Below are 57,671 nucleotides of genomic sequence, written 5' to 3'. Positions count from 1 at the left end.
ACCGGACAGGACCGCGAACAAGGCTTCCGTGAATGGCTGGCGGCCAACGCCCCTGACATTGAAGTTGTCGAGGTTCAGTACAACAACTCTGACCAGGCAGTCGCCCAGCAGCAGGCAGGCGCAATCCTGCAGGCACACCCTGACCTCGCTGGCCTCTTCGCTACCGATGATGACGGCGCTGTAGCCGCCGCTCAGGCTGCTAAGACTGCGGGTCGCACCGGCGTGAAGATTGTTGGTTTCGACTCCGGCAAGCCCCAGCTCGAACTTATCAAGGAAGGCGTGATCGCCGGTTCGATCACCCAGAACCCCTACCAGATGGGCTACGACACCATTGTCTCGGTCGACAAGGTTCTCAAGGGTGAAACACTGGAGAAGTTCACTGACTCGGGCTTCTACTGGTACGACGCCAACAACCTTGACGATCCTGATATTCAGAAGGCTGTTTACGAGTGATCGGTGGGAGGACCTCCTCCCCAAATACAAGCCTTCTCATAGTCTCCCGTGATTGACTCCACGGGGTGATGGAAACGCGATGCCCGCCACCGGAAGAACCCGGTGGCGGGCATCGCTATCTGCAAAGAGAAAACCTGCGAAGGCTCGCGTACTACGCCATTGCTGCATGAGGCGCTGAAACTAAACAAGGGATCATCACACAAGCAGGTACACCGACGACACGACGGTGAGAGACACAATCAGGGGAGTGAAAATCTCTGGCTTGATTGAACGAATGAATGCGCGCCCAATAGCAATGCCAAGAAGGAGAGGAGCTAGCAAGACAAGAGCTGTTGAAAGAGAAGTCGCTGAGTACAACCCCAGGCTGTACTGGAAGGGAATCTTCATCAGATTCACGGCAAAAAAGAAATATGCCTGGGTGCCGAGAAAACGAACCATATCCATCCCAGAAGCGACAAAATATAAGGTCATTGGCGGCCCGCCAGCATTTGCCACCATCGTCGTGAAGCCCCCAAGACCGCCATAGAACCAGCGTGTGGGCGTGCTGCGCGAAAAAGATTGAGCATCATGCCGTGTGGAACCTAAAAGAATAAGGGTCCCTGCGGTGAGCAGTAAAAGGATCACGCCGATCAGGCGACGAAGCTGCTCACTGTTCAGAAGCCACACAATGAGAACCCCACACAATAGACCTATGAGAACCGGTGGAATGAGGCGTCGAAGTATCAGCCAATCCACATGGTGGCGGTATAGCCAAATGGCAAATAGATCCCCCACCAGTAAGAGGCCGAGCATAATCGCTGTGGATTCTCGTGCTGGAAGAATCGCAGCAAAGAGAGCCACAGAAAAGGTGACAAGACCCGGTAGCGCAGTCTTTGCAATCCCAATAAGAAATGCCGCAACCATAAGAACGCCCCAAGCAACGGGGCTCAGATCGTACAGAGGCAGCATAAGGGAATACTAGTGGACCCTGTGGGCGGACGAGGGAGATAAACGAGAGGCAAGGAGATTGAGGGAGCTTGGGAAGAGCAAGCAAATAAGAGAATAGGTGAGGGGAATGCCATCGGCATTCCCCTCACCTATATCCGGGTGTCAAATACCCAGCGATGAATCACTGACGTGTGCGTGCACGCAGAGTGATCATGGCAGCCGCTCCGCCACCGAGAGCAAGGAGAGCAACAAGAGAGAGCAAGGTGGATTCGAAACCAGTCTTGGCAACCTTAGGCTTGACCGAGGTGCTCTTCGGATCCTTTGCCTTCGAGTCTGCCTTGGGCTTTTCCGAAGTCTGAGGATTCTTGGGAGTTTGGTTGTCATCCGGCTTAGAAGCGCCCTGCAGTTCAGTGTTGCTGGGTCAACCAGGGTGAGGGTCTTGGCCTCGCCGCGCTTGATGAAACGAGCAGAGTCGCCGACAGTGAGTTTAAGTGCGGTGTCGTACAGGGCGGGGGCGTAAGCCTTTTCTGCATCGAACCAGTAAGCCTGCACCATCAGCGGCTTGGTGTAGTCGAAGACGAAGGTGGGGTAGGCGGCCTTGATGTCGCTAGCGGTGAGCTTGCCTTCGGCCCACAGCTTGTTGCGAAGCTCTTCCTTGAGGGAAATGCTCTTACCGTCGTAGGTGGCGACGAAACGGTAGTTGGCGTGCTTTTGAGCCTTGTCCACCGTCATCAGGTTATCGGTAGCCTTACCAGCCTCACACTGAGCAGCAGTGAGAAGTGGGGACGGTAATGTCATCTGCGCTGTCCTTAGGAGCAGGACCAGCCGGAGTGCAGTTCAGTGTTGCTGGGTCAACCAGGGTGAGGGTGTTTGAAGCGCCCAGCGGAACCATCTTGGTCATGTTATCGCCGGCCATTGTCGTGAAGTTAGCAACCTGACGATCAACGGGGAACTTAAAGGTTCCATTCTTACCGGTGTTAAACCAGTAGCTCTTGATGGTGACAGTCTTGCCATACATTGCCTCGAGCTTGGATTCACCAAAAATTGTCGCAGCGTTTGTTTCTCCGGTCAGAACACTCTTGCGTTCAGCGCCGTTAAGCTGCTTGAGTGGCTTGGCTAGTCCTTCAACCTCAACAACGAAGCGGTATTGCTGCTGTGCATTGCTGTCAGCTTCAAAGCCCGTTACTGAAAGGTGAGTGCTTTTGTCTGCGCACGTTGCTGCCGTCAGCTTAACGACGGGAACTGCTGGCTCAGATGAGGCCAAAGCGCCGGGGATTGCAACAACCCCGAGTGTGGCGGCAAGGGCGCAGGTAGCCAGTGCCGCTCCAAACTTCTTGAACATGATGTCATTTCCTTCCGCGGGCGCAGGGGCGACCCGCATGGTTTGAACATCACTACCCTATCAGTGAGACGAAGGATCGTGAAGGCTTTTAGGTAATGGAAATAGAAGTATTGTCACATGAAAAAGATGATATTTGGTCAGGAATGCCCTGAAACCAGTGGTGATCTGCGATAGCACCCCCGACAGGACTCGAACCTGCAACCTCGGGATTAGAAGGCCCTTGCTCTATCCATTGAGCTACGGAGGCTGGTGTGTGAAGCGCCCACAAAGTAGGCACCCCTAGCTTAGCGCCTTCGCGGAAGGTAGAACAATGAGCTGGTCAGAACGAAGATGAGCCGACTGCGGGACGCTGAGAACACGAAAGATGTTGCGACGACAGGAGCACAGAAAAGCTTTGTGAGGGCGCGCTTTACGGAATCTCACTATATGGGCATCTTCTGCTTGATCCATGGTGGAGACTCACACTTGGTGTCATGACAGCTTTCGTGACGCCGACATGCCGCCTCATGGGTGGCGTATGCGCACGAATGTGTATGTGACCGACTGTCCCACGTCCGTCACAGCCGAACCGACTCCCCATAGATCTTTTGTGCGCATTGTTGCGTGATTTCAGGGTTCGGCGCCAAAAGAAATTGGATACACCGTCATGGCCCTCGTCTACACGCCCGAAGACACCTGTACTTTCGACTCCGCAGCAGACACCACCTACGAACAATTCCTCGATATCCTCGCAGGCCTTACCCTCACTCAGGTAAGCCTGACCGTCGACATTGATCGCAAGCGAGTTCGCCGCAACTGCGAAGACATTGAACTCACCACCCAGGAATTCGCTCTCCTCGCACACCTCGCGCTCAACGCTGATCATGCGGTCTCTCGCGACGAACTCTTCTCCACCGTGTGGGCACACCGCGACCTCGACGCACAATCACGAACCGTGGACGCTCACATCCGACGGCTCCGCGTCAAACTCCACGACCCTGATCTCATCTCGACCGTCCGGGGCGCCGGGTATCGGTTTAATACCTCCCCAACGATCGCCATTGTGGCCACCCACGCCCGCGCGCGCCGCATCGCCCTCGCCGCCTGAAGCGTACCCCTTGCGCTCAGATCAGCAGGCGGAAAATCTCAGAATCGGCCGGTACTTCCTCCACATGCAAAGGAGAATCCTCCATACGCTGACGCAAGCCGTGAATATCATCGCGGCTTGAAAGGTCAATACCCACCAACGCCGGACCCGTCTCACGAGTGTTTTTCTTCGTGTACTGGAAGTGGACAATGTCATCGCCAGGGCCCAGAACATCGGCCAAGAACATGCGCAAGGCCCCCGGTTGCTGGGGGAAGGTCACCAGGAAGTAATGCCGCAGGCCCTCATGACGCAACGAGCGCTCTTGAACCTCGGCATACCTCGTCAAATCATTATTTCCACCCGAGGTCACGCATACGATCGCCCCCGATGCAGAGCCCGTCAAAAGAGCGCGTTGTTCGGGTGTTGCAAAGTAGTTGCGAGCCGCCGTTGACGCCAGAGCGCCAGCAGGCTCAGCAATCACACCATCAGAATGGTAAAGATCAAGCATCTCGGTGCACACTGCCCCCTCAGGGACAACCACGACATCGTCAACCAAGTGGCGAACAATGTCAAAAGCCACACTACCTGCGCGCCCCACAGCCGTACCGTCAACAAAAGGATCAACGCCAGGCAAGGTCACAGGCTCACCCGCATCAAGGGCAGCGCGCATAGAGGCAGCACCCGCAGGCTCAACACCAATCACACGGATCTCAGGGCGCTGCGCCTTCAACAGGGTGGCAATACCCGCCAACAGACCGCCACCGCCAACAGGGACAAGCACGCACGAGGTGTTCTCTGGCATTTGCTCGCACAGTTCGGCAGCAATCGTCCCCTGACCGGCAATAGTGCCAGCATCATCATAAGGATGAACATAGACGCGACCCGAAGTGCGGGCGGCTTCTTGCGCCAGAGCATTCGCGCGATCGAAAGTGCCATCAACAATGACCTGCTCTACCCAATCCCCGCCAATAGTCTGGATACGGTCACGCTTTTGCTTGGGCGTATTTGACGGAAGAAAGATCGTGCCGCGTACCTTCAACTGCGAACAGGCGTACGCAATGCCCTGCGCATGGTTACCAGCCGACGCACACACCACGCCCGCCTGGCGCTGCGCCGCGCTCAACGCTGACATGCGCGCGTACGCGCCACGAACCTTAAAGGAACGGCACTTTTGAGTGTCCTCACGCTTGAGGAAAACAGGGACTCCCAGGGCATCTGACAGGCGCTCAGAACGATCTAACTGCGTCTGATGCACCACGCCGCGAAGAATCTGCGCTGCCTCGTCAATGTGGGCGGGGGTGACGGGAAGGGCTGGCAGCGACGTCATGGGTTCTCCTCCAGAAACGACAATGATGTGCACAAATCTTAACCCCCGTTGCCATTGCCCGGCTCATAGCGTTCATATTGCTGTTGACAAGCAGACCTGCGCGCTCCGGTGGGCATTATGACGCTCGTCGTGCCCTAGTTCCCTTTCGATGGCGACATGTTCTTTCCTAAGCCAGCGGTAGGATAAGAGGGTGAGTACGCGTGTAAAAGATCCCCTGGTGTGGATCGATTGTGAAATGACCGGCCTTGACGTCAGCACAGATGCCCTTATCGAGGTGGCTGTCGTTGTGACCGACGGAGACCTGCGAATCCTTGACCCCGGCATTGACATTCTTATTGCTCCTCCCCAGGAAGCCCTGGACAATATGAGCGACTTCGTCCGTCAGATGCACACCTCGTCGGGTCTGCTTGACGACCTCGCCCAGGGGATCAGCATGGAAGAGGCTCAACGTCAGGTACTCACCTACATTCAGCGTTTCGTCCCCTGCCCACGCAAGGCACTGCTCGCAGGAAACTCCGTTGGTACGGACAAGATGTTCCTTGAGGCGAATATGCCCGAGGTGATCGACCATCTGCACTACCGGATTGTCGACGTGTCATCGGTGAAGGAGCTGGCAAAGCGCTGGCACCGCCATGCTTTTGAAGAATCGCCCGTCAAGCACGGAGGGCACCGCGCACTGGCTGACATTCTCGATTCCATCCAAGAACTGGAATACTATCGCCGCGCACTATTCCCTGCTCAGCCGATCACACGCGAGCATGCCCGTCAAGCAGCTCAAGAAGCTCTGGCCTTGGGTATTCCCGAATTGGCCACTGCTGCAGACGCGCCCCAGGAAGCCCTCTAAGGCGGCCTCGCTCGTTGCCGCTGGCGTTTATTTCGCGCAGTTATCCACCGGAGCTGAATCCCTCTTTGGAGCTTATCCACAGCGCCAAAGAGGGATTCGCGTTTTCCACAGCTTAAGGACGGAGAGCGCGGTCAATGCTTCAGCTTTATCCATAGTGGAAGAAGCCCTCGGATGAGGGCGTCCATCAGATAAACACCACGCGAAAAGAGAAGCATCATGACCGATTCATCAACCTTGACTTTCCGGGCACGCATCGGCTCAGACCTCACATCATCACGGACGACGAGGGGTGTGCCCGTGGTTCGTTTCCGAATTGCGGTCCCTCAGTGGAGGCGCACTGATTCTGGCGACTACGAGGATCTGGAGCCGCGTTGGTACACGGTGAGGGCCTGGGATCGACTCGCGCAAAATATTGCGACCTCGCTGTCAAAAGGCCAACCCGTCATTGTTGTCGGGCGGCCGGTGTCAAATGCGTGGGTGGATTCCAACGGTCAGATCCATAGTGAGATCGTCATTAACGCCAGTGCTGTTGGCCATGACCTGTCCATGGGGAGCGCCATGTTCTTTAAACGCGGCCAGGCACCCAATGCGAATGACAACACCGCCAGCGGTAGCGACTCTCTGGTGACAGACGAGGCAACCGCAGCGCCCAGTTCCGACGGGAAGGACGAGGGCGTGGCCGGTGAGGAAGTCCCTGTTGAACGCACCCATATTGGGGAGCATCGGGCAGATGTTGACGATGCTGATTTCCTCTTTGGTAAGAAACAGGGTGACGAGATGAGCAACAGCGCTGTCAGTGATGCGCATGTTGGGGAGTCGACGGATGCTGTGGCAGCTCGCGGGGCAGCATCCGTCTTTGACGGTTCCTACGATGATTCAGCCGTCCAGGGAGGTGCCGCCTAAGACGGACTCCTGCCTTGTTCCTTCCTGACCTGGCAGGATCTCGCTAGAGCGTTCCGCAGCCGCCGGAGTTTCCGCTGGTCAGCCCTGGGCTTCAAGAAGGACGTTGGCGATTGCGCTGGAACCGTCATGGCTTAAGGACAGATGCCAACGGAGCGCATCACCGCTGATCCCCAGGCCGCCCAGGCTTTCAGCGACACGTTGCGCAAACTGCCCGTGCAGGCGGATTGCTGGCCTGTGCCACTGGTCGTGGACAACCTCAATCTCGCGCCAATCCACTTCATCTTCACCAAGAGGAGGCGCCGTGCCGTACAGAGCAGCCGACCATGCTTTGACAACGGCTTCTTTAGCGGCCCAACGCGCCGCCAGATGAGGCACGGCAGGCAAGGGCAGGGGAGCGCCTGGTTGGAAAGAAAGGCCATGTTTTTCTGCCAGGCGCCTGGCAACTGTCCGCCACTCCCGGGCGGTGAACACCTGTGAGGTAAACACCGAACCTGGCTGGTGAAGCTGTTCAGCGAAGGCCTCGCAGTCAACCACGTCGATACCAATCCCAAGGATCATGTCGATAAACCTAACACGCACCGCCTCAGTAGTTCTTCCTGCGGTGGTGGCATCACAGAACGCAGCCGACAGGAACAACAGGGCAGGAAAAGGAAGATCAGGGGAGGAAGGAGAGAGAAAGGAAGGGGGAGGGAAGGCGCGTGTCAAGAGAGGCATGTGGGCCGGTCAGGATCGATCCTAACCGGCCCACAGCGACTCACGTGCCGCATGCAGCTCAGTGCCTGCGCCCTACCCGATGTAGAGCTGTCAGGCGCAGCCGCAGGCCTACCTCGGAGTGGAGGTGTACACGCCTTCAGCGCTTAGGCGAGCGTTCGGATCAAGAAGCATGGCGGCCTCAACCTCGTGAGCATCGCCGCCAGATGCCTCAAGGACATCACCGGTGGGGAGGCGGCGGGCGGGAGCAGCCTCGAAGAGCGCACGGTGGCCCATCATGCCAGCCTCACGATGACGGTGAGCCGCAACCAGGCGCGCGTCCGAACGTTCACGCCACTGGGCGAGCAGGGTCAACCCAGCCTCGTGATCCTGAGCGCTAGAGACAACCAGAGCCTCGAAAGCTGCAGGGTGAACCAGTGCGACCAGGGATGAGACGTGGCCAAAGCCCAGCGAGGTCGCAAAAGCGGCCTTGATAGGTCCACGAGCACCCAGGTCGAGCGGGGAACGCAACCACACCAGGTGCGGGTAGGCTGCCATCGCATCATCCACGCAATCCAGGGAAGCATTCGCAGGAATAACGCCCGTTTGGAAGAGCTGGGTGAGCCCACCAACCTGGAACACGCAAGCACCGCCCTTGGCATGTCCAGTCAGCGTCTTTTGGGAGATGACGAAAAGCGGATTACCAGCGTCACGGCCCAAAGCATGACCGATGCGCGTGTGCAGGTCAGACTCATTGGGGTCATTAGCGTTGGTCGAGGTATCGTGCTTGGAGACGACCGCCACATCATCAATGCTGACACCATAGGCACCAAGCTGCTTGGCCAGACGAGAAGCCTTCCCGCCACGAGCCGAAGCAAGGGCACCAATTCCAGGAGCCGGGATGGAGGTGTGGAAACCATCAGAGAAGGTCTGAGCGAAAGCCACCACGCCAAGAACTGGCAGTCCCATGTCCAAAGCCACGGATGCTCGGGTGAGTAGAACCGTGCCACCACCTTGAGACTCCACGAAGCCACCGCGGCGGCGGTCATTCGCGCGAGAGACAAAACGTTCAGAAATGCCCTGAGCGAGCATGTCATTGGAGTTGCCGGTGGCGTTCATCGATCCAAAGCCCACTACCGATTCGACCTGAATATCGTCAATGGCGCCAGCCACAACGAAATCAGCCTTACCGCAGTGGATCTTATCCACGCCTTCCTCAATGGACACTGCTGCGGTTGCGCAGGCACTGACGGGGTTAATCATCGAACCGTAGCCACCGATGTAGCTCTGCATGGTGTGTGCAGCCACAACATTGGGCAGGGTTTCTTGCAAGATATCTTGCGGGAACTCCTCACCCAGGAAACGGTCAACGAAAAGACGGTGCATGGAGGTCATGCCACCAAAGCCCGTGCCTTGAGTGGAGGCCACGTCGGCGGGGTGGACAATCTGCAGTAGCTCTGTGGGGCTAAAGCCCGCTGAGACGAAGGCATCCACTGCGGTGACAAGGTTCCACACTGCAATGCGGTCAATGGAGTCGATCATCGAAGCAGGAATACCCCAACGTGCCGGGTCAAAGTCGGTGGGGAACTGTCCTCCGATGCGGCGGGTGACGGTCGCCCGGCGAGGCACACGAGCCTGACCGCCTGACTTGCGCGTCACCTGCCATTCGCCGTCCACCTCGGTGATGACGGTGAACTCAGGGTCTGCCGCCTGGTAGGAGAGGGCTTCCTCGTGCGAGTCCACGGTGAAGGTGATGTCACGATCAAGGAAGATCGTGGTCAGCTCCGGGCTCCACCCGTCGTGGAGAGGCCCATCGTCGGTAAAGAAGCGCACGCCGGAGCGGGCGACGACCTCGTCACGGTAGCGTTCGAAGATCTGCGCTTCGGGGACGAGCTGATCGTCAGCGTCGTACCAGCCGCCAACGGGAGTATCCGACCAGGTGAGCAGGCCTGTCATCCACGCCAGTTCGAGGACGCCCGCGGGAGTGAGTTCCACGCTGCCATCGGACTGGATGCCAAGCTCGGCCTCCAGGCGAGTGCGGGCCGAACCCCAGGGGCCAACCTCGCCGTGACCGACGATGACGACCGTCTCGTGCAGGTCGGCGTTCACCTGCCCCCACTGGGCGGGGTCAATATGGGTGGGCAGTGAGAGCGTGGGTGAGGGCAGGGCGTCCACCGTGGGATGCGCAGCAGCAGCGTCAGAAACCTGCGCGGGAGCGTTCTCCAGTGCTTGCTTGCGCAGCGCCACGAGGTCAATGCCGCTGCCCAGTCCACCGGTCAGGTCAGCCTCAATTGGAGCTGACGAGGCCGCCTGGCGAGTCTGAGTCGAACACAGATCCATGAGTTGATCGGCCATTTCTTCGGTCGACCAGGTACGCACGCCGGTGGATTCCACAGCGGCAACCATTGGATCGTTGCCACCCATGAGGCCCGTGCCGCGCACCCAGCCGATACGCGGGTGAGCGAAGGACACGCGCGAGGACCAGACTGGCTCGGAGTGCCACTTATTGAGGATGGCGTCGAAGGAGGCCTTCGACTCGGCGTAGGCGCCGTCCCCACCGAAGATGCCACGGTTGGGCGAGCCGGGCAGGACAACGTGCAGGCGGTGATCAACGTCAGTGTCAGCGCCAATCGCGGCAAGGGCAACGATCGAACGCTCCACGCTCCACAGCAGTAGACGCATCTGGTTTTCCGTCTGCGCGCCCGAGTCAGCCATCGTTCCACTGACCTGCGGGGCAGCGAAGGGGAAGAACAAGGTGGGGGTCAGTGCGGGCTTAACCTCCACGGCTGAGCCTCCCACAGAGGTGGAGTAGGGGTTACCCACCCACTCCGCTAGAGCATCAACGTCACGGTAGGAGGATAGATTCGCCGGGACCAACCACAGGCGGGCACCGGGGGCAGCATGTTCCCGATACAGGCGCTTGGCAAAGCCGAGACGGCGAGCATCCACACGCGAGGATGTGGCAATAACGGTTGCCCCACCGGCCAGCAGGCGTGCAACGACAGCGCCACCAATAGAGGTCGGCGTCATGCCCGTCACCACAGCAACATCATTCGCGTAACGCGTGGCCTCAGAATTGGTCGAGGTCAGGGCTTGTTCCCGGATAGAGCGGTAAAGCTCAGCCAGGTCCTGGCGGCTTTCCTTCTCCGCCCGCTTAGCCCACCATGCCGCCTGGTCGGCAACGGCCTGACCGGCACCAGCAAAGAGGGGCGATCCGCTCAAGGTGCCGTCAACCCACAGGCGTGCGAGGTCCTCGCGAGCACTCGCCCAACGATCGTCGATGAGCACAGCCTTACGGGCATCGAAGGCGGGGGCAACCATATCCACCCACTTCGATCCGAGCTCAGCGGCAACAGCTTCGACAACGCGGGCGGCCTCGTCGTCGCTGTCAGCGACGGGGACAACCGGGGAGTGACCAAGCTGGGTGAGGATATGGCGAGCAGTAGATGCCAGTACACCATCAACGCCGGTGACCTTTTCTGCGAAGGCATCCAAAGCAGCCGAATCAACAACGCCACCGCCAGCGCCACCACCGGCCTGCGGCAGTGTCACACTGATTCCGTGACGCTGGCCCACCGAGCGCACAGCCGTGTCAATGAGCTCATCAACACCAGCTGCATTTGCAGGAGCTGCGGTGGTGAGAGTGGCGAGCTCGCCCTCACGGGTCGAAGCTCCCTCACGGGTGCCAAGCAGAATCTCTGCGGTGACGTGGTCAACCCAGCCAGCGCCGAGCTGCCAGGTGCCGGTGACGCGCTCAGCAATGCGTGTGGCCTTCGCCCCCGCGCCACCAAAGAGCTTACGCACACGGTCCTTGACCTGATCCCCCAAAACAGGGCCGAAAGCAGCGTACCCCTTCGCGAGGCGGTCAACGGTGGCACCCAGGGTGGCAACATCAGCTTCAGCCGCGCCATCAATGGAGGACAGGCCCAACTCAGCGGACATATCCATCAGCAGCTGGTTACGGCGCGAGGACACACCATTGGTCAACGTTTCAGTGGTGTCGCGCTCGCCCACCTCATCAAGACGGATCTTCGCTGCCAGGGCAAAAAGGGCGCGGATCGCATCAGAAGCTTTGAACGGCAGGTCGGCAACGTCGGCACCTGACACGCCACCACCTGCAGGAGCGGCAGGTGCGGCCACAGGAGCGGGCGCAGCCGGGGCGACATCAGCGGCAGGTGCGGCCTCCGAAGCGGCCTCCGAAGCAGTGGGTGCAGCAGTGGGGGCTGGCGGTGCCTCTTCCTCGGCTTCTTCTACCACAGCAACATCAGTGCGTAGGACTCGGGCCTCATCACGCTGGGCGTTCAGAACCGTCACTGCACGGCCAGTGAAGGCAGGGAGTTGCAGGGTGCGGGCGGCCATATTCGCCAGAGTCGGGGCAGCACCCAAGCCCACCTCAACGACCTCGTCCACGCCCAGGCCACCGGCCTCGGCGCTACGCAGCAAAACATCCTGGGTTTCAATCCACCGCACGGGGGAGGCAAACTGCCAGGAGAGCAGCTCAATGAGCAACAGGCGAGTAAGCTGCGCGGGCGCGGCCAGGGCCGCTTCCCACGCGGCGTCAGAATCAAGCAGATCCTGGAGCGCGCGGGCGGGCACAACCTCACAGATTGACTCCACGAAGGAGCGCGTCAGCTCGAAGGGGCGAGCCACGAGGTTCGGAATGTAACGGCCCACGAGGAGTCCAGGATCAACCTCGGTGGGAATACGCTCATCAAGGCGCTCACGGAAGTCCGCCACGCCGTCACGCAACACAGTGGAGTGGAAGGGAACGTCAATGCCGGGCACATACATGAAGGCCCCCTTGCCGCCAGCGCGTGCAGTGCGCTCGGCAGCATCAGTGGCCAGAGCCTCCAGGCCAGCGACCGTGCCCGCCACAGAATACTGCTGGCCGGCAAGGTTGTAGTTGACGATCTGGAGGAACTCACCCGATGCCTGAGCGATAGAGGCAACGTAGTCCTCAACATCCTCGTGGGTGATGCCGAATTGGCTCGGACGCAGGGCACCCATACGGTAGTTCGAGGCGCCGTTCTCATCACGGCCCACCAGGGCGTGCATGGTGGAACCTCGGTGGAACACCAGGTCAAGAACAGTTTCCAAGGGGAAGACCTGGGCGTAGGCAGCCAAAGCGTCATACTCGCCCAGGGAGTGGCCAGCAAAAGCTGCGTCATCCACCAAAGCGCCCTCTTCCCGCAGGCGTTCGGTCTGCGCAATTGCGAGGGTTGCCAGGGCAACCTGCGTGAATTGGGTGAGATTCAAGACGCCCTCGGGGTGACGATGGGTCACGCCACGCACGGTAATCTCCGTGGGGTTATCGCGCACGATCGTCAGGATCGAGAAGCCCAGGGCTTCGCGGGTGAACACATCAGCGCGCTTCCATGTGGCATCCGCTGCCGCAGACTTGCTGCGCTCGTCCAAGCCCATGCCGCGAGATTGAATACCCTGGCCGGGGTAGATGTAAGCAGTGCGGGGAGCGGTGGTGTGTGCGGTTGCGCGAGAGACAATATTGCCCTCGACACGGCAGGTGACCTCCAGAGCCAGACCGCCACCCAACACGCGGCCCACGCGCTCAACAGTGATTTCCACCTGGTCGTTGAGCTCGACAGCGCCGTACATAGAGTAGGTCCAGCCCCGCAGCTCCAGGCCCACGCCACCAGGCACTGAAGCGCTCGCGGCGTGCTGAGCGGTGGCCGACAGCCACATGCCATGCACCAGGGGAGCGTCCATGCCTGCAACCTGCGCTGCGGCGTATGAGGTGTGAATGGGGTTGAAGTCGCCTGAGACGATAGCAAAAGGCGTCATATCCGAAGGAGCTGTCACCATCACGCGGCGCAGCACCGAACGAGGCGTGTCAATGACCTTTCCTTCAACGCCGCCAGCAGCGGGCGCATCGGCGGGCACATTCGTGCCGGTCGCACGGCCGCGAATCGCGAAACGCTCACGGGTGGAGCCAACGGTCTGACCATTGGCCGACAAACTCAGTGCCACGGTGACGATACGGCCGGAGGAAGACTCGTCAATGGCTGCCACATGAGAGACAACGTCAATACGTTCGACGCCCTGAGCGCGTAGTTCCTCAGGGGAGGTAGAGAACTCAATGAGGTGGTCAAGGTGAACAGCGTTGAGGAGGCCTTCAATGACCGGATAATCCTGGTAGATAGCCGACCCCAATGCCGCGTAGATGGCAGGCCATGCCGGGCCAAGTAGTGCGTCGGGCACGCAGCGCGTGGGAACGAGGCCAGCGGGTAGGCCAGCGCCAGTGACCGCGTAATGATCGGGGCCAAGTGAGGCTGGTAGAGCGAAACTCCAATGAGCCTCACCGAAGGGGGAGAGTTCGGAGGGCTGCATCACCGGCATAGCGGTAATAGCGTCTCCCGTCATCGAGGTTGACCCCACGCCTGCAGTTGCGGCAAGCATGGCGTACATGTGCTCGGGCAGGCTCTCCTCGTCAATGACGGGAACGCCACCTGATGCAGTCGTTGCCGGTAGCAGCAGAGGGAAGATGAGCTGGCGGACGGCATGCTTTTCTACGCCCCGAAGGTCAGCATCCCACGCCGTATCCAGGTGGATGACCATGTCGACACCCCGTTCAGTGTCACGCAACTCCACCTGTTCTGCCGGAAGAATGGCCGCAGGATTGAGCATGAGGTGGCCGGTCCACATAATGTGGGGCACCTGGCGCAGCCATTCTTGAGCTGAAGCCGACGGCGCAGCCCCGCCAAGGCGGGAGTAGGCGGACTCGGCGATGGCACCCATGTCAGCCAGGCGGGCCACGGCAGCAGCCTCGAAACGGCCGAGCAGTTCAGCAACGGGTTCATTCACGCGGTCAATGCCAGCCACCGACACCGGGCCGGGGATGATACGCACCGAGTCGGCGCTGTAGCGGGCATCCTGGGCTTGCCACAGACCGTCTTGGCCCCACCAGCGCAGCAGGTCATCGTCAAGGACCGGAACAAAAGGCATGGGCTTGGGGTAAGAGCGGCACAGGGTGGGGAACCACGCCTGATCAATGGCTGTCACGAAAGTTGTGTGAGCGGCGGGGTAGGCCTCCAGTACGCGTGCTACGGCCGCGGGAGCATCTTCAACATCAGCAACGGTGGGGAACAGGGTTTCCACCGTGCCGTGATCAACAGGAGCCAAGCGAGCTTCCACCCGCTGAAGCAGATCATGGAAACGTAGAGTCCACGTTGGATCCACCCACGGGTAGGACAGATCAGCAAAACGCTCAACCCACTGCGCGTAGGTCATTTCTGCCAGGTCGCCAAAGTAGGGCTTCGCGGTACGGCCCAGAACCTCAATGATTTCCTCGCGGCGAGCCTGGACGGCTGAAGCATCCGAACCCAGGTCTGCAATGAGGCGGGCTGCGGCTGCCGCCGCGTTATCCACCTCGTGCATGTCGGCGCGCAGGTGGGACAGACCAGAGGTCATGCCGCCCTCGCTGGCGCCCACACCCACCCAGCCGCGACGCAGACTGTGAGCGTCAATACCGGGGGTATCGACCAGGCGCTGCTTGACTTCTTCGCTGGTGCGCGCCTCCTTAACGGTCATGGCAGCGGTGCCAATAAGAACACCGTCAACAGGCATGAGGGGGCGACCATACGCCAAAGCCCACTGGCCTGACAGGTAATCAGCGGCGCGCTCGGGGGTGCCAATGCCGCCACCTGCGCACAGCACCACGTTATCCACGGCGCGCAGTTGAGCGTAGGTCGCCAGCAGAAGCTCGTCGAGGTCCTCCCACGAGTGGTGCCCACCGGAGTGTCCGTCCTCAACCTGAACGATGACGGGAGTGGGGGCCACCTGTGTGGCAATAGCAACAACCTGAAGAATCTGGTCAACGGTTCCGGGCTTGAAGGCCACCCAGGGGAAACCGTCACCACGAAGCTGGGTGACCAGCGCGGCTGCCTCGTCCCCTTCGGGGATGCCAGCAGACACGACGACGCCATCGATGGGTGCGCCCTGCGCGCGAGAGCGCGAGACAATGCGTTGAGAACCAAATTGTAGGTTCCACAGGTAACGGTCCAAGAACATGGAGTTGAACTGTGCGGACACGCCAGGTTCGAGCTGCTCACGCAGGCTGGCGAGGTTTTCCATGTACACCTCTTCGGTGACCTGGCCGCCACCTGCGAGCTCCGCCCAGTAGCCGGCATTCGCAGCCGCCGCAACGATCTCAGGATCAACGGTGGTGGGGGTCATGCCCGCCAAAAGCACGGGTGAACGGCCGGTCAGGCGTGAGAACGCCGTGTCCATAACAGTACGACCGTCAGGCAGTGTAATTAGCGAGGGGGCCAGTGTAGACCAGTCGGCGGGGGCGGGCGGCGCCCAGCCGATGGTGAGGAAACGATCGCGGTCCTCCGCGCTGCCTGCCTCAACAATGCCAACCCCTTGGCCGTGAAGCAACGGCGCAGTAAAGGACGCCAACGTTGAGCCAGGGCCGACATCGACAAGCCAACGAACGCCGGCAGCAACCTCGCCCCGGATCTGCTCCACCCAGTCAACGGGGTCGACAAGCACCGCACGAGCCAGAGCAAGGTTCTCCTCCGAATCAAGGCCGCAGGCCTGAGCCCAGCGCTGTACCTGCTCGAATGCGCCTACCATCAGCGAGGAATGGAAGGGAATGTCCACGCACAGGTAATCGAAAACAGGTGAAAGCGGTGTACCGCCGATCTGCTTAGCTTCGCGCGCAGCACGCTCAACACTGCTGCGCTCCTCCAACAAAGCACGTACAGTGGCCAGATCCGTGGGAGCACCCGAAAGAACAAAGGACTCGCCACCATTACGCAGGGCAATGCTAATCGGCCCATCCCCAGCAGCAGGGGCAGCCTCGTTCCACTGGGCAACCATTTCCTCAATCACAGCGGCAGGCACCTTACGGACCGACAGCATGGGGGAGGCTTCACCAACACTGTGGATACCCTCGCGCGCGACAGCCTGCTGAGCAGCCGCACCAATCAGACGAGCCATAGCAAACACCATGCCCGCCCCCGGACGATCCCCACGAGCCCACGCCTGGGAGGCAGCAACACCCAGCACCCCCTGCGAGTGGCCAAGGAAACGGGTCTGACCGAGTGTGAATCCTTCCGATTCCAGGGCTGCAACAGCAGCAAGCTGGGTGGCAAGGATACCGGGGATCGAAAACCCTGCCCCTGAGGTGTCAGGACGGGAAACATCGGAGAAGAAATCGAGGGAAGCGAGCCCCATCGTCGCCAATGACATGCGCACGGGCGACAGGTAGGAGTCTGAAGCCTCGCAGAGCTGGGTAATGATCGTGCGCGCATCGGAGTCATGGGACAGAGACTCAAGAGTGCGCTGCCACGGGGTGGATTGTCCAGCGAAGAGCAAGGTAGTAGAGGCGTTGTTCAGTTCAGCCAGAAAAAATGAAGAAGACATGAATCATCCAAGGTAGAAACGGGTGGGAAGTCAAGAACGAGACGGCGTCACAAAGGGCCGTTGTCGTGCTTCTTGGGGCTGTGAGTGTCTTGGTCCTTACTCTCCAAGAGTCGTAGCGAGTTGATGAGGACTGAACGAGTCGAGGCGGGCGTAATAATCCCATCGAGTTCGCCGGTCTTAATGGATAGGTCAGGAGAAACGCAATCGCGTTCGTAGTCAGCCACCAGAGCCGCGCGCGTCTGCTCAAAACTTCCGTCCTCTTGCGCGGCAGCCAGCTCACGGCGGTGCAGAATCGACACGGCACCCTCAGCGCCCATCACGGCAATCTGCGCATTGGGCCACGAGAAAGCAAGATCAGCGCCAATAGACTTCGACCCCATGACAATGAAGGCACCGCCGTAGGCCTTACGCAGGATCACCGTCACCATCGGCACCGTGGCATTGGCGTAGGCAACAATCAGCTTCGCACCGCGACGAATAATGCCCGCCTGCTCCTGTTCCGTACCAGGGCGATAACCCGGCACATCGACCAGGGTGATGATCGGCAAACCAAAGGCATCACAGAAACGAACAAAACGCGCGCCCTTCTCGGAGGCATCCACATCCAGCGTGCCCGCATCCTCCATCGGCTGATTAGCAACAATACCGACGCTGCGGCCATCAATACACGCAAAGCCAATCACAATACGCGGAGCGAAGAAAGACTGAATCTCCACGAACTCACCGTGATCAACCAAACTCTCAATGACCTCAACAACGTTATACGGCACGCGAGGCTCACAGGGCACCAGATCACCAACGGCTTGAGCGGCAGCCTCGTCCTCAGGAAGAGGCGTGTACTCATAGCGTGGGGCTTCCTGCTCACAATTGGAGGGAAGATAATCCAAAAGAGAACGCACATAATCAATGGCCTCCTGCTCAGAGTCAGCCATATGGTGAGCAACGCCCGACTGGAAATTATGAACAGCAGCGCCACCCAGCTCTTCAAAAGAGACATCCTCACCGGTCGTCGCACGCACCACGTCAGGGCCAGTGACAAACATATGCGAGTTTTCCCGCGTCATGACAATAAAGTCCGTCAACGCAGGCTGGTAGACCGCCCCACCCGCACACGGGCCAAGGATCAGACTGATCTGTGGGATCAAACCCGAGGCCTCACAGGACTTACGGAAAATCCGACCATACTGAGCCAGCGCAACAACGCCCTCTTGGATGCGAGCACCACCAGAATCCTGAATACCGACAATTGGAATACGCATACGGATAGCGGTATCAATAAGGGCAATAATCTTGTCGCCCTCCACGCGCCCCAGCGTGCCGCCCCTGATAGAGAAGTCCTGCGCATAGACCGCAACCATTCGCCCCTGCACAGGGCCATAGCCAGTCAGAACCGCCGACCCCATGTCGCCGGTGCGTACATCACCGCCGATAAACTGGCCAACTTCCGTCCATTGGCCGTCATCAAAGAAAGTCGCCATGCGCTCGCGGGCGGTCATCTTTCCTTTGGGGTGTTGACGTGCGGCGGCGCGTTCTTCAGCTTGGGCGACGACGCTGGCGATTGCCTGCGTGTGTGCGCTTCGGCTGCGATCTGCGGGAGGTGGTGCGCTGGTCATGCGTTCTCTTTCTCGATGCGGACAAGATGGTCACCGGTACTAATGGATGTTCCAGCGGCGACGAAGATTTCTGACACGGTGCCCGCGTGTGGGGCGTGCACGTACTTTTCCATCTTCATTGCTTCCAGGACGGCGATGAGGTCCCCTTCGGCAACCTTCTGGTTTTCGGTGACCGCCATGTGAACGACGATGGCTTGCATGGGGGAGACGATGGTTCCGTCTGAAAGGACTGACTGCGTGGAGGCAGTGGGTGCTGCTGCACTTCGTTCCTGGCGGGCTTGTCGTAGGGGTTGGGCAGGCCGTTGGGTGGCTGCGCCTGTGCCAAAGACGCCTTGGAAAAGGTCGGGCGGGAGGGACAGGGTCATGCGCTTGCCGTCAAGTTCGATGGTGAACTGGCGTTTTGCTGGAGGAAGCGCGCAGGTGTTCTCGGCCGTGTCGGTGGCCTCGTAACTGTGGGAGGGAAGGAAGGCGTTTTCCAACCAGCGGGTGGAGACGGTGAATGCGTCCTCTCCACTGAAAGCGGGGTCGTTGATGATGTCGACGTAGAGGTCGCGAGGGGTGGGGACCCCGTCAAGGCAGAACTCTGCCAGTGCCCGACGTGAGCGTGCCAGGGCTGCTTCACGGGTGGGAGCGGTGACGATGATCTTGGCGATCATGGAGTCAAAACTGGTGTGGACGCTATCGCCAGCAACTAGACCTGAGTCAATACGGATACCTGGGCCGCCGGGCCAGGTAATGTGCGTGACCTTCCCGCCGGAGGGCATGAGGTCAGCGGCGGGGTCTTCGCAGGTGATGCGGAACTCGAAAGAGTGCCCTCGTGGAGGCCGCGCCTCAGAAAGTGGCAGGCCCTGAGCGATGCGCAACTGTTCACTGACGAGGTCCACGCCGGCAACCTCTTCAGAGACGGGGTGCTCTACCTGCAAGCGGGGGTTGACTTCGAGGAACCACAGGGAACCATCGGGTTCGAGGAGGAACTCGCAGGTGCCGACACCGACGTAGCCGACGGCTTCGAAGAGCTGGCGTGACCAGCGTTCAAGTTGAGCGTCGGTTTCAGGAGAGAGGAAGGGCGCGGGTGCTTCTTCGATGAGCTTTTGATTGCGGCGTTGAACGGAGCAGTCGCGGGTGGTGACAACACGGAAGTTGCCGTGGGCGTCGCGCATGCACTGAGTTTCGACGTGGCGGGCAAGCTCAACGAAACGTTCCACGAAGTGCATGGAGAGGGAGGTGTTGCCCTCTGCGTCGGGCGTGGTGTGGCGGGCAATGAACATGTCCGTGTCAGCGTCAGAGCGTAGGACGGTGATTCCTCGTCCGCCTCCACCATCGGAGCGTTTGCAGACTACGGGGTAGCCGTGTTGAGCGATGAAATCGGTGATCTGCGTGGGGTCGGTGATAGGGGTGAAAATGCCGGGCACGGGGTCAACTCCGCAGGAGTGTGCGACGTTGCGTGCGCGGATCTTGTCGCCCAAGGCGTCAATGACACTGCCCGCTGGGCCGATCCATGTGATGTCTTTGCTGGCCAGAGTGTTGGCGAAGTCAGCGTTTTCTGAGAGGAAGCCGTAGCCGGGGTGGAGAGCATCGGCGTGGGTGGCGTCCGCAACTTTAAGGAGGGCGTCGGCATTGAGGTAGGTGCTGGTGGCGTCAGCTCCGCCGAGGGACCATGCTTCGTCGGCGGCGTGCACAAAGGGTGCTTCGGCATCTGCGTCGGCGTAAACGGCGATGGTGGCGATATTGAGTTCGCGGGCCGTGCGGATAATTCGCAGGGCAATTTCGCCACGGTTGGCGACGAGTAGTCGTTGAATCGGACGCATGTAGATGTGTTCTTCCTTCGTTTGTGTCACTCGTGAGGTCAGGAGTCAGATGACGGTCTGGGGTGGTATTCATGGGGGAGGAGGACGTCGCCGGTGGTGATGAGACTGTGGGTGCCGTCTTCGCGCTCAACGATGAGTGCTCCGGAGCGGTCAATGGCAAGCGCGCGCCCGTATTTCATGGGTGATGTCTGCGCTTCGGGAGCGGAAGAGTGTGCGTGGGGGAGGGCCACTTGTTGGCCGAGTGTGACGCAGTGGCGCTGGGCTTCGTCGGCCAGGCCGCTGCTGGTAGGATCCCACTGTGCTGCCTGGAGGGCGCGAAAGCGGGCGTCAATGCCGTTGAGAATTGCGTCAAGGAGTGTGGCGCGTCGAGTCAGGGGAGAATGTTGTGCTTCTTCGTCCCCTTCGAGGCTGAGGGCAGTCGCGTGGGGTGCGGGGCGAGCGTTGGCGTCCATGATGATATTCACGCCGTATCCAATGGCAAGGTAGTGCGACCCGTGGGTTTGTCCAAGGTCTTCGGCGAGGATGCCGCAGATTTTACGTTCACCGTCAATGAGCACGTCATTGGGCCATTTGGTGGTGACAGTGTGGGCGTGTGGGCGGAGTATCGGGGCGAGGGCGTCTCGAATGGCGAGGGCGGTGGCGTGGAGGCACCATGCGGGAGCCTCGTTGGGGAGGGGAGAGGGGAGGCGAAGAAGAGTGGTGGCAGTGAGTGCGCCGTGGCGGGTGGTGATCCATGAGCGTCCGAGGCGACCGCGTCCGGCACTTTGGTGGTCGGCAATGATTGTGGTGAGGTGGGGTGGGGGCGTGGTGGTTGTCAGGAGAGTGCGAGCGTGGGAGTTGGTGGAGTCGATGGTGTCGAGGTGGATGATGGGGTGCTGTCGCGTGATTCCATCAAACTTAGGTTCAAGGTTTGAAACATAAGGCATGGCTGCACCCCTTTCTTTTGTGGCTAGTTAGTAGACGGTGATTGTGTGTGGTGGATGAACTATCGAGTTGTCATCCTGTGAAAGTCGGTTCACAGGTTACTTTCAGGCTTTGCTTCAAAGCGTGAAATATAGGATAATTATATGCCTCTTTGCTTCCAGACGTGCGGGCAATCTCAAGTTGGGCGTGTCACTGTCGGTGCACATCAACAGCCAGGGGTGTCTTAAAAGCCTTGACGTGGCCTAGCATGGTAAGCGACACCATTGACGGGCATCTCAGCGTGAGAATAGGGAAAACTCCCCTCACGCGAGCCCTCAGCAATCACTTCATTGGATGGAGAAACGTGGCAGAGTACATCTACCAGATGATCAAGGCACGAAAGGCGCACGGGGATAAGGTCATCCTCGACGACGTCTCAATGTCTTTCTTCCCTGGCGCAAAGATCGGCATGGTCGGCCCCAACGGTGCCGGTAAATCTTCGATCCTGCGCATCATGGCAGGCCTGGATGAACCCTCCAACGGTGAAGCCCGACTCACCCCGGGCTACACCGTTGGCATCCTCGAACAAGAGCCCAAACTCGATGACGACAAGACCGTTGTTGAAAACGTTCGCATGGGTGCAGGCGAAATCTACGCCAAACTCGAACGCTTCAATGCCATCTCTGAAGAGATGGCCAACCCTGACGCTGACTTCGACGCGCTCATGGAAGAAATGGGCAAACTCCAAATGGAGATTGACGCTGCCAACGCCTGGGACATCGACTCCCAGCTTGAGCAAGCCATGGACGCCCTGCGCTGCCCGCCGCCAGACGCTCCTGTGAAGGTCCTCTCCGGTGGTGAGCGTCGCCGCGTCGCACTGTGCAAGCTCCTCATTGAAGCCCCTGACCTGCTTCTTCTTGACGAGCCCACCAACCACCTTGACGCAGAATCCGTCCAATGGCTCGAAAAGCACCTGTCCACCTACCCGGGTGCCGTCATTGCCGTCACCCACGACCGCTACTTCCTCGATCACGTCGCTGGGTGGATCGCTGAAGTTGACCGCGGTCACCTCTACCCCTACGAAGGTAACTACTCCACCTACCTGGAAACCAAGCAAAAGCGACTCCAGGTTCAAGGGCAAAAGGATGCCAAGCTCGCCAAGCGCCTCAAGGAAGAACTCGAATGGGTACGTTCGAACCCCAAGGGCCGCCAGGCAAAGTCCAAGGCTCGTCTGGAACGCTACGAGGAAATGGCAGCCGAAGCCGAGCGCACCCGCAAACTCGACTTTGAAGAAATCCAGATCCCACCGGGCCCCCGCCTGGGTTCAGTCGTCATCGAAGCCAAGGACCTGGTCAAGGGCTTTGGGGACCGTACCCTCATCGATGGCCTCTCCTTCTCCCTGCCGCGCAATGGCATCGTTGGCGTCATCGGCCCCAACGGCGTGGGTAAGACCACCCTGTTCAAGACTATCGTTGGCCTAGAGCCTCTCGATGGAGGCGAACTGACAGTCGGTGAAACCGTCAAAATCTCCTACGTTGACCAGAACCGCGCAGGCATCGACCCCAACAAGTCCCTGTGGGAGGTCGTCTCTGACGGGCTCGACTTCCTCCAAGTCGGCAACGTTGAAATGCCCTCCCGTGCCTACGTTTCGGCCTTCGGCTTCAAGGGCGCCGACCAGCAAAAACCTGCCGGCGTCCTCTCCGGTGGTGAACGCAACCGCCTGAACCTTGCCCTCACCCTCAAGCAGGGCGGCAACCTGCTGCTCCTGGACGAACCCACCAACGACCTCGACGTTGAAACCCTAGGTTCCCTGGAAAATGCCCTGCTTCAATTCCCCGGCTGCGCCGTGGTCGTCACCCACGACCGCTGGTTCCTTGACCGCGTTGCCACCCACATTCTCGCGTGGGAAGGCGACGAGGAAAACCCCGCACGCTGGTACTGGTACGAAGGCAACTTCGAGTCCTACGAGAAGAACAAGATCGAGCGACTGGGCCTGGAGGCAGCAACGCCTCACCGCGTGACCCACCGCAAGCTCACCCGCGACTGAACGCGCTGAGGACGATCCTCACCGTCGTCTCCTCGCATGAATCACCCGTGGGGGCCGCAGCATCAGACTGCAGCCCCCACGGGTGTTCTCGTCATCAGTACGCTCGTCTACCCACCAGCCAGATCCTGATTTGCCCGTCCGATACATCCTGTGACGAAGGCAATAGCCAAAGAGGCAAACCTCCTACCAATGGGCGCCGAACACCCAGCGACAAGCAGCTAGGCCAGGCACTCGCCGTGCCGAGACCGAGAAGGACTCTTTCATGACCACAATGCAGCCGCAGCCCGAAAAGCCCCAAGACGAGCAGCACAGCTCACCCCGCGTGAAGCGACACCGTAAAGTCATTGCTCTCGGCGCGGGCGCACTCGTCCTTTTTGGGATCGCCATGGCAGTGTTCCAACCGTGGTTGATCTTCGTCAACACAGAAATCAATGACGAAATCCCCACCGCACTCGCCCCACAAAGCACCCCAGCACCAGTCGCACAGGCCCCGCAAAGCTCAGCAGTTGCCCCAGCCGCACAGCCTCAAAGCTCTCAGGGGACTTCATCAACCGAAGGCGCTCCTACAGCCCCAACTGCTCCTACACCAGCTCCAGAGCCGCAGGCTCCAACAGGTCCCGCTCTCATTGCGCAGGGGGCACTCATCTCTCACGAGCACGACACCAGCGGCACAGTCAGCGTATTCCGACTCCCTGACGGCACGCACCAACTCGCCCTTGAAGGACTCGAAACAACCACCGGCCCCGACGTGCACGTCTGGCTCTCCCAAGCTCCCGTCATTGAGGGCTTCGACGGCTGGTTTACCGCCGCAAATTACGATCACCTTGATCTTGGAGAACTCAAAGGAAACCGCGGTAACCAGGTTTACACCATTCCTGCCGATGCCAACGTTTCTGACTGGAGCTCCATCACGCTCTGGTGCGAGGCCTTCTCCGTTTCCTTCGGCGCGGCAGAATTGCGTCCTGTCAACTAGGCCAGCGTCAACTAAGCCAGCACGTCAGTGCTCAGGCAGTGGCTGAGGGTTCGTCCGGCACAGCACCAAAACCCCACTGGCCAGAACCCTGTTTGCCGTCCCGAGGAACACGCAACATACCCTGCTGGCTAGCCTCAGCCACCAGCACACCGTCCTCGGTGAAAACCCGCATATGTGACAGCATGCGCCCGTTATTCACGGACAGGCAGATTGCGTCGTAGAGCAACCAATCATTGATATCGACATCACGGTGGAACCACATAGCGTGATCCAATGACGCCGCAGACATCCCTGGCGTCATCCAGGAATTGCCCGTGACGCGCATTGCCGGCTCAAACATCACCTGGTCAATGACATAGGCCAATAATGCGCGGTGAACGTACTGGTGAACACCCTCGCCAATAGGGAAGCGGGGTCGCATCCAGAGCTGTTGAATATTCCCACCTTCGGGATCGGCGCTCGTGTAAAGCTCCTTTTGGACATGCCGCACATCAAAGGCTGCCGTTTTACCTAAGAACCTGCCGACAGGGTGATCCATCATACGGAAGATCTCCAGTGCCGAGCGTAACTCAGAAGCATGCGGGACCTTTGGCATCGGCAAGGCGGTGTCATACCCATCTTCAGGCCCCTGGAAAGAACAGGTCATCGAGAGGATCTCGCGTTCGTCCTGAGTGCAGGTCACGCGACGGCTTGAAAAAGACCGACCATTACGGAGGCGCTCAACCTGCAGTTCGAAGGTCGAGGAAGGATCGCCGCCGCGTAAGAAGTAGGCGTGGAAGGAATGAGGAAGGCGCTCAGTGTCCTCCAATGACGCACAAGCTGCAAGAAGGGATTGGGCAAGCACTTGACCGCCGTAGACGCGTCTGACCTGCGGCAAAGAGTGAGCTTCAAAGCGATCGTGACCGGTTTCAGTAAGTTCAAGAATGCGCAGCACGGAGGCCACTGGTTCGTGGGAGCCTTGAGGAATAGCAATCGGAGCGGTCATAGCACCATTCTTTAACGAAACGAGGTGATAAGCGAGACTGTGGACATTGCTTGATATCACACAGCGGATTATTATGTGATCCGAGTCGCAAAATAAGGATTGTGGATTAGACAATGGAGAAAGAAATCGCGCAAGCCCTCGTTGATGGGCTGGGTGGCGCATCGAATATTGCCGAGATTGAATCGTGCATGGTTCGTATTCGAGTTGAGGTGCACAACCCTCTGAAAGTCAACGATGACGCCCTTCGCGTTGGCCCTGTCATCGCCCTCGTTCGAGTCGATGAGGTCATTCAAATTGTCGCAGGCGAAGCGTCAGAAGAACTTGCCGCGCACATGCTTCAGCTCTGCAAAGCACAGGAAGAGAATCTGAGCTCGGTGACGGCACCCCGTCACGCATCATAAAATCATCTCTAGCTGAATAAACATCTCAACACTGAGGAGAAGGTGTGAACACGAACGCGCCTGCCGTTGACGATCTGGGGCTGCTCCAGCACCTCGCAGACCGAAATGGTGTAGCCACCACTTTCTGGGACTGGTACGGCAATCAATGCAATGTTGGATCGCGTTCACTCCTTGCAGTGCTTGAAGCCCTGGGAGTGCCTGTCACAGCAGACGCCACCATTAAAGACGTCCATGATGCCCTGACCTGGACCGAGGATCAATTCTGGCTGCAGACCCTACCCGACTGTACGGTCGTGCGTGAAGGCTCTTCCAAGGAAATCCACGTTCACGTTCCCCACGGCTCGTGGGTGCACGTCGACTACTCCCTTGAAGAAGGCGGAAAGGGAGAACTCCACCAGCTTGACCGTTGGGTTGAGCCCCGCGTCGTCAACGACGTTCTTACCGGCCGCGCAACCTTCGAGGTTCCCGCACACCTCCCTCTGGGCTGGCATACCCTCACCGCGACTGTTGAAGGTGGCGCTGTCTACTCTGCTCCACTCATTGTCGTTCCGAACCGAGTGAGCCCGGCCGTCCTCCACCAGGGGCGTCACTGGGGTGTAGCCGCCCAGATGTACTCGGCGCGTTCGGCCTCGTCCTGGGGTATGGGTGACGCGGAAGACCTCGCAAACTTGGCTGCGGTATGTGCGCAAAAGGGTGCCGACTTCCTGCTGATCAACCCTGTGCACGCTGCCGCAACAGTTGCGCCACTAGAGAACTCCCCCTACCTTCCGGTGACTCGCCGGTGGGTGAACCCTATCTACGCTCGCCCCGAAGCGATTACTGAATACGTCCATGCGCCTGAAAGCGTGCGTCGCGCTATTGAGGCCCTCCGCGAAAGCGCCGTGGCTGAGGACGCTGCACCGATTGAGCGTGACCGCACCTGGGCGGCTAAGAGCAAAGCTCTTGAATTGGTTTTCGCTTTGCCGCGCAGCTACCACCGTCAGGCAGCTTTTGACGCTTTTATTGCCCAGGGCGGCCAGGATTTGGCCAACTTCGCCCTGTGGTGCGCGCTGGTGGAAAAGGAAGGCGGACTGCTTCTTCCTGAGGAATACGCCAATGCTGACATGGATGCCATCGGTGCTGTACGCGAGGCTCTTGCAGACCGTGTCGAGTTTTGGCAATGGTGCCAGTGGGTTACGCGTGAGCAGCTCGTCAAAGCTCACGAGGTCGCTCGTTCTGTCGGCATGAAAATGGGCATCATGGCTGACCTGGCTGTTGGCGTGCACGCCAATGGTTCTGAGATTTGGTCCGAGCCAGGAGTGTTCGCTCCGGGCATGCAAGTTGGCGCTCCGCCGGATATGTACTCTCAGCAGGGCCAGAATTGGTCGCAGCCACCGTGGTCGCCGCGTGCCCTGGCGCGTACCGGTTACCGTCCGCTGCGCGATATGTTGCGCGCAGTCCTATCTCACTCCGGCGCGATTCGTATTGACCATATCCTGGGCCTGTTCCGCTTGTGGTGGATCCCCGCAGGGCGTCCGGCCTCGGAAGGCACCTACGTCTACTTCGATCACGAGGCGATGGTTGGTGTTGTGCTGCTCGAAGCACAGCGCGCCGGTGCTGTCGTCATCGGTGAGGACCTGGGCACTGTGGAACCGTGGGTGCGCGATTACTTGGCAGACCGCGGTATCCTGGGCACTTCCGTTGTGTGGTTCGAGAAGGAAGATTCTGGCTGGCCGCTGCACGCTGACCAGTACCGTTGGGGAGCACTGTCAACGGTGAATACCCACGACCTGCCCCCTACGGCAGGCTACATTGCTGGCGTGCAAACGGAACTGCGTAACAAGCTTGGCCTGCTTGTAGAGGATATTGAATCCGTGCGCGCCGCTGATCGTCGCGAGCTGGAGCAGATGATGGTTCGCCTGCGCGAATATGGTTTCCTTGAAGCGCAAACCCCCACGGTTGACGAGGTCGTTGTCGCTTTGCATCGTTACGCTGCTGCGACCCCCTCTGCTTTGGTGGGCGTATCCCTGGTGGATGTCGTGGGCGATGTGCGCCCACAGAATCTGCCGGGTACTTCAACGGAATACCCGAACTGGTGTGTGCCACTGTGTGATGGGAACGGCAAGGAAGTGTATATCGAGGATTTGGCGACGAATGCCCGTGCGGCTGCCATCTTCGAGGCAGTGGATTCCGCCGTTCGTTGACACAACACGGCGTGAATGGCACGTCATGTGAATGATGTGCTTGTAGTCGTGTCATAGCGATTGACGTGGTACGGGTGTGGCCCAGACGCTGAGCGTCTGGGCCACACTTTTGTCGTATAACCCCACTTTTGTGCCCAGGTGAGAACTATTTCCCGCGTGACTGCACGAATCTACTTCCCGCGTGACTGCGCGAATCTACTTCCCGTGAACTAGCAGGCATGGGGGCTGGGCTTTTGGCATGAGAAGTGCGGGAGTCGGGTGAGAGTTATCCACAGATTTTTCATTTGGCTGTGGTGTGGGTGTGTGGGGCGGTAGCGTTGGGGCATGATGTTGTTGAATGCCTCAAGGAAAAGTGTTGGTGTGCTGCTTGCCTGTGCGGTGGTGAGCGTGTCGCTTACTGCGTGTGGTTCTGCTGGTTCAGAGCAGGGGATGTCTGCGTCGCTTCCTGTGGAAGATGGCGTGCAGTCGCAGGCGGGGTCGCCTGATGATGTGGTGGCGATGTCTGGTATTTATGAGGTGACGCGTGAGGGGAAGCTGTTGAGGTATGCGTCGTTGCCTCCGGCGGAGAAACCTGAGCTGACTGAGCTGGCCAGGGTGCATGATAATAACGGGGCTGAGGAGTTTGCTCGCTACTTCATCCGTGTTATGGAGTACACCTGGAATAGTGGAGACTCTTCCCTGTTGAGGGAGATTTCCCTGCCGTCATGTACGTGGTGCGAACACATGGCATCAACCGCCGATGAAGATACGGCTAACAAAGGGTGGATTGAAGGTTTGAGAGCCGATGTAAAGGAAGTCGAGCCCTCCTTCGAAATCCCCGACCATCCTGGCCTTTGGCATGTTGTCGTTCATGTTGAGACTGGTGAACACAAGTATTACGACGGAACAAGGCTGCACAAGATGCCTGAAGAGGATGCCAGGTTCCAAATCCAACTTCGTTTTGATGACGGCATCTGGCATGTCAGCGAAGCTGTTGGGGAAGAGAAACAGAGATGAGGAAACTGACGACTGCTCTTCCTGTTTTGATTCTTGTCTGTTTGGGACTATTTTCTTCCCAAATGGCGTGGGCTGACGAGTCTCCTCCACCCGACCGAAGGAAATTCACCGCACAGACAAGTGCCCCCAATATGGTCGACGTAAGTGGCGTGTATTTGCTCCATCAGAACGGGGAAGAAACCTTACCTTCTCCTGGGTCTTCGCAAGCGTTTTTGGGGCGGTCTGCGCCTCCGCCGTCTGCGGATTTGGGGTGTGTGGGTCAGTTGAGTGCGGGTGGGTGGAGTGGGTCGGATTTGTGTCCGTATCGGTTTGCTGATGATGAGCCTGCTGAGGAGATTCCAACTGTTGATTTGTTGTACCACGCGCTTGCCCACACGCAGGTGAGCAGTGCTGGGCTGAAGGTGGAGCCGTGGAGTCGGACCTATGTGGGGGTGCCAACCCTGGTGCACGCGGCTACTCCTGTGAAGCAGGAGGTGGTGCGGGTGTTTGACCATGATGTGGTGGTCGATTTTGAGGCAACCTCGTTTAAGTATGACTTTGGGGATGGGACAGATCCGTTGGTGACGACGGATCCTTCTGAAGGGTTTCCAGTGATGACGCTTAATCATGTGTACCTGGAACCCAGGGAACAGGTAAGTGTGGTGTTGGAGACGACGTGGAAGGCCAGGGTGGTTCATCCTGTGACGGGGGAGAGCCTGACGGTGCCATCAGCCTTGGTGACGGTCGAGGCGTCTGCACCTCTTGAGGTCCGTAAAGCCAAGGGGTATTTGACCGATACCGCTGAAGAACTCATGGGCCGATAGAGCGCCCAGTGTGTTGGTGTCAGTGAAGGGGCACAGCAGCCCCGCCGGTGGCGCCCCTAGCGTCGAAACTCTGCCTCGTTGACGAGATACAGCCACGTTGCCCGGAGTTTCGTCGATAACGCAGAGCCTCGACGAAAGCGCTGGGAGCCTTCTGACTTACGACAACGGAACTAAAGCGTGCCGTGACCTTTTGTCTCAATGCACCTTATGGCGCTGGGAGCCTTCTGACAAGGTAGCGCACACACTTATCATCGCGGTGGACACTGAGTCTCAATGCACCTTATGGCGCTGGGAGCCTTCTGACTCGATTCCCTCACCATCCGCTAGGCACTCGTTTATTGCTGGTCTCAATGCACCTTATGGCGCTGGGAGCCTTCTGACTCACCAGAGACTTCCCACATCACGCCGTTCACTCGGTCTCAATGCACCTTATGGCGCTGGGAGCCTTCTGACGGGGTGTACCCCTCCCCCACCCCACCCTCGCTCCCCGTCTCAATGCACCTTATGGCGCTGGGAGCCTTCTGACCGGAAACATTGTTGATTATGAGCACAGCGAATTGAGGTCTCAATGCACCTTATGGCGCTGGGAGCCTTCTGACGAGCCATACCCGGATGGTCGAGGTGGTCGATATGTGTCTCAATGCACCTTATGGCGCTGGGAGCCTTCTGACCAACCGCTACCAGCTTCCACCGCCTGACGTCATCATCGGGTCTCAATGCACCTTATGGCGCTGGGAGCCTTCTGACGTTCTGGACTTTTTCGGGCGTGAGCGCTCCGCTCAACCCGTCTCAATGCACCTTATGGCGCTGGGAGCCTTCTGACGGAGTACAACGCCGCCATCGAAGAACAGCAAAACGCGTCTCAATGCACCTTATGGCGCTGGGAGCCTTCTGACCCCCTACCGAAAAACACCCCTTCTGACCTGCGGCTTTACAAGCGTTTCCGCCACCGACCAAAAACAGTGCTTTTCACCAGGCTCTGATAGGCCCAATTTAACCATAAAACCCCAGGTCAGAGCCACCCCGCCACCGACGGCGGTTTTCACTTGTTCTCCGCCGACTTTGAACGAGGTTATGCGGAAAAGTCGCCCTCGGCCCGCCTTCGCCGTACTGAAAATTACAGAAAAATGGTCTGATGATTGGAGGGGATGAGGGTCGGGAAATCCCTATAGGTGTCAGATGCAAGCCTGGAAGGGGCTGCTGGCGGCTTCGGGTTGCACCGGATGCGCCTGGTTGCATGAGAACACCCGGGCCCGGCGTAACACAAGCGACCAGGGGATACAGGTGCAACCACAGAGCACCAGTGCAGCCAGAAACCATCCGTGCAAGCAAAAGAAGACGGTGCTGCAACCTTATGCCAAGTATCGCGCCGGGACAGGCTGGCATGGCCCCATTCTGGCATTGCGGGTGCACACCTGAAACAGTGGTTTGCGCGGAACCAGCCAAGGTCAGTCAAACAGTCCCTACGCGAAACGGACTTGTGAGGAAAAGAGATTAACCCCCGCTGACTGTCAGGATCGCGTCCGAGTTCGTGACTTGAGCATCGTAGTCAGCAACAACATCAATGCTTCGTGTCTTTGAATCGAGGATGATGACAGGCACGGTTACTGCCAGGCCCGCGTCAAGTGCTACTTGTGGAGTCCAGTGCAGTAATGGGTCGCCTGCCCGCACGCTGTCACCCTCACGTCGAATTGCCTCGAAACCAGCGCCGTCAAGGTTAATGGTGTTGATACCCATGTGAACAAGCACAGGCACACCACTTCGAGACACGACAACAAAAGCGTGTCCCATCATTTTGGCGACGGTGCCGTCAACGGGTGAGTAGACGTGTTGACGCTCATGTGTCGCCGGCATGATGGCAACGCCGGGGCCAACGATCTCATGGGCAAAGACGGGATCATCAACGACCTCAAGAGGATAGAGACGGCCGGTGAGAGGAGCATGAACAGTGAGTGTCATGGAGCAAGTTCCTGGATTTGTGAGGCGAGGTCATCAGCGTAAGGCCCGACAACGACTTGAGCAGTGGAGCCAACAACAATGACATCGTGAGCACCTGCGCTCTTCATCGCGTCAGAATCAATCACGGCGGGGTCTTTGAGTTCTACGCGAAGGCGGGTAATGCAGGCGTCAAGACGCGAAATATTTGACCACCCTCCTAGGGCGTGAAGAATCTGCTCCGCTGCAGACATGGGGACCTCCTTTGACCCGAGACAAGCTAAGGGTTTCGCATGCCGATGCCCTCCAAGCCTACACCGGGGTAGTCCTGTGTGTGCAGGGCCTGAGGCGTTTCGAGGCTTCCTCGTAACAGACAAAAGGGTGAGAACGAACCTCGCCTGCTTTCATCTCTTGTGGAAAGCAAGATGAATAGCGTTGGGGGTGGTGATCCTACAGATCACCACCCCCAAATGGACGCCGCTATCGCGGTGCTACGGCCACTGGCCCCTCACCGACGCTTTACGGCTACCGGCCCATGTCATCGACGTTTGCGGAGGGCACTTAGCGCCGCGCCGCCGAGGAAGAGAGCCAGGAAGGTTCCGAGTGTGCCCTCGGCACCTGTTGCAGCCAACTTGGACTTCGGCAGGTTCTTGCCATTGCCGTAGTGGCCCTTGGCAGAATTATCAGGGTTTGCCGAATGGCTGGTATCGCCGCCCACGCCGGATCCTCCGGGCTTCGGACCACCGCCGTTGCCAGCGCCACCATTGCCAGTACCACCATTCCCAGCGCCGGAGTTACCCGGGTTCGGGGTGGGGTTATTACCGCCAGGATTGGGCACAGATGGGTTGGTAGGGGGAACAACGGGCGGGGGAGTGTTACCACCAGGATTCGGGGTGCCCTGACCAGAGTTACCGCCCGAGTTTCCACCCGAGTTCCCAGCACCGCTGTCATTACCAGTACCGCCCTGGTTGCCAGCGTTGCCTTGGTCGCCTGAGCCGCCACCTTGGTTACCCGTGTCGCCGCCTTGGTTTCCTGCGTCTCCGCCGGTGTTCCCGTTGCCGCCAGAGTTACCACCATCACCTGGATTATTCGGTGAAGGCTTCTCACCAGCGATGACCACCTCATGCATGAGCTGCGCGGTGGAACGGTCAGGGTAGGTGAAGAGCACGCGGATGACCGCATGATCGCCCACCTGGGCGTCAGCAGGAGTGACAACCTGAATGTCACCTACGCGAGCCAGGTTGAGATCTTCCAGCGGAAGAATCCGCAGAGAAGCGCCCGTGCCACCGGGCACGGATGCGGCGTCAATGCTGCGTTCAGTGACGGTCACCGTCCACCCCTGAGGGATAACCGAGGTATCCATCAACGAGGCAGTCACGCCGGCAGGAAGATCCAGGCTCGTCTGGGCAATGCGCAGGGTGGCACCAGGGGTCGTGCCGGTGATGGCCTCGGCGTAGGCGGGGGCCTTTTCTTCGGCTACTGCTGGGCGAACCGTCATCTCAACACGAATGACCTCTTCTGAGCCGTCCTGGTAGGTGACGCGCACACCGAAGGTAACGGGAGCTGCCTCGACGGAAGCCTTCGGTGACAGCGTAAGCGCACCGGTGGCAGGATCAATGCTGACCCAGTCAGGTGCAGCAGGCAGCTGCGTTGAGGCATCAGCATCAGCCAGAGCGTAGGCAATGCCGGCGGGCAGCGCCTCGCCACTTGCCGAGGTATTCGTCGGCCCTGCAACAGTGGTGACCGTCGGCAGGCCGCGGGTGACCTCAATCGGGGTGTAAGCAGGCTCGTACAGCTCTGCCTGAGGCGTCGGGCGAGCCGCCACTGTGACCTCGACGGACGCGGCATCTTCAGTGCCATCTGCGTAGGCAACAATCACGCTCAGCGAGACAACGCCCGCCTCAACATCCGTGCCAGGAGCCAGAGTGATGGCACCATCTGCACGAAGGGTTGCCCACGCGGGCCAAGCATCACCCGCGCGGAATTGAGTGCCTTCCGGCAAAGTTCCTTCGGCAGCAGTGGGAGCCGCAAGGTCAGCGCTTTGCCCTTGGGTGACAGAAGCAGCCGTGTAGGTTGGCGTGTACTTATCGGCACTGTTCAGCACCACGCTCACCGGTACGAGAACAGACGAGTGTGAACCATCTGTGAAGGTCACACGCACGCGCACCTCATAATCGCCAGCCTCCACCGACGCATTCGGATGAGCGCTAAGAACGCCGGTTGCGGCGTCAACGCTCAGCCATGCGCGCACGGCCTCGGGGGTCGAATCAGCGAGGGCGAAGGTGGTGCCTGCAGGCAGAACGCTGCCTCCAGGAGCAATATCGGTGGGTGCAGTGCCTACGGTCGCAGCAGAAAGGCCGCGCACAACCGTCAGCGCCTGATATCCGGGAACGTGAGTGACATTCAGGGGCTGAGCTGTCACGGTCACCGTTGCCGTCACCTGATCGGTGGAGGTATCGGGGTAGGTGACGGTAACGGGCAGAGTGTGTTCACCGAGGGTCACATCAACGCTGGGCGAGAGAACGATCTGTCCGGCATCGTTGAGTTGTGCCCATGCGGGCCACGCCGTTCCAGCAGCGAAAGACGTCCCATCGGGCAGTGTTCCTTCTGGCGCTTGGGGCGCGGGAACGCTCTCTTGCCCACCCTGCTGCACGGAAACAGCGGTGTAGGCCGGAGTGAATCCTTCGGCATGCGATGCCTTCACCGTCACCTTGGCGGGCACGCTCTCACTGCTGCCATCGGAGTAGGTCGCAGTGACGTACACCGTGTGTTCACCCAGGGCAACATCCGCACCAGGGGTGAGGGTCAGCGCGCCGGTATCGGCGTTGATTGCCACCCAACGGGCTTGGTCGGCGGCCACCTCAGCGGTGGGCGTGTTCGGTGTCGAGGGCGTCGTTCCCGAGCTTGCTGCCGGGGTCAGAGTGAAGCGGGTCTTCTCTGGCAGAGCAGAGCCTGCAGGATCGGCGTCAACGGGAGCCGCACCGACAATTGGAGTGGCAAGACCACGCACGGCGGTCATATCCGCATAGGTTGCGGTGTGACGATCAGCTAGACGCGCGGGCAGGCCATCAAGGACGGCCACGGTACGTGCCGGAATGGTGATCGTGCCGCTTGCCTCATCCCAGGTCGTGGTCTTGACAACCGGGTCTACGCCCTCGCGCTGAATAGCTGACAGTGCGAAGCGGCGTCCCTCGAAACCATCAATCTTATGGGTGATGGCAGTGGGGGAGGGGTTGAACACGGCCATAATCGCATCGCGCTCAGGGTCGATGTCAGTGCCAGTTCGGTCATCGATATGCATGACAATCAGGCCAGCCGGGGCATTGGGGCCAGAGGCAGGGAAGGTCACGCGTTCATTGATGAGCTCCGCTGAACCCAGTCGCATGAGTGGCGAGGCATAACGCAGGCGAACAAGGTCCAGAGCCATCGCCTTGGAGGCAGCCAGATCAGCGGGGGAGGCCTTCAGCGCAGGATCACGCAGCAGCGGAGCCTGGTAGTCCCACGTGCTTTGGTTCTTCTCCGCTGGAGGCAGACCCACACCGAAGTTATGGGTCTGACCCGTCCAGTCAATGGCATTGAAGTGATCGCCCGAATTGTAGGAATCACGGTCCAGAGACTTCGACCTCATGAGGTCTGTTCCTGCATGCCAGAAGGCAGGGCTCTGGCCGAGGGCGACGGTAGCGAGCTGCACCGTGTTCATGCGCACGCGGTCAGCCATGGTCAGGTTTTGCGGCATGCGCATCACGGTGATGTCGTAAAGCGTCTGATTGTCGTGAGCGTCCACGTAGTTGACTGAATCAGCGGGGTCGTCAGCGTAGCCAGCCGAGCTTGACCCATAGCGCAGGTCAGCGCCGGTCTTCCAGTTGCCGTCAGAGGCGAGGAATCGGAAGGACTTGAGATTGCCAGCCAGGCCCACCCGGATCAGGTCAGTCTGGTAGCGCAGCTTACCCTGGTCGAATCCCTCGTTATTCCCATCGCGGGTTTCCATAGCCTGGCCAGTGCCCCAGCCCTGGCCGGTCAGGCCATCACCGTGGACGCCGTCACGCAGGCGGTCGTTGAAGGTACCGATCTGAGTACCACCAAGCTGGCCTTGGGTTGCCTGGTCGAAGCGAGCATTATTGGCGACCTCACCAAAGTTCCAGCCTTCGCCGTACATGTGGATGGTGGAGCCATCAATCCCATCAGCTTCAAGGGTGAGTTGACGTAAACGGGATTGGATAGTGGTGAGGTTCGAAGCGCTGTGGTGTCCCATCAGATCGAAACGGAAACCAGAGACCTTGTAGTCGCGCGCCCAGGTCAGGATCGAGTCGATCATGAGCTGTTCGCCCATTTGGTGTTCGGTCGCGAGGTTCTCACAGCAGGTGGAGTTTTCGACCACGCCCTGCCAGTTGAGGCGGTGGTAGTAGCCGGGCACGATCCTGTCGAGAACCGACTTTTCCCCCTGGCCGGACTGGGCGGTGTGGTTGAACACCTGGTCAGCGATGACACGCATCTTCAAGCCGGCGAGGGCGGCAACCATCTCGCGGTATTCCTTGACGCGTCCAGCCGCTGATGGGTCGGATGCGTAAGAGCCTTCAGGTGCGAAGTAGTGGTAGGGGTCGTAGCCCCAATTGAAGCCGTCGGTCGCTGCCGCAGCAGCAACCGCTGCCTGCTGTTCAGCGTGGTCAGGGCCCGCCGCGGGAACCACGGGGTTGGTTTGCTGCGAGCGCGGTTCGGGGATGGTGGCAATGTCGTAGGTGGGCAGAAGGTGAATGGCGTTCACGCCCGCTGCGCCAACCTCCGCCAGGTGTTTCATGCCCGCAGAGTCGCTTTGCGTGAAGGCCTTGTAGGTGCCGCGCAGGTTCTCAGGCACGGTGGTGTCGTTGATGGAGAAGTCACGAACATGCAGTTCGTAGATCATCTGGTCAACGGCGCGGGCAATGGTGGGAATAGTCATGGAGGTCCACGAGGCTGGCGCCAGGGCGGGGTCCTTCATATCGAGTAGCACCGAGTGAGTGGAGGCCACTGCCAAGCCGACAGAGTAGGGGTCAGTGACGCTATTGGTTTCAATCTGACCGGTGCTGGGCACGTAGACCTGAACCTCAAACTTGTAGGCCTTGTTCTTCCAGTCGGCTTGACCGGTGACAGTCCAGATACCAGTGTCCGGGTTAAGGGTCATCGGGTGGAGTGTGCCCTCACCCTCAGCCGCTTCAGTCTCCCACAGGCGAGCGTGAACAGAGGTAGCGGTCGGCGCCCACAGGTTCAGGGTAGGCGTCGCTGTGTCGGTACCGGCGTTTTCCCATTTCACGCCAAGGTCGGCTGCTCGTGCCGCAGTAGCGTAGAGGGCATCAAGTGCGCCGGGAATCTGCACGCCGGTCAGGGATACCGGAATACCCTTGGCCTCAACAGCGACGTGCAATGCGCCCTTGAGGAGGTCCTTTGCTCGTGCCTGCTGGTCGGCGGGTAGAGCATAGGTGGAGTACCCGAAGAGGTGCCGGAAGTTCTTCAACTGTTCAGCGTTCGGTGCTGCCCCTACGCGTTCCAGGGTGATTGTCTCCACGTCACCGATAGTGCTCACCGCCTGGTTGCCAACAATCGACACGCGACCATTGGGAGCCGCCAGGAGTTTGACCGTCGCCTCTCCAGGGAAATTGCCCTTAAAGAGCGAGGCCGGCAGGGCGATGGTGCGTGCGTCGATCCACTGGGCTTCAGCGTTGGTGGATTCGATAGATGCCAAATCCTTGGTGGTCAGCGTCAGGTTGTGGGTGCTCAGCGTGTAGGTGAAGGTGGCACGCTGTCCTGCGGGAATGTGGAAGCGGTAGTTTCCACCGCGATTGTCCTCAGGCCCGTAGGATTCGTCCCAGCCGAGTTTGTGAGCAGCCTTGACCTCGATCTGTCGACCGGCCAGGGCGTCGGTGGTGAAGGTAAAGGTGTCAGCGTCGGTGCGTTCCATGAGGGTGGCAAGGCACGCCGGATCCCAGTTGCCTCCTGCACCGCCGGTGCAACCCATTGCCTGGGTGAAATCGCCCGGCAGGGTGATGGGGTCGTGCTCAGCGGTGTTGAAGAAGTAGTGGGTAACGGGGTTGTAGTAGAAGGTGATGGGATCACCTGTGCTGATGAAGGCGATATCGGAGCCGTCGGGAGCGACGGTCAGTGTGCCCTGTTCGTTGGCGTTCTTGCCGTAGTTTTCTGCCCAGCTTCCACCAACAGCAATCTTGTACTTGTGTTCGCCTGCCGGGATGGTGAAGGTGCCGGAGTACCAGGGGGAGTTGGCGTCCTTGGTAAGGGCGATCTTTTCGCAGCTGGGATCCCAGTTCCCGTCTGCGCCCTTGGTGCATCCCAGTGCCTTATTGAAGGTGCCGGGGATGGTGACCAGCGTGGAGGCGTCGGGTCCGGCTGAGGGCCCTCCGACGAGGTCAACGCCGACGACGCCCCACCCTGACGAGGCCTGGGAGTTCCCGGCAGCATCCGTGGTAATGGCGCGGTATTCAACGACAGTACCCGCAGGCAGGGCGGAAACATCATGGTAGACGCGGGCGTTCTGACCAGTGTCGACGCCCAGAGGCATCCAATCGGTCTGCCCAGCCAGGCGGTAGGAGAAAGAGGTTTCTGACCATTGGTTGCCTGAAACGGTTGTGCCAATGGGTGCTCGACCGGAGAGCTTGTGTCCGGCTACGGTGAGCTCGCCGGTGACTTCACCTGATGCGACAGTCGTGTTCGCCTTGTAGACCACAGCACCATAGGCGGGAACTGTCACGTTCACAGCACCTGATGCGTCGGAAGTGAGGGGTGTGCTCGCCCCGTAAAGCGGCTCAAAAGTGGCGTTTGCTGTCAGGGTCCTTGGCTGGTGGGTGACGGGAGCACCGGAGTTGTTCAGTGCGATGAAGTATTCGATCTTCTCGTCACGGTCGACGCGGGAGAAGGCATACAAGCCGGGCCCGCTGGTTGCCCAGCGTTCGATTTGCCCACCGGTGCTGAGCGCCTTGTGGGCGGAACGTAGCTTGGCCAGCTGCGCGATATGGCCATAGAGGGGAGCGTTTTCGTCAAAGCGATCCTGGGAGCCAAGGGTTTGGCCGTCAAGGAGCTTCTGGTTGGCAAAGTGAGAGGTTCGCGTGGCGAACATGTCCTGACGGGCTTCCTTATCGGTGCCATCGCCTTCACCGACGAAACCTTGCTCGTCTCCGTAGTAGACGACGGGTTGACCTCGCGTGAGGTACATGAGGGAGTGCGCCAGCTTCGAGCGCTCCACACCTGAGCCGGGGACGTTGACCAGGTAGCCCACTCGGCCCATGTCGTGATTACCCAAGAAAGTGGGCATGAGGCCAGCGTTCGAGGTGGGGGTGGTGTAGATGTCGTCGGCTGCGAACAGCTCGCTCAGGGTTTCGGTGCTGTCCCCTTTGGCGAATTTGACGGCGCGGTTTTGGAACATGAAGTCCAAAATGCCGTTCATCGAGGTGTCGCGCGTGTAGGGGGCAAGGTCGGCGGCCTCAAAGTTGTAGACCTCACCGAAGGTGAAGAACTCGTTTTTACCGGCGGCCGTGGCATGGTCAGCGATCTTCTTCGTCCACTGATCCCAGAAGACATTATCGACATGCTTGACGGTGTCGATGCGGAATCCGTCCAGGCCAAAGTCAATCCACGCCTTGTAAATGTCGGCCATGCCATTGATGACCTTTGGGTGTTCGGTCATGAGGTCGTCAAGTCCGATGAAGTCACCCAGTGTGGTGGATTCACCCGTCCAGGTAGAGTCGCCGCGATTGTGGTAGAGCGTGACGTCATTGAGCCACTCAGGTTTCATGACGTCGTTGCCGACAGGGCGGTAGGGCGTGTAGGGGAAGGACGTGTTAGCGCTCAGAGGCGGGAAGGTGTCTTTTCCTGCTACCTCTGCGAGGTTGAAGGGGATTCCAGCCGATGTTTTGTACGGGTGGGTGGCGGTGTCGCGGTAGACCTTCCCGTCACCTTCACGGTATTTAATGAGGTCTGCGGTGTGGTTGACAACGATGTCGAAGTAGACCTTCATACCCTTTGCGTGCGCAGCGGTGATGAGTTCTTTCAGGTCATCGTTGCTGCCCAGGTGAGGGTCGATGGAGGTGAAGTCGGTGATCCAGTACCCGTGGTAGCCCGCAGAGGGGTTTTCACCGTTGGCGTCGGTGAGGACGGGCATATTGGTGAAAGAGGGGGTGAGCCAGATGGCGGTGGTGCCCAGGTTCTTGATGTAATCGAGTTTTTGAGTCAGGCCCTTGATGTCGCCACCGTGGTAGAAGGCTTTGTCTGTGGGGTCAAAGCCGGTGACAAGTCGGTCTGTCGAGGCCGATGCGCCGTGGTCATTAGCGGTGTCGCCATTGGCAAAGCGGTCGGTGAGGACGAAGTAGAACTGCTGGCCCGCCCCTGGGTGCGTGGCAGGTTCTTGGATCAGTGCAGCGTCTGTGGCGGGATCGTAGGCACCGGGGAGCTGGGGGAGGCGGATGCCAATGTTCTTCGAGCTGTAGTCGAAGGTGAAGGCAACTTGGGTGGGGCCTTGAAGAATGAGGGGAACGTTATTGTCGGGGAGGCCGTCTTTGCCGTAAGCCTCGTTCCACGCCCCATCCATGGCGACTTTAAACTTCCATGAACCTGCTGGAACTGTCGTAACAAATTCGTAGAGGTTTGGGTCATCGGAGGATTGAGTCATCCGAGTGTTCGCACATGCAGGATCCCAGTCGCTCCCGCAGGAGAGTTCGCTCTGAAAATCTCCCACCAGGGTTGCAGGGCGCCCCGGAGCGGCGTTTGCTGCTGGTGGATTGAGAAGGGGAATCCCAGAGAAAACAGCGCTTGCCAGCGCAAATGTGGTGAGAGTGGCGGTAATTCTGCGCCTCATCAACGTTGATGACATGTATTCCATCCTGATGTCGGAGAAGAAAACTATGAAAAGTCACTGTAAGAATACATGCAAGGCAATGAAAAACGGAACCCTGTCCGGTCAGATCACACCGGACAGGGTTCCGTACACGATCAGGTCAGGCGAAACGCCTTACCATCCCAGCTCAGACGTCTGCCGCTTGGGCAGCGAGCATACGCTCCACCACAGAGATGCGCTCGCGAAGGATACGGATCAACGCCTGCGACACATCGGGGTGCTCAGCGATCCAGGCATTGCCAAGAGCGACCAGATCCACCTCAGTGCTGTAACCGGCAATGGCTGAGGGGAACATGAGAGTCACCATATCCTCAGCGGTGTGGAAGGTGTTCTCTGCCCACACGGACTCAAGGGAAGAGAAGTAGTCCTCAACGAAGGGGATGTAGAGCTCAGGGGTCACGCGAGCCTGTGCCCAGAAACCCGCCACCATCGACCAACGTGTGTCATTGGGCAGGGAGGGGTCACGCAGGATAGATTCCCACGCCTCAGCCTTGACATACGCATCCGAACGAGCAGCGCGAGCGCACGCAGCGTTCTGACGTCCCGTCATCGTGTCGTCCTCGGCCTCAAGTGCCGCGATGTCGGCTTCATCAGCAACCCCACCACGCACCAGAGCAATGAGGAGTTCCCACTTCAGGTCAACGTCAAGGTCAAGACCCGACAGGGTTTCTTCGCCCGAGTACAGCAGCTTGAGGGCATCAAACTGGGCGGGGGTAGCGGCGTTGTGGGCGGCAGCACGCACCAGCATTTGCTGCTGATCCGAACCTGATGCGGCCGTGCGGGCCAAGAGCAGTAGACGCTCAGCAACCTCGGCAATAGTCTCGGTGCGGTACTCAGGCGACACGAAAGTACGCAGAGCTTCATCCAGGCGGCGCAGGGCCAGTTGAAGCATCATGGCGTTGTCCTCAACAGGCAGGGCAGCCAGAGCGAGGTTGAGGTAGGCGCGAGCAGGCATCTCACCGTCGCGGCACATATCCCATGCCGTCGACATCAGCACACTACGAGTCAACGGGTCAGTGAAAGAAGCGATGTTTGCGGTGGCGAAAGCCAAAGATTCCTCATCAAGGCGAACCTTGGCGTAAGCAAGATCCCCGTCGTTGACCAGAATCAGATCCGGGCGAGCAATACCGGCTGCTGATTCAACCTCGGTCACCTCACCGTCAACGTCAAGTTCCTCATGGAAGACGCGCTCAATCGCGCCATCTACCAGAGAGTAGCCTGCAACAGCCAGGCGGTGGGGACGCAGGGAGGAGCCTTCAGAGAAGGACTCTTGAGCAATGGCCAAACGTGTCAGGGCACCGTCCTCGCCGGTTTCAATGACGGGACGCAGCAGGGTGATGCCAGCTTCCTCCAGCCACACCTTTGACCATGCGGTGAGGTCGCGGCCCGAAGCCTTTTCCAGCTCAGCAAGCAGATCAGCCAGGGTGGCATTGGAGTAGGAGTGCTTCGTCAGGTACTCGTGAATACCCTCAAGGAAGGCTTCACGGCCGACGTAAGCCACCAGTTGGCGCAGCACAGCGGCACCCTTGGCGTAGGTGATGCCATCAAAGTTCACCTCAACGTCAGCCAGATCACGGATCTCGGCCTTGATGGGGTGGGTGGTGGGTAGCTGATCCTGGCGCATACCCCAGTCCTTACGCAGGCCAAAACCGATCCATGCGTCAACGAACTCGGTGCCCTCAGCCAAAGCAAAGTGGGACATGAACTCAGCGAAAGATTCGTTGAGCCACAGGTCGTTCCACCACTTCATGGTGACCAGATCGCCAAACCACATGTGAGCAAGTTCGTGCAAAATCGTGTTCGCACGGGTTTCAAGCTGAGCATGAGTGGGACGAGTGCGGAAGATGTACTGGTCGCGGAAGGTCACGCAGCCTGCGTTCTCCATAGCGCCAGCGTTGTACTCGGGCACAAAAATCTGATCGTACTTAGTGAAGGGGTAGGCGATGCCGTACTGCTTCTCAAAGAATGCAAACCCCTTCTTTGTGGTGTCAATAATGCGCTCGTGGTCGAGGTGCTCAAGCAGGGAAGCGCGGCAGTAGACACCCAGGTCAATGGTGCGGCCGTCAGAAGAAACGAGGGAGTCGGTCACGCCCTCGTAGGGGCCAGCCACCACAGCGGTGATGTAGGTGGACATACGCTCGGTCTCAGCGAAACGGTAGGTCCAGGTAGCCTCGTTCTTCTCCGGCTCGGGGGTAGGTGCGTTGGAGAAGACCATCCATCCAGCGGGCACAGTCACCGTGAAGGTGAAGGTGGCCTTCAGATCGGGCTGCTCGAAGGAGGCGTACACGCGACGAGCATCTGGCACCTCGAACTGGGAGTAGCAGTACGACTTGCCGTCAGCAGGGTCAACGAAACGGTGCAGACCCTCGCCGGTATGCATGTACTGGCAGTTAGCATCCACCACCAGAGTATTGTTCTCTGCAAGATTCTCCAGAGAAATACGGTGGTCGGCGTGAGCGCTGGCAGGGACAGCCTCGCCATTGAGTTCAATGGAGTGGATGAAATCCGAAACCAGGTCAGCAAAGGTTGACGAACCTGGAACCGCATCAAAAGTGATCGTGGTGCGCGAACGGAAGTCCTTATCATCACCGCTGAGATCAAGCTCAATGTTGTAGTGATGGACAGCCGTAATCGCTTGGGCGCGTTGCGCCGCTTCGTCACGGGTAAGATTCAGACCCGGCATTCGGAGACCTTCCTTGTGAAACGGATGGAATAAGCAGTAGTTATGCACCAGCATCCGAAGACGCTCAACCGTGCCATTCTCCCACGTTGTTCGGACAAACGCACGAATCAACACTGGGAGCAGTTCAAATGTTCACTCTCTGCAGTGATTCCCTTGAGTGCTCAGGCTTGAGGAACGGCATTGAGCAGGGGCGAAGTGCTGGCCACAGGAGACATAAGAACACGTCCAGTGCCTGAATACACATTGACCAGACCTTCTCCAGAGGCCATTGAGCCCAACAGGCTTTTCGAGCTGCGCTCAACCGTGAAGTTCAAAGACGCCGACCATGCGACCGCCAAGGAACCATCAATCTTGAGCACATCATCGTGAAGCTCCACCTCAATGAGCTCTGCACGAGGAACGAAAGATTCCAAAAGGACCACACCTTGACCAGCCAAGGCGAGATTGAAAAACCCCTCCCCGCCGGCAAGGGCAGAAGATACATTGGAACGAGCAACAAGCTTTTGCTGCACCGTTGCTTCGCATGCGAGGAACATGCCGTCCTCAACAACGAGGCTGCCATTCCAGTCGGCCAGGTCCACCGCAAGAAGGTGCTTATATGTCGGTTCAAGGGCGACAAGGCCGCTTCCGCTGTATTCAGGTTTGATCGCTGACTCGCCTGTCACGGTGCTACGCAGCATCTTGCCCAGTAGGTCCCCAGCGCCCTTGACCCCACTGGTTAAAGAGACATTGCCTACTGTCCATTGCATTGCGCCGGCCTGGACAGTCACAGCGGAATTATTGAGCTTGGCAATCGCTTGGCGGCGTCGCACATTCATCTTGCTGGCAAAGTAAGCCGTCTGTGCCGAGGCCATATCCACTGACAAGTCGCGCTCGTATTCGACAATATCGAAGGCTCCCAGGGACTGAACCAGGGTGATGTCGTCATTGTCGATGAGGTTGCGCACGAGAAAAGCCATGAAAAGTTCTTTCTATTTAGGGGGTGTTGGGGCTACCAGATGCGAACGCGATCCTCTGGAGCAATCCAGAGAACATCTCCCGCAGAGACATGGAAGGTGTCAGCGAAGGCGTCCATATTGGCCAGCACCTGGTTGCAGCGGAATTCTGCAGGGGAGTGGGGATCAATAGCGAGGAGCTGGATCGCGTACTCGTTGCGAGCCTTGGAGCGCCATGCCCGAGCCCACGAGGCAAAGAAACGTTCAGCGCCACTGAGTCCATCAATGATGGGAGCATCCTCGACTCGGTCAACACCCTGTTCCTTGAGCAGCGCTATCCATGCCTTCCACGCAATGGTGAGACCGCCAAGGTCGCCGATGTTCTCGCCAATTGTGAGCGCACCATTGACGTGGTAGCCGTCTTCAGGTCCTTCCAAATCCGCAAGAGCTGCTGGAACACACGCGTCATATTGGGCAATAAGTGCCCGAGTTCGATCTTCAAAACGCTGGCGGTCGTCATCTTCCCACCAGTTCGTCAGGTTCCCCTGAGCATCGAATTGTGATCCCTGATCGTCAAAACCGTGACCGATTTCGTGACCAATCACCGCGCCAATGGCCCCAAAGTTCACGGCAGGGTCGGCCTCAACGTCGAAGAATGGAGGTTGGAGGATCGCTGCCGGGAAGACGATCTCATTCATTGTGGGGTTGTAGTAGGCGTTGACTGTCTGAGGGGTCATAAACCACTCATCACGGTCGACCGGTGTGCCCAGTTTGCCCCACTCGTAGTCTGTTTCGAAGTCGGCTGCCGCACGAATGTTATCGACCAGTGTCGCTTCGGGGGAGATAACGAGGGCCGTGTAGTCGCGCCACTTGTTTGGGTAGCCGATCTTGGGGTTGAAGGTGGCGAGCTTTTCGAGCGCACGGGTTTTGGTGGCGTCGCTCATCCAATCCAGGGCGCGGATGGAATCGCCGTAAGCGTCGAGAAGCCTGCGGACGAGGTCATCCATGGCGTCCTTGTGTGCGGGAGGGAAGTGACGTTCCACCCATAGGCGCCCCAACGACTCTCCGAGGGTGCCTTCAACGAGGGACATAGCGCGCTTCCACCGTGGGCGAAGTTCCTCGGTGCCCGCGAGGGTGCGCGAGTAGAAGTCGAAGGATTCGTTGACAAACTCGCGTGAAAGTAGTGATGAGTAGGAGTCAACGATCTTACGCGCAAGCCATGCTTTGAGAGTGGGAAGGGGAGTGTTTTGCCAAAGGAGAGCAGCTCCTTGAATGCAATCGGGTTGACCAACATTGAGATCGGTGCCTTCGGTGGGCGCGTATCCGGCGCTGCGGGCCCATGCATTCCAGTCGAAACCGGGGTAGTCGGCGACGATTTGAGCCCAGGAATGGGGGTTATTTGCCTTTTGGGTGTCGCGCAGGGTGACGGCATCCCAATGGAGGTCAGCCAGTGCGGTTTCAAAATCCATGACGGAGCGTGCAAGTTTGGAAGCTTCAGCCTGTGCGTAGTCAACGGCCCAGGTGCTCATGCTCAAGGCGCGTTCGATGTGGGCAAGGTAGGCATCCCGAATGGCGGCGTATGTGTCCTCGCGGTAGTAGGACTCGTCGGGAAGGCCGAGGCCGGCTTGTCCAAGGTGTGTCACGTATCGGGTGGTGTCGTTGAGGTCGTTACCGACGTAGGCACCAAAGAATGTGGAGATACCGGTGCGAGCAAGGCTGCCTGCGAGCTGCGCAAGACTGTCGTGGTCTGCAGCATCACGTAGTGCGTCGAACAGAGGAAGGATCGGAGTGACGCCGGCGGCTTCGATGGCGTCTTCGTCCATGAATTGCGTATAAAGGGTGGCAATTTTGGCGGCGTCTGGGTCAACAATTGTTCCGGCGATGGCGTCGGTGACGATTGCTTTACCGCGTTCTTCTGACAGGTCACGGAGCGTATAGAAAGCGCCGTCTGTGGGCCGGTCAGCGGGGATGGTGTGTTCGCGCAGCCAAGTGCCGTTGATATGGCGGAAATAGTCGTCTTGGGGGCGGATGGTGCCATCCATCAAAGTGGTGTCGAGAACGCGGGCCAGAAGAGTTGTTTCCATGGGCTTAAGCCTAGAGTGTGGAGTCGGCAGGTGGAGGGATAGAACTTTCTGCTGGGAGTGTCGCTCTTGTGGCGTGAGTTTTGTCCGCTTAAGGCATCGTGTTCTCTCGCCCCGTGATTCTGACAGTGTGTGCACATATGTTCAATAGGGGTGAACGTCCCGCCATCTGGGATGGAAACACGAGATGATTGATCTCAGATGGTAGGCAAAGGCGCCCTGTGGTTAAATGCGCGCCCCATGGACGGACATGAAAAGAGTGATGCGGACATGAAGACAATGAGGACTGATGTCGTTGTCATCGGTGGCGGTTCCACCGGCGCTGGCGTCATCCGTGACGTCGCAATGCGAGGATTCGACGCTGTTCTCATTGAGCGCGGCGACCTCGCCCAAGGTACGTCGGGCCGCTACCACGGTCTCCTCCACTCCGGCGGTCGCTACGTCGTCTCAGACCCCCACTCCGCAACCGAATGTGCTGAGGAAAACGCCATCCTTAAACGCATCAACGCCAATGCTGTTGAGGCCAGCGGTGGCCTCTTCGTGGTCACCCCCGAAGATGATGAGGACTACGCTGACGGCTTCATCGCCGCCGCAAATGCCACGAAAGTTCCTGCCGCAGAGATTTCCATTGCCGAGGCCCTCCGCCGCGAACCTCGACTACACCCCGGCATCAAACGAGCCTTCGAAGTCGAGGACGGCACTGTTGATGGCTGGCAAATGGTGTGGGGAGCGGTACGTTCAGCGAAAGCCTACGGCGCCAAACTCCTTACCTACCACCGCGTCACGCAGATTCTCCGCGAGAATGACCAGGTCAGCGCCGTCCTCGCCCATGATGAACGCTCCGGCGAAGACGTACTGATCGAATGTCGCTTTGTCCTAAACTGTGGTGGCCCGTGGGCAGGTAAGCTCGCCGAAATGGCTGACTGCCACGGGGTTGAGGTTGTTCCCGGAGCCGGCATCATGATCGCCATGAACCACCGCCTCAGCCAAAGCGTGATCAACCGCTGCGTGTACCCGGCAGACGGCGACATCCTCGTCCCTGTTCACCCCGTGTGCATCATTGGAACTACTGACATTCGTGCCGAAGATCCCGACGATCTTCCAATCCCGCAGATTCAAGTTCAGCAGATGCTTGACGCAGGCGAGGCAATGATTCCCGGCTTTAGAAAGTCGCGTGCCATCCACGCTTGGGCTGGCGCCCGCCCCCTCGTCAAGGATTCTCGAGTCTCTGAGTCTGACACTCGCCATATGGGCCGCGGCATGAGCGTTGTCGACCATAAACAGCGCGATGGCCTGGGCGGTCTGTTGACCATCGCGGGCGGTAAACTCACCACCTACCGTCTGATGGCAGAACGCATTGTTGATCACATGTGTGAACAAATGGGGGAGAATCGCCCCTGCCGTACGGCCGATGAAGCCGTGCCCGCTGCTGAAGATGGTCACACTTACGCTATTGGGCACCGCCTCCACGAGGTTGAGAAAGCCGGAAAATCCCCAACATCCCAGCAGATCATCTGCGAATGCGAGCTTGTCACCAAGCAGATGCTGGAGAAGGCCATGGATGACCTTCCTCAGGGCAACCTTGATGATGTGCGCCGCCAGGTCCGTTTGGGTATGGGTCCCTGTCAGGGAGGCTTTTGCTCACAGCGTGCCACCGCCATTGCTCACGAGCGCGGTGATGTTGATATTGAGCGTGCAACAGGGCTGCTGCGCCTGTTCCTCAAGAACCGTTGGATCGGCCTGTGGCCCATCCTCTATGGCGGGCAGGTTCGCCAGAGCGCGTTGGATGAGTGGATTCATGAGGGAATCTTGGACGTTGAGCACCTGCCTGAAGGGGCGAAGGAGGTCGTACGATGAGGGACGCGGTCGTTATTGGAGCCGGTATTGCAGGCTTGGCAGCCGCTATTCGTTTGGCCGACCAAGGAGCGTCAGTCACCCTGGTCACTAAGGGTATTGGTGGTTTACAGCTCAGTCAGGGCACTATCGATATTCTTGGCTATGCTCCCGAAAAGGTCGGTGCGCCTCTGGAGAAGATTCCCGCCTATATCCGTTCGCGCCCCGGCCACCCGTACACTCACTTCACGCCCGCTGAGATTGGCGAGGCTGCCCGCTGGTTGCGCGATCTGCTCGGAGAAGATCTCCTAGTGGGGGACCCGGAGCACAACGTCATCTTGCCGACCGCTGTTGGTGCGCTTCGCCCCACCGCTTTGCCCCAACCGTCAATGATGGCGGGTGTACCCACCCACGGTAAGCACTATGTGATTGTCGGTCTTGAGCGCCTGAAGGACTTTTCTGCTCTGCTCATTGCGAACAATCTTGCTCGTCAAACGACAATCCAAGGCGGCCCGCTTCAGGCTCGCGCCATCACCGTGGATGTGGAGATCCGCCCCGGTGAGTACGACACTAATGGCGTCAACCACGCTCGTGCTTTCGACACGGAAGAGGCGCGCGATCGTCTTGTGGCCGCCGTCAAGCCCCACCTCAAGGAGGGCGATGTTGTTGGTTTGCCTGCAGTGTTGGGTTTGAATGACCTCAATGCGTGGAAGGATATCCGCGACAAGCTGGGCCATGAGGTCTTTGAGATTCCTCTTCCGCCGCCGTCGGTTCCGGGCATGCGCCTCAATCAAGCGCTGACCGAGATCGCGAAGGGCAAGGCGCGTATCCTCATGGGAGCGGCTGTTATCGACCACGAAGAAAAGGACGGCCGACTCGTATCCGTGACTGTCTCTTCGGCGGGTCACCACAAGGTTTTGCGTGCTTCGCATTTTGTCCTTGCTGCAGGCGGTTTTGAATCTGGGGCGCTGGAGATGGATTCCTATTGCGTGGTGCGTGACACCGTTCTTGGCCTGCCCCTGGTGGGCACCGAAGGTCAGTTGCTTCACGCTGACTTTTGGGGTGCCGATCAGCCCTTGTTCCTGTCGGGTATTGCTGTTGATGACCAGATGCGCCCCGTTGACGAGGACGGTGCCGTCGTGTTGGAGAATGTGCGTGCAGCGGGCGGCTGCTTGTCGGGGGCAACCCGCTGGCGTGAAAAGTCTGGCGAAGGTATTGCCCTGGCAACTGCCGTGCGAGCTGCTGATTCGATTGTGGAGGCATTGCGATGACCGTCGAACACATGTCAATCCTTGACCTGAGCGAAGAAGACTTTGGTCTGCGCTCCACCTTGGATGCCTGCGTGAAGTGCACGATCTGCGAGACACAGTGCCCGGTTGCTCGCGTCACGGATTTGTTCCCCGGCCCCAAGTTTGTTGGCCCGCAGGGGGAGCGCTACCGCAAGGACGGCCAGATCGTGGATTCCTCCATTGATTACTGTTCCTCGTGCGGCACCTGCACGCTTGTCTGCCCGCAGGGTGTGAAGGTAGCGGAGATTAACCATCATGCCCGCACCGCCATGAAGGAAGCCAAGGGTATTTCCCTGCGCGATAAACTCATTGCCCGTACAACCTTTATGGGCAAGGTCATGACCCCCGTGGCGCCGATTGCTAACTGGGCGCTGGGGGTCAAACCGATCCGCATTATTACCGAGGCTGTTATTGGTATTCACCGATCAGCTCCCATGCCGGTTGCTCAGACGCGCACCTTCGAGTCGTGGTTCAAGAAGCACACGCCCCTGCCTAATGCTGGCACGAATGGGCAGCAGGTGATCTTCTTCCACGGCTGCGCGGGTGAATATTTCGAGGTTGAGACCTCCATCCACTCGGTGCAGGTTCTAGAGCACTTGGGCTATGAGGTGCTTGTCCCACCTCACGGCTGTTGTGGGTTGGCTCTACAGTCCAATGGCCTCTACGACGATGCGCGCAAGTATGTTTCTCGTCTGAGCAATGACCTGCGTGCGGCGAACCGTGATGCTTTGATCGTGACTGCGTCGGGTTCTTGTGGTGGCATGCTCAAGCACGAGGCCAAGGACATCTTGCGTATGGATACGCCTGAGCTCAACGATGTGTCGGTGCGCACCCGCGATATTTGTGAGTTTCTTATGGATCTGTACGACGAGGGCACGCTGGACCTGAATTTCCAGCATATGGATTTGACCATTCCCTACCACGCTCCCTGCCAGCTCAAGAGCGCTGGCATGGGCATGCCTGCAGTGGAGCTGATGGGTTTGATTCCTGGAGTGAAGGTTGTTGAGTCTGGTCAGCCCTGCTGCGGTATGGCCGGTACCTATGGTGTGAAGAAAGAAAAGTACGACATTGCCCAGGCTGTGGGCCAGCCCGTCTTTGACTTCATTAAGCAGGTCAATGCTGAGCTGGCGGCCTGCGATACGGAGACCTGCCGTTGGCAGTTGCGTACCGCGACTGGCGCCAATGTTGTCCACCCCATCTGGCTGATTCACAAGGCCTATGGCCTGAGCTGAATACGGATTTCTATAATGCTGTCAACGTGCGGTTGTACAGGTGCGACCATTTGCTAGGGGCGTACTTGGGATAAAAAGGAGTGCTTCGTCCTGTCCCGAGCACGCACGTAACCTCACGACGAATTTGTGAGTAGAGGGGGAGTTAGCCCGCGTGGAGTAGTGCTTCTCTGCTAAATTGATGATTGTTTAATCAGGGTTTTCTGTGCGGGCTGTGGGGGTTGGCGTGTCAGTTTTTGGTGAGTATGAGGCTCCTCTTCGTTTCAGTTTTCATTTTGCTGATCGACTTGCGGTGTCGTTGCGTGCCATGGCTACGGCGGTGGGAACCTTTGAGCAGCAGCTAGGAAACGCTCAGCGTCGAGCTGAGGAGGGGTTTGCGGGGTATTTTTCTCGGGTTTTCACCGACAACATGCGGGTGGCACGTCTCGATGCTGAGGAGATTGTGGATGCGCTACATTGTGCTGCCGAGTACGTGGACTGGATCGCGGCAGAGGCCGCAAAAGAGAACCGTCGCAGGGCGCAGGTTCGACAGTACATGGCTGAACATGATGACTGGTGGGAACTTCTCTACGATGATTTCTTCGGAGAGGCTGGTATTCCTCCCTTCGCCCCGGATGTTCTACCCTCGTGTGCAGTTCCTTCCCCTAGTGTTCGACGTAGGGAGCATGATCGTCGCTTAGGGATGAGTGGAGGCATTTCGGCAGCGTACCCAGAGAATCTTCGTTCTGCAGCGCAAATGCTTATAGGTGCGCGCGGGGGACTTCCTTCAATTGAACGATTGCTGGCAGATATCGCGGACTTTCCGAATCAATGCCAATACGGCAACCTTGACTTTGGAACCATTCCGACAACGCTCCCACATTGGCATGACCTTAATGGGCTTGAGGTAACGTGGTTGGAAACTGTTGCGCAGGCGTTTGAAGCTGCGGGGGCGGTGGGGGATGTCTCTACGTCCTTGCCTGATGCTGCACTCATTGAGGCGTTGCGTGTAGCCGGTGTCACTGTACATCGTGAGGATCTGGATATTACCTCGCCAGTGTTGTCGGGGTTTCGTCCCGGAACGGGCTACGCTCTTGATCCGGTGAATGTGGCGACCGGTAACTTTATTGAGCCTGAGGTTGATTTTGCCTTCTCAGGTGGTTCAGCCTCGTTGCGTCTAACACGAATGTATAACTCTTTGGCATCTCATTCGGGTGTTTTTGGTCAGGGGTGGATGTCGGTTTTGGACCAGCGTCTTATCCAGACAGATGATGTGTGGACGTGGGTGATGGCTGACGGACGGTATGTTTCCTTTCCTGCTCCTGAAGGAAAGGAAACGCGCGCTAGTGGGCAACATTATTGGTTGACTCTAGATGAATCTGGGAGCGATCCTTTTTTCGCACCGCTGATGACGAGGGAAGAAGCCTGCTGGGTGGTTAGTGACAACTCCGGTAGCCGGTGGCTGTTTTCTTGTTCTGGTGTGTGGCTTGGTGAAATGAGTGATTCCGTTGGGATACGTGTTGAACGCAGTGTCGATGGGGAGGTTATCGGTCTTCGTCACCAACGTGGACGCGGCATTAGTTTTGAATACGTTGACGGGCATGTTGCGCGTGCTTTGACCAGTGACGGAAAGCATTGTGACTACCTCTATGACGATTTGGGGCGTCTGTGTGAGGTGAGAACGAAGGAGGGAGTGCTTCGTCAATACGAGTGGGACGACAACTCCCTTTTGCGTGCTGTTACCTCTGCTGATGGGGTGCGCGAGGTGGAGAACGAGTATGACGAGTGCGGGCGAGTACGGTGCCAGCGGACTCGTTTTGGACGTGAGGTTGTGTTCCGCTATCTGCCAGGTGGGGTGACTGCAGTAACCGATCGGGATGATTCACGCGCAAACGTGTGGGTGTCTGACAATCGAGGCAGGCTCTTGGGTGTAGTGGATGCGGATGGGAACCGCCAGTCCATGTCTTACGACCAGTACGGCAATGTTGTGTTGAGTCGGGATCGTGCTGGTCAGGAGACTGTTCATATCTACGATCAGCGAGGGCGACGCACTCAATCGGTATTGCCTTCGGGCGGTCGAGTTTCCTTGGAGTGGGATGCGCATGATCGTCTGACCACGATGATGACGGAAGAGGGAAGCGTTCTTCGGTACGTTTATGCGTCGGATGGAGATCGCCAGCCGTGTCAGATTATTGATCCGTTGGGGGCGGTGACTTCTCTGGAATGGATGGGAGGTCTGCTCAAGCGGGTCACGGATCCAGAGGGTGTATTTGTTGGTTTCGAGTATGACGAGTATGGTGACCTGATTGCGACGAGTAATCCTGATGGTGCGGTTGCTAGGATTATTCGTGATGCCTCTGGGCGTGTTATTGAGGCGGTGAGTCCGGGTGGGGCTGTTACCCGTCTGACCTACGACTATCATGGACACGTCATTGAGCGGGAGGAACCTGACGGTGCTGTCTGGCGTTTTAAGCGTTCGCAAGAGGGGCGTCTATTGGCAGTGGTCGACCCGGCGGGCGCGGTCACAACTATGGAATATGGGGCGCATGGCGAGTGTGTTCGTACTTGTGATCCGCTGGGCCGCGTTGTGGAGCGTGGTGTTGATGATGCCGGAAATGTTGAACGCTTGACGTTGCCTGATGGGGCGGAGTTTGTTTTTTCTTTTGATGCCCTGTCGCGTATGCGGGAAGTTGTCTCACCTGAGGGTTCTCGGTGGAAGAAGGACTACGACGCTGTTGGCCGTGTGATTGGCATGGTTGACCCCACTGGCCGAACTCACCAGATGAAGCCAGCGGCAAATGGGGATTCGATTGCGACAGTCAGTGGCGATGGGCATTCTGATTATGGGATTAGTTTTGATGCCTATGGTCGGCCGACTCAGACATCTGATATGTATGGCGTGGACAGTGTCATTACCTATGATGCTGCGGGTCGACCGGTTGAGGTGCTTGACGCTGAGGGCGGGCTGGCGGTCTTTCGGAGAGATCGCGCGGGGCGCGTCATTGAGCATGTTGCACCTGATGGGAGGAGCACAGGATATACCTATGATGCGTGTGGCCGCGTACTCAGCGTGGAGGGTCCTGGAGGTGCGCGGTCTAGCTTTGAGTACGATGCTGATTCTCGCGTGGTGGCACGAATCTCTCCCCTGGGCGAGCGCTCAGAGTTCATCTATGACGTATGTGGGCGACTTCTAGAAGCGTGGGTACCGGGGCAAGGCAGGAGCGTATTCCGTTACGACGTGTGTGGGCGCGTGGTCTATCAGCGGGATTCTTTGACGGGGATTCGTCGTTTTTCCTATGACGCGGCTGGTCAGATGGTCAAGGCCATCAATGGTGTGGGTGGGGTGACTCGTTACGAGTATGACGCTCAGGGGCGAGTCGTGGCAATTATTGATCCTCGCGGCGGTCGAACTGTGCGAACCTACAATGATCTGGGGCGTGTCACGAGTGTTACTGATCCTCTTGGCCGCAGCACTACTGCTACTTATGATGCGGCAGGGCGGGTACTTTCCCAGACAAACCCCGAAGGAGTTACTTTATCCTTCACTTATGATGCGAACGGTGCTCGGGAGGCTGTTTACGCTGATGGACGTTTGCTCAGTCGAGTCGAGCGTGATCTGGTTAATCGTACACTTCGGGTGACTGACCATTCTGACCCGCACGCACCGGCGATGCAACACAGCTTGGTGTATGACCGGATGGGGAGGCTTATTCGGAAGCGAAGCGATTGGGGTCACAGGGAAGGGATTGCGCGGAGCGTTGAGGAGTCTCATTGGGAGTATGACCAGCTCGGTCGGCGTAGTGCATATGTCAGCCCCGATGGTACGAGGATGTCTTACCGCTACGATGAGCGCGGTTACCTTCAGTCTATTGACCATCCCGTTATTGGCCGGTTTCTGTGCGAGTACGATTCTGACGGTCGTCTTGTTTCCTCCACGGTAAACGGAACCACACAACGCTGGGAGTACGATCAGGGCTACGTTTCTCGACACAGCGTTGTCAGCCACGATAAGGGGCAGGGAGTTCCCGCGCTTCAGGTGAGCCTTACCGAGGTTGAGCGCGACACCTGGGGGCGAATCATCCGTCACGAGAGTGACGGGCAGGTGTTTACCTATGAGTATGACGATGCGCATCAGCTTGTGTCTGCGCGCAGTGCCGAGTCTAGTCAACGGTGGGATTATGACGAGGTAGGACGCCTTGTGCGCCATTGTGATGGTGGACGGTCATCAGAGTTTGTGTATGACGCCGCAAGTCAGTTGACTCGTATCCGTTACAGTAACGGCGACTATAGGGTCTTTTCCTATGACGGTGTTGGTAGGCGCGTGAGCGAACGCAGTCAGCATGGCGTGGAGAAGCGCTACTCCTGGGATGAACGAGGCTGGTTGTCAGCCGTGACCCTTGTAGAGGACAGTGGTACCTCCCGCACGATTGACACGCATGTGAATGCCTTGGGTGAACTCCAATCAATCAATGAATCTCAACTGTGGTGGGATAGTGCAGCAGGGTTGCCGTGCTTAACAGGAGCCGATGGAGTATCAATCTTTGCTCTTCCTGGAGGGGGGAGTGTCGCCGAGGGGCAGGTGCCTGGCTCACAGTGGCGTCCAGGAAGGGCATCTCAACAAAGTAACCCGTGGCGTGCTGGTGCCAATAGTGTTGACGCCTCAGCGTGGCAGGTGATGCCTTCAGGAGGTGTGAGTATTGCTGGGTTGGAATGGATGGGTGCGCGACTCTATGATCCAAGCACTACGCAGTTCGTATCTCGCGATCCAATGGTGGCTCCAGCGGGCAGTGTATGGGAGCACCACCCGTACAACTACGCGGCGAACAATCCCCTCAATGTTCAAGACCCCCTGGGGCTTTCCCCGGTAACAGATTCTCAGTTGGCTCTGTACAACTCCTTTGCTCATCCTGGAGGGGTTGTTGGGGTTGCGGGCGAGTGGTTGAGCGATAACTGGGAGTATGTCCTGGGTGGGGTGGGCATTGTTGCTGGTGTCGCACTGATGTTTACCGGAGTTGGCGGTCCAGCGGGCATCGCATTGATGGCGGCCTCCGGCGCTCTTATCAGTGGCGGGGTGTCGATTGGTACCCAGAAGTATTTCAACGGCAGTGTGGATCCTGCAACTGTCGGACTCGATATGCTTATTGGCGGAGTAAGCGGAGGGCTTGGAGCTGGAGCAAGCAGCGTCATTGCCCGTCAAGGTTTATCACGCTTTGGTACTTTTGCCGTCGATACCGCTTCTGGAGGCTTCATTGATGGGGTTGTGGATTACTCCCAAACCCCTGGGCCGCATAGCTTGTCTACCTTTGCTCGGAGTGTCTCGCGGGCAACGCTAGAGAACGCAGTGACCGGTGGCATCGGCCATGTTCCTAACCTTAAACATGTTGATGTATCTGTGCCTCAGTTGCGCCCTACCCTGGAATACACAGACATCCCATCGGTGCCGCGTCGAACTAACGACATCAACGTGAACCCAGAACCGCCGGAATGGCTTGACTGGGACAAGCGGGGCGCTCTGGATACTGTTGAGCACGGAGGGACGACGAGTGACACGAGGCGTGTGATCGGCCGGAACAGCAGGCAAAACGATGCCGTACACGAACATATTCGCCTCCTGTTAGAACACCGAGTAACGCCGCAAGAAATTCGTCTTAATCAACAGCAAGTCAATATTGATGGACATCGTGTTGGAGTGAATCGCCCTGACCTTCAGTTCACTCATAGAGGCGAACGTTACTATTTTGAGTATGAAGGGCCTGCCTCTACTCGAGGTCCTGGTCATGCCGAACGTATCAGAGCCAACGACCCCTCGGGGCGGGTATATATTTTGGAGGAAGATAATGGCTACGCCTTTCCTGACATCTTTAGATGAGCGCTTTACATTGTTTGGGGAGCGATTTGTCCCAACAACGAACATGTTTACATTTGTACGGGCTGATCCTCAGACTTTGATAGTTGGCAACACGGAATGGGCGAATAGTTTGAATAATTATTTGGCGTCGTGGCGTCATGAAGACTTGTCTGTGGAGGAGGGTTTGGCGTCCTTGGAGCCTTTGTGTGGAGATGATTATCGTGTGGAGTTGATTGTGCCAACACGTAATCCCGAATGGGCTGCCGTATTTAGTAACAGCTTCGCTGGTGGTAGTGGAACATCACCGTATTGGGCAGAAAGCAATTTGTCTGCCGACACGGTTATGGTGAGTTTGGCTCGGTCGGTTCGTACGGGTGAGTTTGGTCGGGGTCAGTTGGGTGGGTGTCAGTTTGCGTATAACCGTTTTGTGGATGGGGGTGTGCGTGAGCATTATTCTGTGTCGGTGATTAATGAGGGTTCATCTCGTCCACGGTGGCGTTTCCTTCATTCTATGGCGTTTGCCGATTTTGAGGATCGTGGGGCGGTCGGGTGGTGGATCGTTTTACTCCGGCAATGTTGGTTGAGTATTGTGCGGCGTTGGGGTTGCGTCCTTTTGATGAGGATTTTTATGCCGACGAGTGTTACCGAATGATAGAGCAGGCGAAGGGGTGGGAGTCGCGGCGTCCTATTCGGCGGAGTTTCCATGAGGAGCAGTACCGCCGGGGTTTTACGGATGTGAAGCCGGACTCCATGATTTAAGACTTGCGTGCGCAGGTGACGAACCCGTGGAGGAGGATAATGGGTATGCCTTTCCTGACGGTTTTAGATGAGCGTTTTACCTTGTTTGGGGAGCGATTTGTGCCGGTCACAAACAGGATTGCTTTTCTTCGTGCTGATGGTGAGGTTGCGGTGCGGGGGAGTGCTGAGTGGGCGAATGGTTTGAGTAACTATTCGGCGTCGTGGCGTCATGAAGACTTGTCTGTGGAAGAAGGGCTGGCATCGTTGGAGCCTTTGTGTGGGGATGATTATCGTGTGGAGTTGATTGTACCGACGGCTAATCCTGAGTGAGTGGCGGTCTTTGGGAACCGCTTTGGTGGTGGAACAGGCGGTTCTACTGTGTTTTGGGCCGAGGCGAATCTGTTGGCGGAGAGTGTCATGGTGAATTTGGCTCGGTCGGTTCGTACGGGTGAGTTTGGTCGGGGTCAGTTGGGTGGGTGTCAGTTTGCGTATGATCGTTTTGTGGAGGGGGGTGTGCGTGAGCATTATTCTGTGTCGGTGATTAATGAGGGGTCGTCTCGTCCGCGGTGGGTGTTTGAGCATTCGGAGTTGTATGCCG

General features: G+C 58.5%; 32 protein-coding genes and 1 CRISPR repeat array (1 of these 33 running past the window's edge). Of the genes, 16 read left to right on the top strand and 16 right to left on the bottom strand.

Annotated elements, in window-relative coordinates; translation table 11 throughout:
- Positions 1 to 453 carry the end of an ABC transporter substrate-binding protein gene (locus EII11_RS08120; RefSeq protein WP_124871312.1) on the top strand. Its footprint begins 543 nt before the window's first position, so the window shows 453 of its 996 coding nt (coding positions 544–996); the start codon falls outside the window, past its left edge; the stop codon is at positions 451 to 453.
- A gap of 195 nt (positions 454 to 648) precedes the next feature.
- Here EII11_RS08120 and EII11_RS08115 read toward each other — a convergent pair whose 3' ends face one another.
- The 3 genes from EII11_RS08115 to EII11_RS08105 all read right to left on the bottom strand — a co-directional run bounded on the left by EII11_RS08115 (position 649) and on the right by EII11_RS08105 (position 2,722).
- A complete protein-coding gene (locus tag EII11_RS08115) occupies positions 649 to 1,401 on the bottom strand; it encodes a sulfite exporter TauE/SafE family protein (RefSeq protein WP_165867122.1) in 753 nt (250 codons plus the stop codon).
- Positions 1,402 to 1,590: 189 nt separating this feature from the next.
- The gene (locus EII11_RS08110; protein ID WP_124871308.1) at positions 1,591 to 2,178 is read right to left on the bottom strand and encodes a hypothetical protein; all 588 of its coding nucleotides are present in this window, start codon (positions 2,176 to 2,178) and stop codon (positions 1,591 to 1,593) included.
- The gene (locus EII11_RS08105; RefSeq protein WP_124871305.1) at positions 2,138 to 2,722 is read right to left on the bottom strand and encodes a hypothetical protein; all 585 of its coding nucleotides are present in this window, start codon (positions 2,720 to 2,722) and stop codon (positions 2,138 to 2,140) included. Before EII11_RS08105 ends, EII11_RS08110 begins: the two co-directional genes overlap by 41 nt.
- Before the next feature lie 646 nt (positions 2,723 to 3,368).
- On the opposite strand from EII11_RS08105, the gene EII11_RS08095 reads away from it, so the two are divergent.
- Positions 3,369 to 3,809, top strand: coding sequence for a winged helix-turn-helix domain-containing protein (locus EII11_RS08095; protein WP_124871302.1), 441 nt, complete (start codon positions 3,369 to 3,371; stop codon positions 3,807 to 3,809).
- A 16-nt stretch (positions 3,810 to 3,825) separates the two neighbouring features.
- On the opposite strand, the gene ilvA is transcribed toward EII11_RS08095, so the two are convergent.
- The gene (gene ilvA / locus EII11_RS08090) at positions 3,826 to 5,115 is read right to left on the bottom strand and encodes a threonine ammonia-lyase IlvA (RefSeq protein WP_124871299.1); all 1,290 of its coding nucleotides are present in this window, start codon (positions 5,113 to 5,115) and stop codon (positions 3,826 to 3,828) included.
- Between the two features lie 190 nt (positions 5,116 to 5,305).
- Here ilvA and orn point away from each other — a divergent pair, with 190 nt between their 5' ends.
- Positions 5,306 to 5,959 (top strand): oligoribonuclease, encoded by a 654-nt coding sequence (gene orn, locus EII11_RS08085; RefSeq protein WP_276310961.1) that lies wholly within the window; start codon positions 5,306 to 5,308, stop codon positions 5,957 to 5,959.
- Between the two features lie 216 nt (positions 5,960 to 6,175).
- On the top strand, positions 6,176 to 6,862 hold the full coding sequence (locus EII11_RS08080; RefSeq protein ID WP_124871297.1) for a single-stranded DNA-binding protein: 687 nt from the start codon (positions 6,176 to 6,178) through the stop codon (positions 6,860 to 6,862).
- A gap of 78 nt (positions 6,863 to 6,940) precedes the next feature.
- On the opposite strand, the gene EII11_RS08075 is transcribed toward EII11_RS08080, so the two are convergent.
- The 5 genes from EII11_RS08075 to EII11_RS08055 all read right to left on the bottom strand — a co-directional run bounded on the left by EII11_RS08075 (position 6,941) and on the right by EII11_RS08055 (position 21,283).
- The gene (locus tag EII11_RS08075) at positions 6,941 to 7,576 is read right to left on the bottom strand and encodes a holo-ACP synthase (protein WP_240623111.1); all 636 of its coding nucleotides are present in this window, start codon (positions 7,574 to 7,576) and stop codon (positions 6,941 to 6,943) included.
- Between the two features lie 108 nt (positions 7,577 to 7,684).
- Positions 7,685 to 16,936 (bottom strand): type I polyketide synthase, encoded by a 9,252-nt coding sequence (locus tag EII11_RS08070; protein WP_124871295.1) that lies wholly within the window; start codon positions 16,934 to 16,936, stop codon positions 7,685 to 7,687.
- A gap of 47 nt (positions 16,937 to 16,983) precedes the next feature.
- Positions 16,984 to 18,549 carry an acyl-CoA carboxylase subunit beta gene (locus EII11_RS08065; RefSeq protein WP_124871292.1) on the bottom strand — a complete coding sequence of 522 codons (1,566 nt, stop codon included), beginning with the start codon at positions 18,547 to 18,549 and terminating at the stop codon, positions 16,984 to 16,986.
- Positions 18,546 to 20,357, bottom strand: coding sequence for an ATP-binding protein (locus tag EII11_RS08060; RefSeq protein ID WP_124871521.1), 1,812 nt, complete (start codon positions 20,355 to 20,357; stop codon positions 18,546 to 18,548). Before EII11_RS08060 ends, EII11_RS08065 begins: the two co-directional genes overlap by 4 nt.
- Positions 20,358 to 20,395: 38 nt before the next feature.
- Positions 20,396 to 21,283, bottom strand: a complete 888-nt coding sequence (locus tag EII11_RS08055) for a biotin--[acetyl-CoA-carboxylase] ligase (RefSeq protein ID WP_124871289.1) — start codon at positions 21,281 to 21,283, stop codon at positions 20,396 to 20,398.
- A 341-nt stretch (positions 21,284 to 21,624) separates the two neighbouring features.
- Between EII11_RS08055 and ettA the strand changes: the two genes are divergently transcribed.
- Positions 21,625 to 23,307, top strand: a complete 1,683-nt coding sequence (gene ettA, locus EII11_RS08050) for an energy-dependent translational throttle protein EttA (protein WP_124871286.1) — start codon at positions 21,625 to 21,627, stop codon at positions 23,305 to 23,307.
- 262 nt (positions 23,308 to 23,569) lie between these two features.
- The gene (locus EII11_RS08045; protein WP_205649272.1) at positions 23,570 to 24,280 is read left to right on the top strand and encodes a DM13 domain-containing protein; all 711 of its coding nucleotides are present in this window, start codon (positions 23,570 to 23,572) and stop codon (positions 24,278 to 24,280) included.
- Between the two features lie 31 nt (positions 24,281 to 24,311).
- Here EII11_RS08045 and EII11_RS08040 read toward each other — a convergent pair whose 3' ends face one another.
- Positions 24,312 to 25,265, bottom strand: a complete 954-nt coding sequence (locus tag EII11_RS08040; RefSeq protein WP_124871283.1) for an acyl-CoA thioesterase — start codon at positions 25,263 to 25,265, stop codon at positions 24,312 to 24,314.
- A 113-nt stretch (positions 25,266 to 25,378) separates the two neighbouring features.
- On the opposite strand from EII11_RS08040, the gene EII11_RS08035 reads away from it, so the two are divergent.
- The 4 genes from EII11_RS08035 (at position 25,379) to EII11_RS08020 (ending at position 29,648) form a co-directional block, all read left to right on the top strand.
- On the top strand, positions 25,379 to 25,666 hold the full coding sequence (locus tag EII11_RS08035; protein ID WP_124871280.1) for a PTS sugar transporter subunit IIB: 288 nt from the start codon (positions 25,379 to 25,381) through the stop codon (positions 25,664 to 25,666).
- Positions 25,667 to 25,710: 44 nt separating this feature from the next.
- The gene (malQ, locus tag EII11_RS08030; RefSeq protein WP_124871277.1) at positions 25,711 to 27,849 is read left to right on the top strand and encodes a 4-alpha-glucanotransferase; all 2,139 of its coding nucleotides are present in this window, start codon (positions 25,711 to 25,713) and stop codon (positions 27,847 to 27,849) included.
- A gap of 324 nt (positions 27,850 to 28,173) precedes the next feature.
- Positions 28,174 to 28,845, top strand: coding sequence for a DUF6318 family protein (locus EII11_RS08025; RefSeq protein WP_165867121.1), 672 nt, complete (start codon positions 28,174 to 28,176; stop codon positions 28,843 to 28,845).
- 293 nt (positions 28,846 to 29,138) lie between these two features.
- Positions 29,139 to 29,648 carry a hypothetical protein gene (locus EII11_RS08020; protein ID WP_165867120.1) on the top strand — a complete coding sequence of 170 codons (510 nt, stop codon included), beginning with the start codon at positions 29,139 to 29,141 and terminating at the stop codon, positions 29,646 to 29,648.
- Between the two features lie 192 nt (positions 29,649 to 29,840).
- Positions 29,841 to 30,544: a CRISPR direct-repeat array (repeat unit 37 nt; unit sequence GTCTCAATGCACCTTATGGCGCTGGGAGCCTTCTGAC).
- A gap of 598 nt (positions 30,545 to 31,142) precedes the next feature.
- Here EII11_RS08020 and EII11_RS08015 read toward each other — a convergent pair.
- The 6 genes from EII11_RS08015 to EII11_RS07975 form a co-directional block, all read right to left on the bottom strand.
- Entirely contained in the window at positions 31,143 to 31,607 is a 465-nt protein-coding gene (locus EII11_RS08015) for a PTS sugar transporter subunit IIA (protein ID WP_124871268.1), read from the bottom strand.
- Positions 31,604 to 31,837 carry a PTS sugar transporter subunit IIB gene (locus tag EII11_RS08010; RefSeq protein WP_124871265.1) on the bottom strand — a complete coding sequence of 78 codons (234 nt, stop codon included), beginning with the start codon at positions 31,835 to 31,837 and terminating at the stop codon, positions 31,604 to 31,606. Before EII11_RS08010 ends, EII11_RS08015 begins: the two co-directional genes overlap by 4 nt.
- Positions 31,838 to 32,121: 284 nt before the next feature.
- Positions 32,122 to 40,434, bottom strand: coding sequence for a pullulanase-type alpha-1,6-glucosidase (pulA, locus tag EII11_RS10540; RefSeq protein WP_165867119.1), 8,313 nt, complete (start codon positions 40,432 to 40,434; stop codon positions 32,122 to 32,124).
- Between the two features lie 151 nt (positions 40,435 to 40,585).
- Positions 40,586 to 43,141, bottom strand: coding sequence for an aminopeptidase N (gene pepN / locus EII11_RS07985; RefSeq protein WP_124871262.1), 2,556 nt, complete (start codon positions 43,139 to 43,141; stop codon positions 40,586 to 40,588).
- 161 nt (positions 43,142 to 43,302) lie between these two features.
- Positions 43,303 to 44,100 (bottom strand): AIM24 family protein, encoded by a 798-nt coding sequence (locus EII11_RS07980; RefSeq protein ID WP_124871260.1) that lies wholly within the window; start codon positions 44,098 to 44,100, stop codon positions 43,303 to 43,305.
- A 32-nt stretch (positions 44,101 to 44,132) separates the two neighbouring features.
- On the bottom strand, positions 44,133 to 46,160 hold the full coding sequence (locus EII11_RS07975; RefSeq protein WP_124871256.1) for a M13 family metallopeptidase: 2,028 nt from the start codon (positions 46,158 to 46,160) through the stop codon (positions 44,133 to 44,135).
- Between the two features lie 267 nt (positions 46,161 to 46,427).
- Between EII11_RS07975 and glpA the strand changes: the two genes are divergently transcribed.
- The 6 genes from glpA (at position 46,428) to EII11_RS07945 (ending at position 57,403) form a co-directional block, all read left to right on the top strand.
- The gene (gene glpA, locus EII11_RS07970; protein ID WP_124871253.1) at positions 46,428 to 48,014 is read left to right on the top strand and encodes an anaerobic glycerol-3-phosphate dehydrogenase subunit GlpA; all 1,587 of its coding nucleotides are present in this window, start codon (positions 46,428 to 46,430) and stop codon (positions 48,012 to 48,014) included.
- Positions 48,011 to 49,261: a glycerol-3-phosphate dehydrogenase subunit GlpB gene (glpB, locus tag EII11_RS07965; RefSeq protein WP_124871249.1), complete on the top strand. Its 1,251-nt coding sequence runs from the start codon at positions 48,011 to 48,013 to the stop codon at positions 49,259 to 49,261. The genes glpA and glpB overlap by 4 nt, the downstream gene beginning before the upstream one ends.
- Positions 49,258 to 50,511: an anaerobic glycerol-3-phosphate dehydrogenase subunit C gene (locus EII11_RS07960; protein ID WP_124871246.1), complete on the top strand. Its 1,254-nt coding sequence runs from the start codon at positions 49,258 to 49,260 to the stop codon at positions 50,509 to 50,511. The genes glpB and EII11_RS07960 overlap by 4 nt, the downstream gene beginning before the upstream one ends.
- A 223-nt stretch (positions 50,512 to 50,734) precedes the next feature.
- On the top strand, positions 50,735 to 56,356 hold the full coding sequence (locus tag EII11_RS07955; RefSeq protein WP_124871243.1) for a DUF6531 domain-containing protein: 5,622 nt from the start codon (positions 50,735 to 50,737) through the stop codon (positions 56,354 to 56,356).
- Complete coding sequence (locus EII11_RS07950; RefSeq protein ID WP_124871240.1) at positions 56,325 to 56,987, top strand: hypothetical protein; 663 nt, start codon at positions 56,325 to 56,327, stop codon at positions 56,985 to 56,987. The genes EII11_RS07955 and EII11_RS07950 overlap by 32 nt, the downstream gene beginning before the upstream one ends.
- 146 nt (positions 56,988 to 57,133) lie before the next feature.
- Positions 57,134 to 57,403, top strand: coding sequence for a hypothetical protein (locus EII11_RS07945; RefSeq protein WP_124871236.1), 270 nt, complete (start codon positions 57,134 to 57,136; stop codon positions 57,401 to 57,403).
- Positions 57,404 to 57,671 lie beyond the last annotated feature (268 nt).

Origin of the sequence: Schaalia canis, assembly GCF_003858455.1 — a bacterium.
GTDB classification, from domain to species: domain Bacteria; phylum Actinomycetota; class Actinomycetes; order Actinomycetales; family Actinomycetaceae; genus Pauljensenia; species Pauljensenia canis.
This window is presented reverse-complemented; position numbering and strand designations above follow the sequence as displayed.

Coding starts and splice junctions, on each gene's coding strand:
- glpB (WP_124871249.1), top strand. CDS start 48,011: ATGAGGGACGCGGTCGTTATTGGAGCCGGTATTGCAGGCTTGGCAGCC.
- EII11_RS08115 (WP_165867122.1), bottom strand. CDS start 1,401: ATGCTGCCTCTGTACGATCTGAGCCCCGTTGCTTGGGGCGTTCTTATG.
- EII11_RS08055 (WP_124871289.1), bottom strand. CDS start 21,283: ATGCCTTATGTTTCAAACCTTGAACCTAAGTTTGATGGAATCACGCGA.
- ilvA (WP_124871299.1), bottom strand. CDS start 5,115: ATGACGTCGCTGCCAGCCCTTCCCGTCACCCCCGCCCACATTGACGAG.
- EII11_RS07950 (WP_124871240.1), top strand. CDS start 56,325: ATGGCTACGCCTTTCCTGACATCTTTAGATGAGCGCTTTACATTGTTT.
- EII11_RS08070 (WP_124871295.1), bottom strand. CDS start 16,936: ATGTCTTCTTCATTTTTTCTGGCTGAACTGAACAACGCCTCTACTACC.
- EII11_RS08040 (WP_124871283.1), bottom strand. CDS start 25,265: ATGACCGCTCCGATTGCTATTCCTCAAGGCTCCCACGAACCAGTGGCC.
- EII11_RS08065 (WP_124871292.1), bottom strand. CDS start 18,549: ATGACCAGCGCACCACCTCCCGCAGATCGCAGCCGAAGCGCACACACG.
- EII11_RS07975 (WP_124871256.1), bottom strand. CDS start 46,160: ATGGAAACAACTCTTCTGGCCCGCGTTCTCGACACCACTTTGATGGAT.
- EII11_RS08105 (WP_124871305.1), bottom strand. CDS start 2,722: ATGTTCAAGAAGTTTGGAGCGGCACTGGCTACCTGCGCCCTTGCCGCC.
- EII11_RS07980 (WP_124871260.1), bottom strand. CDS start 44,100: ATGGCTTTTCTCGTGCGCAACCTCATCGACAATGACGACATCACCCTG.
- EII11_RS08060 (WP_124871521.1), bottom strand. CDS start 20,357: ATGCGTCCGATTCAACGACTACTCGTCGCCAACCGTGGCGAAATTGCC.
- EII11_RS08075 (WP_240623111.1), bottom strand. CDS start 7,576: ATGCCTCTCTTGACACGCGCCTTCCCTCCCCCTTCCTTTCTCTCTCCT.
- EII11_RS07945 (WP_124871236.1), top strand. CDS start 57,134: ATGGGTATGCCTTTCCTGACGGTTTTAGATGAGCGTTTTACCTTGTTT.
- EII11_RS08095 (WP_124871302.1), top strand. CDS start 3,369: ATGGCCCTCGTCTACACGCCCGAAGACACCTGTACTTTCGACTCCGCA.
- glpA (WP_124871253.1), top strand. CDS start 46,428: ATGAAGACAATGAGGACTGATGTCGTTGTCATCGGTGGCGGTTCCACC.
- pulA (WP_165867119.1), bottom strand. CDS start 40,434: ATGTCATCAACGTTGATGAGGCGCAGAATTACCGCCACTCTCACCACA.
- EII11_RS08025 (WP_165867121.1), top strand. CDS start 28,174: ATGATGTTGTTGAATGCCTCAAGGAAAAGTGTTGGTGTGCTGCTTGCC.
- EII11_RS07960 (WP_124871246.1), top strand. CDS start 49,258: ATGACCGTCGAACACATGTCAATCCTTGACCTGAGCGAAGAAGACTTT.
- EII11_RS08035 (WP_124871280.1), top strand. CDS start 25,379: ATGGAGAAAGAAATCGCGCAAGCCCTCGTTGATGGGCTGGGTGGCGCA.
- EII11_RS08080 (WP_124871297.1), top strand. CDS start 6,176: ATGACCGATTCATCAACCTTGACTTTCCGGGCACGCATCGGCTCAGAC.
- EII11_RS08110 (WP_124871308.1), bottom strand. CDS start 2,178: ATGACATTACCGTCCCCACTTCTCACTGCTGCTCAGTGTGAGGCTGGT.
- EII11_RS08015 (WP_124871268.1), bottom strand. CDS start 31,607: ATGACACTCACTGTTCATGCTCCTCTCACCGGCCGTCTCTATCCTCTT.
- pepN (WP_124871262.1), bottom strand. CDS start 43,141: ATGCCGGGTCTGAATCTTACCCGTGACGAAGCGGCGCAACGCGCCCAA.
- EII11_RS08045 (WP_205649272.1), top strand. CDS start 23,570: ATGACCACAATGCAGCCGCAGCCCGAAAAGCCCCAAGACGAGCAGCAC.
- EII11_RS08010 (WP_124871265.1), bottom strand. CDS start 31,837: ATGTCTGCAGCGGAGCAGATTCTTCACGCCCTAGGAGGGTGGTCAAAT.